Origin of the sequence: Streptomyces pacificus (genome assembly GCF_011766325.1) — a bacterium.
In the GTDB taxonomy this organism is placed as follows: Bacteria; Actinomycetota; Actinomycetes; order Streptomycetales; family Streptomycetaceae; genus Streptomyces; species Streptomyces pacificus.
Window position 1 is genome coordinate 55,075 of sequence record NZ_BLLG01000021.1, and the last position, 49,443, is coordinate 104,517.

At 70.7% G+C, this 49,443-nt stretch carries 47 protein-coding genes, 1 tRNA gene and 2 pseudogenes (1 of these 50 only partly in view); 32 read left to right on the plus strand and 18 right to left on the minus strand.

Annotation, left to right across the window (positions count from 1 at the left end; genetic code table 11):
- The 14 genes from SCWH03_RS24815 to SCWH03_RS24875 all read left to right on the plus strand — a co-directional run.
- A protein-coding gene (locus SCWH03_RS24815) for a phage tail assembly protein T (RefSeq protein WP_443098667.1) crosses the window boundary here: on the plus strand, positions 1-64 show its 3' end. The gene continues 242 nt to the left of window position 1, outside the view; 64 of the gene's 306 nt are visible here — the last part of the coding sequence; its start codon lies beyond the left edge, outside the window; the stop codon is at positions 62-64.
- The gene (locus SCWH03_RS24820; RefSeq protein WP_173266594.1) at positions 15-1,988 is read left to right on the plus strand and encodes a phage tail tape measure protein; all 1,974 of its coding nucleotides are present in this window, start codon (positions 15-17) and stop codon (positions 1,986-1,988) included. Before SCWH03_RS24815 ends, SCWH03_RS24820 begins: the two co-directional genes overlap by 50 nt.
- 11 nt (positions 1,989-1,999) lie before the next feature.
- Positions 2,000-5,368 carry a hypothetical protein gene (locus SCWH03_RS24825; protein WP_173266595.1) on the plus strand — a complete coding sequence of 1,123 codons (3,369 nt, stop codon included), beginning with the start codon at positions 2,000-2,002 and terminating at the stop codon, positions 5,366-5,368.
- A gap of 13 nt (positions 5,369-5,381) precedes the next feature.
- Complete coding sequence (locus SCWH03_RS24830) at positions 5,382-5,819, plus strand: hypothetical protein (protein WP_173266597.1); 438 nt, start codon at positions 5,382-5,384, stop codon at positions 5,817-5,819.
- Positions 5,820-5,940: 121 nt separating this feature from the next.
- Positions 5,941-6,939, plus strand: coding sequence for a LysM peptidoglycan-binding domain-containing protein (locus SCWH03_RS24835; RefSeq protein ID WP_173266598.1), 999 nt, complete (start codon positions 5,941-5,943; stop codon positions 6,937-6,939).
- A gap of 18 nt (positions 6,940-6,957) precedes the next feature.
- Positions 6,958-7,188 carry a holin gene (locus SCWH03_RS24840; protein ID WP_173266600.1) on the plus strand — a complete coding sequence of 77 codons (231 nt, stop codon included), beginning with the start codon at positions 6,958-6,960 and terminating at the stop codon, positions 7,186-7,188.
- Positions 7,189-7,208: 20 nt separating this feature from the next.
- The gene (locus SCWH03_RS24845) at positions 7,209-7,439 is read left to right on the plus strand and encodes a hypothetical protein (protein WP_254076998.1); all 231 of its coding nucleotides are present in this window, start codon (positions 7,209-7,211) and stop codon (positions 7,437-7,439) included.
- 280 nt (positions 7,440-7,719) lie between these two features.
- A complete protein-coding gene (locus SCWH03_RS24850) occupies positions 7,720-7,920 on the plus strand; it encodes a hypothetical protein (protein ID WP_173264480.1) in 201 nt (66 codons plus the stop codon).
- 2 nt (positions 7,921-7,922) lie between these two features.
- Complete coding sequence (locus SCWH03_RS24855; RefSeq protein ID WP_173266602.1) at positions 7,923-8,456, plus strand: DUF6879 family protein; 534 nt, start codon at positions 7,923-7,925, stop codon at positions 8,454-8,456.
- Entirely contained in the window at positions 8,453-9,295 is an 843-nt protein-coding gene (locus SCWH03_RS24860; protein ID WP_173266604.1) for a helix-turn-helix domain-containing protein, read from the plus strand. The genes SCWH03_RS24855 and SCWH03_RS24860 overlap by 4 nt, the downstream gene beginning before the upstream one ends.
- A gap of 87 nt (positions 9,296-9,382) precedes the next feature.
- Positions 9,383-9,580 (plus strand): hypothetical protein, encoded by a 198-nt coding sequence (locus tag SCWH03_RS24865; protein ID WP_173266486.1) that lies wholly within the window; start codon positions 9,383-9,385, stop codon positions 9,578-9,580.
- Positions 9,577-9,840 carry a hypothetical protein gene (locus SCWH03_RS24870; RefSeq protein ID WP_173266606.1) on the plus strand — a complete coding sequence of 88 codons (264 nt, stop codon included), beginning with the start codon at positions 9,577-9,579 and terminating at the stop codon, positions 9,838-9,840. The genes SCWH03_RS24865 and SCWH03_RS24870 overlap by 4 nt, the downstream gene beginning before the upstream one ends.
- 227 nt (positions 9,841-10,067) lie before the next feature.
- Positions 10,068-10,199 (plus strand): hypothetical protein, encoded by a 132-nt coding sequence (locus SCWH03_RS29695; protein ID WP_272491124.1) that lies wholly within the window; start codon positions 10,068-10,070, stop codon positions 10,197-10,199.
- Positions 10,200-10,276: 77 nt separating this feature from the next.
- Positions 10,277-10,726, plus strand: coding sequence for a hypothetical protein (locus SCWH03_RS24875; RefSeq protein WP_254076999.1), 450 nt, complete (start codon positions 10,277-10,279; stop codon positions 10,724-10,726).
- 363 nt (positions 10,727-11,089) lie between these two features.
- Here SCWH03_RS24875 and SCWH03_RS24880 read toward each other — a convergent pair.
- Together SCWH03_RS24880 and ssd are read right to left on the minus strand one after the other, a co-directional pair.
- A pseudogene (locus SCWH03_RS24880) lies at positions 11,090-11,668 on the minus strand (ATPase, T2SS/T4P/T4SS family); the annotation flags it as partial.
- Positions 11,665-12,801, minus strand: coding sequence for a septum site-determining protein Ssd (ssd, locus tag SCWH03_RS24885; RefSeq protein WP_371872771.1), 1,137 nt, complete (start codon positions 12,799-12,801; stop codon positions 11,665-11,667). The pseudogene SCWH03_RS24880 and the gene ssd, both read right to left, overlap by 4 nt.
- 556 nt (positions 12,802-13,357) lie before the next feature.
- On the opposite strand from ssd, the gene SCWH03_RS24890 reads away from it, so the two are divergent.
- Positions 13,358-14,215 (plus strand): HAD family hydrolase, encoded by an 858-nt coding sequence (locus SCWH03_RS24890; RefSeq protein ID WP_173266610.1) that lies wholly within the window; start codon positions 13,358-13,360, stop codon positions 14,213-14,215.
- Positions 14,216-14,645: 430 nt separating this feature from the next.
- Here SCWH03_RS24890 and SCWH03_RS24895 read toward each other — a convergent pair whose 3' ends face one another.
- On the minus strand, positions 14,646-15,470 hold the full coding sequence (locus SCWH03_RS24895) for a Fic family protein (RefSeq protein ID WP_173266612.1): 825 nt from the start codon (positions 15,468-15,470) through the stop codon (positions 14,646-14,648).
- Between the two features lie 102 nt (positions 15,471-15,572).
- Between SCWH03_RS24895 and SCWH03_RS24900 the strand changes: the two genes are divergently transcribed.
- Positions 15,573-16,568, plus strand: coding sequence for an ATP-binding protein (locus SCWH03_RS24900; RefSeq protein WP_173266613.1), 996 nt, complete (start codon positions 15,573-15,575; stop codon positions 16,566-16,568).
- On the opposite strand, the gene SCWH03_RS24905 is transcribed toward SCWH03_RS24900, so the two are convergent.
- Positions 16,546-17,979 (minus strand): polysaccharide deacetylase family protein, encoded by a 1,434-nt coding sequence (locus tag SCWH03_RS24905; RefSeq protein WP_254077000.1) that lies wholly within the window; start codon positions 17,977-17,979, stop codon positions 16,546-16,548. The genes SCWH03_RS24900 and SCWH03_RS24905 overlap by 23 nt on opposite strands.
- 880 nt (positions 17,980-18,859) lie before the next feature.
- Here SCWH03_RS24905 and acs point away from each other — a divergent pair.
- From acs to SCWH03_RS29405, 5 genes are all read left to right on the plus strand, one after another.
- Positions 18,860-20,815, plus strand: a complete 1,956-nt coding sequence (gene acs / locus SCWH03_RS24910; protein WP_173266615.1) for an acetate--CoA ligase — start codon at positions 18,860-18,862, stop codon at positions 20,813-20,815.
- Positions 20,816-21,033: 218 nt separating this feature from the next.
- Positions 21,034-22,431 carry a Na+/H+ antiporter NhaA gene (gene nhaA, locus SCWH03_RS24915; protein ID WP_173266617.1) on the plus strand — a complete coding sequence of 466 codons (1,398 nt, stop codon included), beginning with the start codon at positions 21,034-21,036 and terminating at the stop codon, positions 22,429-22,431.
- A 39-nt stretch (positions 22,432-22,470) separates the two neighbouring features.
- Entirely contained in the window at positions 22,471-22,974 is a 504-nt protein-coding gene (locus tag SCWH03_RS24920) for a phage holin family protein (protein ID WP_254077001.1), read from the plus strand.
- The gene (locus SCWH03_RS24925; RefSeq protein WP_173266619.1) at positions 22,971-23,933 is read left to right on the plus strand and encodes an alpha/beta fold hydrolase; all 963 of its coding nucleotides are present in this window, start codon (positions 22,971-22,973) and stop codon (positions 23,931-23,933) included. The genes SCWH03_RS24920 and SCWH03_RS24925 overlap by 4 nt, the downstream gene beginning before the upstream one ends.
- Positions 23,934-24,247: 314 nt before the next feature.
- Positions 24,248-24,427, plus strand: coding sequence for a hypothetical protein (locus SCWH03_RS29405; RefSeq protein ID WP_254077002.1), 180 nt, complete (start codon positions 24,248-24,250; stop codon positions 24,425-24,427).
- A 327-nt stretch (positions 24,428-24,754) separates the two neighbouring features.
- On the opposite strand, the gene SCWH03_RS24930 is transcribed toward SCWH03_RS29405, so the two are convergent.
- The 4 genes from SCWH03_RS24930 to SCWH03_RS24945 form a co-directional block, all read right to left on the minus strand.
- Entirely contained in the window at positions 24,755-25,954 is a 1,200-nt protein-coding gene (locus SCWH03_RS24930) for a MarP family serine protease (protein WP_173266620.1), read from the minus strand.
- A 114-nt stretch (positions 25,955-26,068) separates the two neighbouring features.
- Positions 26,069-26,782 carry an NUDIX hydrolase gene (locus tag SCWH03_RS24935; RefSeq protein ID WP_173266622.1) on the minus strand — a complete coding sequence of 238 codons (714 nt, stop codon included), beginning with the start codon at positions 26,780-26,782 and terminating at the stop codon, positions 26,069-26,071.
- A gap of 241 nt (positions 26,783-27,023) precedes the next feature.
- The gene (locus tag SCWH03_RS24940; RefSeq protein ID WP_254077003.1) at positions 27,024-27,854 is read right to left on the minus strand and encodes an endonuclease III domain-containing protein; all 831 of its coding nucleotides are present in this window, start codon (positions 27,852-27,854) and stop codon (positions 27,024-27,026) included.
- Between the two features lie 60 nt (positions 27,855-27,914).
- Positions 27,915-28,205, minus strand: coding sequence for a hypothetical protein (locus SCWH03_RS24945; RefSeq protein ID WP_173266488.1), 291 nt, complete (start codon positions 28,203-28,205; stop codon positions 27,915-27,917).
- A 324-nt stretch (positions 28,206-28,529) separates the two neighbouring features.
- On the opposite strand from SCWH03_RS24945, the gene SCWH03_RS24950 reads away from it, so the two are divergent.
- The gene (locus SCWH03_RS24950) at positions 28,530-29,204 is read left to right on the plus strand and encodes a Crp/Fnr family transcriptional regulator (RefSeq protein ID WP_017947815.1); all 675 of its coding nucleotides are present in this window, start codon (positions 28,530-28,532) and stop codon (positions 29,202-29,204) included.
- A 211-nt stretch (positions 29,205-29,415) separates the two neighbouring features.
- Here SCWH03_RS24950 and SCWH03_RS29700 read toward each other — a convergent pair whose 3' ends face one another.
- The 4 genes from SCWH03_RS29700 to sp36 form a co-directional block, all read right to left on the minus strand.
- Complete coding sequence (locus SCWH03_RS29700) at positions 29,416-30,246, minus strand: MBL fold metallo-hydrolase (protein ID WP_173266626.1); 831 nt, start codon at positions 30,244-30,246, stop codon at positions 29,416-29,418.
- Positions 30,243-31,136: an NUDIX hydrolase gene (locus SCWH03_RS24960; RefSeq protein ID WP_173266628.1), complete on the minus strand. Its 894-nt coding sequence runs from the start codon at positions 31,134-31,136 to the stop codon at positions 30,243-30,245. Before SCWH03_RS24960 ends, SCWH03_RS29700 begins: the two co-directional genes overlap by 4 nt.
- 382 nt (positions 31,137-31,518) lie before the next feature.
- A complete protein-coding gene (locus SCWH03_RS24965) occupies positions 31,519-31,989 on the minus strand; it encodes a RidA family protein (protein WP_173266630.1) in 471 nt (156 codons plus the stop codon).
- Positions 31,986-32,144, minus strand: coding sequence for a Sp36 family protein (sp36, locus tag SCWH03_RS24970; protein ID WP_123954897.1), 159 nt, complete (start codon positions 32,142-32,144; stop codon positions 31,986-31,988). The genes SCWH03_RS24965 and sp36 overlap by 4 nt, the downstream gene beginning before the upstream one ends.
- A 151-nt stretch (positions 32,145-32,295) precedes the next feature.
- Between sp36 and bagA the strand changes: the two genes are divergently transcribed.
- Both bagA and bagB read left to right on the plus strand, forming a co-directional pair.
- Positions 32,296-33,288, plus strand: a complete 993-nt coding sequence (gene bagA / locus SCWH03_RS24975; protein WP_173266632.1) for an ATPase BagA — start codon at positions 32,296-32,298, stop codon at positions 33,286-33,288.
- 112 nt (positions 33,289-33,400) lie between these two features.
- Positions 33,401-34,735, plus strand: a complete 1,335-nt coding sequence (bagB, locus tag SCWH03_RS24980; RefSeq protein ID WP_173266634.1) for an ATPase BagB — start codon at positions 33,401-33,403, stop codon at positions 34,733-34,735.
- 633 nt (positions 34,736-35,368) lie between these two features.
- Here bagB and SCWH03_RS24985 read toward each other — a convergent pair.
- Complete coding sequence (locus SCWH03_RS24985) at positions 35,369-35,713, minus strand: WhiB family transcriptional regulator (protein WP_173266669.1); 345 nt, start codon at positions 35,711-35,713, stop codon at positions 35,369-35,371.
- A gap of 434 nt (positions 35,714-36,147) precedes the next feature.
- Between SCWH03_RS24985 and SCWH03_RS24990 the strand changes: the two genes are divergently transcribed.
- On the plus strand, positions 36,148-38,391 hold the full coding sequence (locus tag SCWH03_RS24990) for a transglycosylase domain-containing protein (protein WP_173266636.1): 2,244 nt from the start codon (positions 36,148-36,150) through the stop codon (positions 38,389-38,391).
- 278 nt (positions 38,392-38,669) lie between these two features.
- Here SCWH03_RS24990 and SCWH03_RS24995 read toward each other — a convergent pair whose 3' ends face one another.
- Complete coding sequence (locus tag SCWH03_RS24995; RefSeq protein WP_173266638.1) at positions 38,670-39,134, minus strand: GatB/YqeY domain-containing protein; 465 nt, start codon at positions 39,132-39,134, stop codon at positions 38,670-38,672.
- 731 nt (positions 39,135-39,865) lie between these two features.
- Here SCWH03_RS24995 and SCWH03_RS25000 point away from each other — a divergent pair.
- From SCWH03_RS25000 to SCWH03_RS25020, 5 genes and pseudogenes are all read left to right on the plus strand, one after another.
- Positions 39,866-41,236, plus strand: a complete 1,371-nt coding sequence (locus SCWH03_RS25000) for a glycosyltransferase 87 family protein (protein WP_173266641.1) — start codon at positions 39,866-39,868, stop codon at positions 41,234-41,236.
- Positions 41,119-42,060 (plus strand): metallophosphoesterase, encoded by a 942-nt coding sequence (locus SCWH03_RS25005; protein WP_173266643.1) that lies wholly within the window; start codon positions 41,119-41,121, stop codon positions 42,058-42,060. Before SCWH03_RS25000 ends, SCWH03_RS25005 begins: the two co-directional genes overlap by 118 nt.
- Positions 42,061-42,293: 233 nt before the next feature.
- Positions 42,294-42,367 (plus strand) — tRNA-Pro (locus tag SCWH03_RS25010).
- A 350-nt stretch (positions 42,368-42,717) separates the two neighbouring features.
- Complete coding sequence (locus SCWH03_RS25015) at positions 42,718-43,164, plus strand: protein kinase domain-containing protein (RefSeq protein ID WP_173266645.1); 447 nt, start codon at positions 42,718-42,720, stop codon at positions 43,162-43,164.
- Between the two features lie 87 nt (positions 43,165-43,251).
- Positions 43,252-44,052 (plus strand): annotated as a pseudogene (locus tag SCWH03_RS25020) (IS5 family transposase); the annotation flags it as partial.
- A gap of 29 nt (positions 44,053-44,081) precedes the next feature.
- Here the strand turns inward: SCWH03_RS25020 and SCWH03_RS25025 are convergent.
- From SCWH03_RS25025 to SCWH03_RS25040, 4 genes are all read right to left on the minus strand, one after another.
- The gene (locus tag SCWH03_RS25025) at positions 44,082-45,251 is read right to left on the minus strand and encodes a methyltransferase domain-containing protein (RefSeq protein ID WP_254077005.1); all 1,170 of its coding nucleotides are present in this window, start codon (positions 45,249-45,251) and stop codon (positions 44,082-44,084) included.
- 2 nt (positions 45,252-45,253) lie between these two features.
- A complete protein-coding gene (gene tgmB, locus SCWH03_RS25030; RefSeq protein WP_254077006.1) occupies positions 45,254-46,225 on the minus strand; it encodes an ATP-grasp ribosomal peptide maturase in 972 nt (323 codons plus the stop codon).
- A complete protein-coding gene (locus tag SCWH03_RS25035; RefSeq protein WP_216854796.1) occupies positions 46,222-46,392 on the minus strand; it encodes a hypothetical protein in 171 nt (56 codons plus the stop codon). The genes tgmB and SCWH03_RS25035 overlap by 4 nt, the downstream gene beginning before the upstream one ends.
- A 420-nt stretch (positions 46,393-46,812) precedes the next feature.
- Complete coding sequence (locus tag SCWH03_RS25040; RefSeq protein WP_254077007.1) at positions 46,813-47,226, minus strand: ATP-binding protein; 414 nt, start codon at positions 47,224-47,226, stop codon at positions 46,813-46,815.
- A gap of 297 nt (positions 47,227-47,523) precedes the next feature.
- Between SCWH03_RS25040 and SCWH03_RS25045 the strand changes: the two genes are divergently transcribed.
- Both SCWH03_RS25045 and SCWH03_RS25050 read left to right on the plus strand, forming a co-directional pair.
- Positions 47,524-48,639, plus strand: a complete 1,116-nt coding sequence (locus SCWH03_RS25045; protein ID WP_173266647.1) for a helix-turn-helix domain-containing protein — start codon at positions 47,524-47,526, stop codon at positions 48,637-48,639.
- Positions 48,640-48,652: 13 nt separating this feature from the next.
- A complete protein-coding gene (locus tag SCWH03_RS25050; RefSeq protein ID WP_043404341.1) occupies positions 48,653-49,234 on the plus strand; it encodes an HD domain-containing protein in 582 nt (193 codons plus the stop codon).
- Positions 49,235-49,443: the final 209 nt, after the last annotated feature.

Consider the following 49,443-nt stretch of genomic DNA (forward strand, 5'->3'; position numbering starts at 1 on the left):
AGGAGGCGGCGACCGTGACCACCCTCGACGAGCTGCTCGTCACCATCGGGATCAACACCGATGAGCTGACCCACGGCGCGGACCAGGCCGCGAACCAGGTGGAGAGCAGCCTCGGCGGGATTCAGGCCGCGGCTGCCGGCGCCGCCGTCGGCGGGCTGTTCATGGTCGGCCTGACCAACGCCATGGACGCCAAGCACGCCAACGCCCGGCTGACCAACCAGCTCGGCCTCACGCAGGAGGAGGCCGCCCGCGCCGGCGACGTCGCCGGGCAGGTCTTCTCCCAGGGCTTCGGCGCCTCCATCGACGAGGTCAACGAGTCCCTCGGGGGCGTCGCCCAGGCCATGGGCGGCGTGGGCGAGATGACCAACGACGAGCTCGCCGAGATGACGAAGAACGCCCTGATGCTGGCCGACACCTTCCAGCTCGACGTCGGCGACTCGGCGACCGCAGCCGGGCAGATGATCGCCAACGGTCTGGTGAAGAACGGCACCGAGGCTTTCGACGTCATGACCAAGGCCGCGCAGACCTTCCCGAAGTCGATGGTCGCGGACATCCCCAACGTCATCAACGAGTACGGCAAGCACTTCTCCCGCCTCGGCCTGGACGCTCAGGCCGCGTTCGGGATGATGTCCCAGTACGTCAAGGCCGGCGGCCGCGACATCGACCAGGCCGCCGACGTCATCCACGAGTTCGCCCGCATCACCAGCGAGGAGACCGACCGGGCAGCCGAGGGATTCAAGGCCCTGGGCCTGCCCGCCAAGCAGATGCTCGAGGACATCGGCAAGGGCGGGAAGCCCGCCGAGGAGGCCCTGCAGAAGACCCTCGCGGCACTCCGCGGAATCAAGGACCCGGCCAAGCAGGCCGAGCTCGGTGTGCAGCTGTTCGGCGACATGGCCGGTGAAGGCGCCGACGCCCTGTGGGCGATGGACCCGGCATCGGCCGCCGCCGCCTCCGGGATGGACAAGGCCGCCGGGGCGGCGAAGAACGCGACCGACGGCATGGCCGCCTCGCAGTCCCTCGACGCGATCTGGCGCACGCTGGCCACCACCCTCGGCGAACTACTCGCCCCGGCGCTCGCGACGATCTCCAAGTTCATGGCCGACCATCCGGGGCTGGTCAACGCCCTGGTGCCGATCCTGCTCGGCCTGGCGCTCGCGATCGGTATCGCGGTGATCGCGCAGTGGGCGTGGAACGCCGCGTTGTTCGCGTGGCCGGGCACGTGGATCATCCTCGGCATCATGGCCTTGATCGCGGTGATCGTGCTGATCGTCGTGTACTGGGATGAGATCGCCGCGGCCACCAAGCGCGTGTGGGACCAGATCGTCGCGAAGCTGTCCGCCGCCTGGGAGTGGATCAAGTCCGCTGTCGGGCAGGCCTGGGACTGGGTCAAGTCCAAGACCGGCACGGCCTGGGCGTGGATCACTGACAAGGTCGCCGCCGGCGTCGACGCGGTCATGGGCTGGATCGACACCCTCAAGCGGGTCCCCGGCAAAGTCTCAGCCTGGTTCGACCAAGTCGTCTCCTACGTCTCCGGCCTCCCGAGCCGGATCAGCCGCGCCGCGTCGGGCATGTGGGACGGCATCAAGACCGCTTTCCGCAGCGCCGTGAACTGGCTGATCGGCAAGTGGAACGGCTTCTCGATCTCCCTCGGCGGCGGCTCGATCATGGGCGTGGACATCCCGTCCATCACCCTCAGCACCCCGAACATTCCCTACCTCGCCGAGGGCGGTATCACCACCGGCCCGACGCTGGCGATGATCGGTGAGGGCTCCGAGGACGAAGCCGTCCTGCCGCTGTCCAAGCTGGACGGCATGCTCCGCGGCGTCGCCGGAGCCGTCCGCCGCACCGGCGACGGCTCCCGCGAGAGCGTCGTCAGGTTCGTCCTGGACGGCAGCGAGGGCCCGTTCAAGACGTGGATCAGCGAAGTCGTCCGCACCGAGGGCGGCGGCGACGTCCAGTACACCTTCGGCCAGGTCGGCCATGCCTGAGAGGAGGCGGCGTGTCCTTCCCGCTCGACATCCGCACTGAACTGATGATCGGCGGCGTGTGGACGGACGTGTCCGCCGACGTCCGCGACAGCGCTCCCGTCATCATCGAGCGCGGCCGGAAGGCCGAGGGCGTCCGCACCGACCCGACCAAGGCCACGCTCACCCTCAACAACCGGCACGGCAAGTACTCCCCGCGCAACCCGCGCTCGCCGTACTACGGGCTCCTCGGCCTGAACACCCCGCTCCGCGTCAGCGTGCCCGGGCCTGAGTCGTACCTCGCCCTGACCGGGGAGCAGGCGGACATCGCCACCACCCCGGACACCGCGGCGCTCGACATCACCGGCGACCTCGACGTCCGGATCGAGGCGACCGGCGACTGGTACGGGCGCCGCAGCCAGGCCCTGATCGGCAAGTGGAGCAGCACGGACGGGCAGCGGTCGTGGATCCTGCGCACTTTCGACGGGATCCTGATCTTCAACTGGACCACCGGCGGCACGGACGCCACGTCGAGTTTCATCCAGAAGGAACTCCCGGGCGGGCTCACCCGGGCGGCTTTCCGCGCCACCCTGGACGTCGACGACGGCGCGGGCGGCCACGTGCCGTCCCTGTACTGGGCCGAGTCGCTGGACGGCCCGTGGACCCTGCTGTCGACCGCGGTCCTGCCCGGCACCACGTCCATCTTCAACTCCACCACGGCCCTGGAGCTGTGCCCGAGCGTCCCCACCACGACCATCCCGCGGCTGCCGATCCGCGGCCGCGTGCACCGCGCGGAGGTCCGCTCCGGAATCGGCGGCACCGCCGTCGCCACCCCCGACTTCCGCAGCCTCGCCGAGGACACCACCTCCTTCGCCGACAGCGCCGGCCGCACCTGGACCACGACCGGAGACGCCCGGATCACCGACCGGGAGTACCGGGCCCACGCCGAGGTGTCGAAGTGGCCGCAGGACTGGGACCCCTCGGGCAACGACGCGTGGGTGGCGATCCACGCGGCCGGGATCCAGCGCCGCCTCGGGCAAGGCCGCAAGGCCCTGCAGTCCACACTGCGCCGCCGCATCCCCACCGCCACCGCGCTGAAGGCGTACTGGCCGCTGGAAGAGGGGCGGGACGCCACCCGCGCGTACAGCCCGGTCCCTGATGTCGCCCCGCTCACGATCACCGGATTCGACTTCGACTCAGACGACACCCTCACCGGGTCGTCGGCGCTGCCGAAGCTCCGCAACCCCGCCTCGCTCCGCGGCGCCATTCCGCGGGCGGCCGCGGCCGGGTGGCAGGTCGAGTTCGTGTACTACCTGCCGGCCATGCCTGCCTCACAGACGGAGATCCTGCGCGTGACCGCGGCCGGGTCCACCATGCGCACGGCCGTCGTCTACGCCTCCACCGCCGGCATCCGCATCGAAGCCCAGGACTCCACCGGCGACGTGCTCGCCTTCTTCCTCTACACCAACGCGACCGCCATCGCAGCCTTCACCGGGTCGTGGAACCGGCTGCAGATCTACGTCAGCGACGCCGGTGGAGGCACCACCCGCCTGTCCGCCGCGTGGCGGGACGTCGCCGGCGCCGGGGGCTACTCGCGCGCCTCCACCATCTACACCGGCGCCCTGGGCACGGCCGTCGGCGTGGCCGGGGACTGGGCCGCGGGAACGGCCGGCATGACCATCGGGCACCTGTCCGCGGTCGCCGTGGCGGGCAGCGGCACCACCCCGGGCTCCGCGATCTACGAGGGCGCGGACGACGGCTTCGCCGGCGAGTCGGCCCTGCGCCGCCTCGAGCGGCTGACGCTCGAGGAATCCAGCGTCGTGGACCTCGTCCTCCTCGACGGCGACACCACCCGCAACAGCGAGCGGATGGGCCCGCAACGGCCGAACCCGCTGATCACCCTGCTGGAGGAGGCCGCGACCACCGACGCCGGGATCCTCTACGAGCACCGCGAACGGCTCGGCCTGGTCTACCGGGACCACAGCTCGCTGGAGAACCAGACCGTGAAGCTCACCCTCGACTACGCCGCACCAGGCGAGGTGAAGGCCGCCTCGCTCAAGCCGGTCGACGACGACCAGGCCGTCCGCAACGACGTCACCGTCAGGCGCATCGGCGGTGCGGAGGCCCGGGTCGTGCGGGAGACCGGGCCGAAGTCGATCCTGCCTCCGGAACAGGGCGGCATCGGGACCGTGGAGGAGTCGGTGACGATGTCCCTCTCGCTCGACACCCAGGCGCCCCAGATCGCCGGGTGGCGGATGCACCTGGGCACGTGGGACGAGTCCCGCTATCCCGTCGTGCACGTCCAGCTGCACGCCGCCCCGCACCTCATCCCGGCCGTGCTGGCCATGGACATCGGGGACCGGCTGAACATCACCAACCCGCCGGCCAACCTGCCGCCGGACACCATCGACCAACTCGCCCAGGGCTACACGGAGAAACTCAAGCGCTACGAGTGGGAGATCACCTACAACTGCACCCCGGCCAGGCCGTGGACGGTCGGCGTGCTGGAGGACCCCGTGCTCGGCCGACTCGACACCGACGGCGCGATCCTCAGCACCGCAGCGTCCACATCGGACACGGCGCTGGAGGTCCACACAGACACCGCGGTCGGACCCCGCTGGATCGACACCGCCGGGTACGGCGCGATGTTTCCGTTCGACGTGAAGGCCGGCGGGGAGCGCATGACGGTGTCGGCCATCACGAACCGAGCCGACTCCTTCACCCGCACTCTGGCGAGCACGTGGGGCACTGCGACCAGCGGGCAGGCGTGGACGGAGGTGGGCGGCGCGGCCTCGGACCGGTCCGTGAACGGCAGCCGCGGAGTGATCACCCTCACGCCGACGGTGTCGACGATCCGCTTTCAGCGGCTGGTCGCCACACACGTCGCCGACGCGGAAGTCCGGGTACGGCTGTCCGCGTCGGCGGTCGCCACCGGCGCGTCCGCAGTCCCGGGCGTGCTGCTGCGGTACGTCGACACCTCGAACTTCTACCGGGCGCGCGTGCACTTCAGCACCGGCGGCAGCATGTTCCTCTCCGTCACCCGGGACACCACACAGATCGGCTCATCCCCCTCCGCGCCGTACACCTACACCGCCGGACAGGAGTTCGAGTTCCGTGTCCGGCTCGCCGGCCACACCATGCAGCTGAAGGTGTGGCCGGTCGGCCAGGCGGAGCCCGCCGGGTGGCAGCACACCGAGACCGTGGTGACCGGCCAGATCGACGCCGGCGGTATCGGCGCCACCGGATCCGCTTTCTCGGGCCTCACCAATGTCGGGCTGGAGCTCCGCTACGACGCCTACGAGGTCGTCACGCCGCAGCTTTTCACCGTCACCCGCTCCATCAGCAAGGCCCACGCGGCGGGGACACCCGTGTCCCTGCAAGACCCGATGCGCCTCGCGCTCTGAAAGGGAGGACCCTGTGCCTCTTCTCGCCGGGCAGATCATGACCGCCGGCCAGGCCGATCGGCTCAGGCCCCGCACCTATGAAGCGGTCGGCACCAGCAACCTGGCCCTCACCACGACGGAGGCCGACGTCCCCGGGGCAAGCATCACCCTGGACGCCGAGACCGCCGGCGCCGTGTACGTCGCCCACGCCGTCTTCAGCTTCGACGCCACCGGCACGACCACGGCCTTCGCGGCGGGAGCGCTGGACCTGGACGGAGCCGGAGTGACGGGCAATGCCCGCTGGACCGGTGACCTCGCCAGCGACTTCGGCTCGCCGGCCATGCTGTGGCGCGGCACCCTGACCGCCGGGACGCACACCTTCAAGCTGCGGGGATCGATCTCCAGCGGCACGGGAATTCAGGTGCTGGGGGCATTCACCAAGCTCATCGTCACTGTCCACGAGGTGGTGTAGCCGTGACCATCCTGAGTACGGGCGGCTGACGGTACGCCGCTGGACCGGCCCGCCCGCCTGCTGACCATCCACTGCGCCCCGCGCCGCCGGCCGGGGCCTTTCTCATGCCCGGGAGGGCCCCATGAAACTCATCTCGCGCGCCGAGTGGGGCGCGCGCCCGTACCGCACCCCGAGCGGCGCCACCCCGTACTCGCGCGCCCGCCGCGGCGTGAAGGTCCACTACCTGGGCACCGTCTACGAGGACCGGCCGCACACCGCGTGCGCCGCCTACGTGCTGAAGATCCAGACCTCGCACATGGACGGCAACGGCTGGTCCGACATCGGCTACAGCTTCGTCGTCTGCACCCATGGCTCCGTGTTCGAGGGCCGCGGCCTGAAGCGCCGCAACTCCGCGAACGGCAACACCAGCCTGAACGAGCAGGACTATGCGGTGCTGCTGCTCGTCGGATCGTCCGGGCTGACACAGCCGACCGACGCCCAGCTGCACGGCGGCCGGAACGCCATCGACTACTGCCGCGAGCACGGCCCCGCCGGGGACTGGCTCGGCGGGCACCGCGACGGCTACGCCACCGCCTGCCCTGGTGATGCGCTGTACGCGTGGGTGCGGAAGGGCGCGCCCCGCCCGGACTGCCCGCAGGCGCCGACACCGACGCCGGGCGGCCCGTACACCGTGGAGGCCGGCGACACCCTCTCCGCGATCGGCCGGAAGCTCGGCGTCCCGTGGAAGGACATCGCCAAGGCCAACCGGCTCAAGGCCCCGTACCGGATCGTGCCGGGCCAGGAGCTGACGACCCCCAGCAAGACCGGGGCCGTGAAGCCGGCCGCCCCGCCGCGGCCGGTGGTGGACCTGTCCAAGCTGACCGCCGCGGCGCTGGCGGACCCGCCGAAGCGCGGCACACCCGTCTCCTACCGCGGTGTGAAGACCGTAGAGACCGCCCTCGTGCGTGAGGGGCTCCTCGCCCCGAGCCTCGCGGACGGCCACTTCGGCACCGCCACCCGCACCGCCTACGCCGCCTGGCAGCGCCGCTGCGGCTACCGAGGCACGGCGGCCGACGGCATCCCCGGAGCCGCATCCCTGAAGAAGCTGGGCAGTCGCTGCGGCTTCACCGTCACCAACTGATCGATCGGAGACCAGCCCATGTTCACTCGCGCATTCTGGAAGGCCACCGCCGAGCGGATGATCCGCACCTTCGCCCAGGGCACCCTCGGCGTGGCGAGCGCCGACGGCCTCGGCATCCTCGACGTCGACTGGGCCCAAGCCGCGTCCGTCGGCGGACTCGCCGCAGCCCTCGCCCTGCTCACCGCCATCGCCGCATCCGGCGCGGGTCAGCCCGGTCCGGGCATCACCGAGTCCGCGGGCCGGACGTGACCCCGCCGGAGCAGCACCAGGTGGCGCTGGAGCTCGAGCGGCTGCGCGGCGAGGTGGTGGCGGGATTCGCCGCACTGGGCGGCCGGCTGGACACCGCGCTGCAGCGGACGTCTCAGACGGAGGCGGATATCGACAAGCTCGAGCAGCGGATCGAGCTGCTAGAGCGGGCCCGGTGGCCTTTGCCGTCGGTGGCCGCGCTGGTCGCGGTGGTGGGGCTGGGCCTGTCGCTGTATCAGCTGGCGGCCCGCTGAGATGAGTGACGACGCGATCCGCGCCGCCATCGCCACCGGACACTCCGTCATCAGCATCGCCTCCGCCGCAGACCTCAGCCGCGCCCGTCCGCCGCTGACACCCCTCACACACGCGCCCCCTGTCTGGTCCTCCGGGACCGGGCAGGGGGCGCTTTCGTCATGCCCGCTTGCGCGCAAGACCCCGCCTAGCGCTCGGACGAGCAATCCGACGCAATCACCCACCGGTCAGCGCCCGACCGTCGCATGCTGGAGCCACCAACCAGCCACGACGGAGGACGACATGACACTCCGCTTCATCGGCACCACGTCCGAGCACGGCAACTGCCCCACCCTCTACGAGATCGAGGAGACCGGGGACCTCGTCGTCCAGGGCGACGAGATCGACGCCGGGCACCGCGCCCAGCTCCGGGACCTCGGCGTATCGGAAACCGCCGTAGTCATCCCGCGGGACCTGCTCACCCGCTACGCCCCCAAGGAGTAACCGTGCCCCTGGTGCCCTTCGAGGAGATCGCCCACCTGTTCAGCGAGTTCGAGCACACTGCGTTCCGGCTGGAGACCCGCCGCGGCTACGCCTCCGACCGGCAGGGCGCCCGGTTCCAGGCGTTCATGCGCGGCACCGACCCGCAGCCCGAACCGGACCACCCGTGGAACGTCAACGTGCGGGAGAAGACGGCGGCCGGCGCCCGGTTCTCACGGGTGCGGATCATCGACGAGCCGCCCACGGACGCACAGCAGTTCCTCATGGCCACTGCGGCCGGCAACATCGCCGCAGGCGAGGACATCCGCGTCCTACCCCGTGGGGAAGCCGTGCGCCTCGCCCTTCCCGGCTACGACTTCTGGCTGTTCGACTCCCAGGCCATGGTCCGCATGCACATCGACGACACCGACACCACGGTCGGCGTGGAGCTCGTCGAGGACCAGGCGCAGGTTCTCGCCGCCTGCCGAGCCCGAGACGCTGCCTGGCCCCTGGCCGTCCCTACTGCCGAGGCCTGGGCACAGGTACGTTCGTCTGTGTGACCACGGACTACCAGACCGCACGGGTCGCCCTCGGTGCGCGGCTGCGCGAGCTGCGTACCGAGACCGGCCTGACCGGGAAGGACTTCGCCGACCAGCTCGGCTGGCAGCCCTCGAAAGTGTCCCGTCTGGAGCACGGGAAGCAGACCGCGACGGAGGCCGACCTCGAGGCCTGGGCCGCCGCCGCAGGCGCGCCCGAGCACGCCGCCGACCTGAAGAGCCGCCTCCGGGGGCTCGAGTCCCAGCAGCGCTCGTGGCGCCGCCAGCTCGCCACCGGACACCGGCCGGTCCAGGACCGCTACGTCGTGGAGTACCGGCAGACGGCAACCGCCCGCGGCTACGAGGCCACCGTCATCCCGGGCCTGTTCCAGACGCCCGGCTACGCCCGGCACCTGCTGCTGCAGAACGCCGACCTGATGGGCTCCCCCCGCGATACCGACGAGGCCGTGGCCGCCCGTATGCGCCGCCAGGAGGTGCTGTACGAGGCGGGCAAGCTGTTCCGCGTCCTCGTATGGGAGGGCGCCCTCCACGCGCTGATCTGCCCGCACGACGTCATGGCCGGCCAACTGGACCGGCTCGTCGGGCTGATCGGCATGAGCACCGTGGAGCTGGGGATCGTCCCGCTAGGCGCCCCGCTGGGGTTGACCCCGAAGCACGGTTTTTGGATCTTCGATGAGAAGCGCGTCATCGTCGAGACCATCAACACGGAGCTCCAGTACGACTCGGCCGACGACCTCGCCCTGTACGGCCGGGTGTGGGACCGCCTCAGCGAAGGCGCAGCGCACGGTGCACGGGCGCACCGCCTGATTGCCCGGGCCCGCGCACACCTCTCGCCCGCGTGAGCAACCGCTGACAAGCCGCTGAGCGACCCGCGCAATCCTGAGCAATCGCCGCGCCAGGGCGGGCCGTCGGTTCCTACGGTCCTGGTCATGGAGACGGGAATCCAGCCGGCCGCGGGCGGACACGCGGACACGCACAGCTACTGCCACTGGCACAAAGGGCCTTCCGGGAGCGCCCGCCTGGTCGATCTCGTCGAGCGGCAGTCCGGGCCCCCGGTCGCGCTGTACGCCTGCGCCCCGTGCCGCGAGCAGCGCCGGCTCCCTGTGCGGCTGGAGGCGACGGCATGAAGCTCTGGGACCACGCCACCTCCCTGGCCGACGGGCGCACCGGGCTGATCACGATGGACCTCGGCGACGACATGTTCCGGCTGCGTTTCCACCACGGCCGCGCGCCGCGGCCCGGGCTCCTGAGCGAAGCGACGATCCGCGGCAAGCGGCTGCGGTCGGCGACCGACGAGGAGAAGGCCCAGGCGGTCGCGGCAGGGCTGGTGCGGGAGAACGAACGCAGCGGCCTGCGCCCTGCCCCGAAGAGCCGCCGCCCGGAGTAGCACCCGGGCGGTACGGCGGGCGTCCGACGGCGATCTCTACAGGCCGCCCGCTGCCACGGCCCCGGCCGGTCACAGGATTCCCGTCCGGCCGGCCGGGGCCAGTGGACCGCACGAATTCCACCCCGGTCGCTTCTCCCTGGCAGGTACCGCGACCGAGGCGGGACGGGCCCAACCCCCATGGGCGGGCCCTCAGCAAGTGCGCACGACCAGAGGAGACGGACTCCTCGGTGACAGCACACCCGGAGGTCACCATGCGGTATCGCCTGGACCTGGTCAAGAACGGCGGCGGCGAGGACGACGGCAAGGGCGGCAACCCGCCCACCGGCGACTCGGACGACGGCCGCCAGTACAACCGCTGACAACCGTCGCGTGACACACCCGGCCCGGCATCCATTGGGGTGCCGGGCCACCCCCTTTGTGACGAGAGGATGAGCCCGTGGCAAGAACCGTGACGGGGACGAGCAGGGTGACGGTGCTGCCCCTGCTCCACATGTGGCCTGACAATTACTGCGTCCTCGCATACACCGCGGCCGGCGAGCTGGGCGAGACCGCGATCGTGGGATACGTCCCCGTCCCGGGCATCCCCGACGTGTCCCTGATGGACGTAGCGGCCCGGCACGAGCCGCAGCGCCTGTACGGCTCGAACAGCGCCGGGTTCGCCGACGCCTGCTGGCTCATCTGCACCGGCTGGTCCGGGCGCGGTGTGCCGAAGCCCGACACCCTGGACCTGAAGAGCGCCGCCTGGAAGCTGGACGTCGACCGCACCGTCCCTCTGGCCAAGACCATGTACGGCTACGACCAGCTGCACGTCGGCCGGCTCACCCTCGACGACGACCAGCTCATGCGTCAGGCGCAGAACGTCCTCGCTGCCGGCGCCCGCGCGTAACCTCAGACGGCCCTCGCGGGCAGACCTTCCCCCGGGCGGACCGCGAGGCGCCTGCGACGCCCCTGCTTCGGCGGGGGCGTTGCCGTATCCGGCCTCGTGCTGTCAGTGGGGCGGCGTAGCGTGGCGGTAGTCCCTTATCCACGCTTCTGGCTGCTGCGCGAGAGACCGGGCCTGACGGCCGTACCTCCGGGTGCGGCCGTGTCCGTTTTGCCCAGTCACCTTCGATTCGAAGGGCGCGAGGGGCGACGCGTCCCACTCGCCGGAGAGCGGGGCAAAGTCGCAGGTCAGACGGCTGGGGCGTCGCTCTACTGGCGCGCGTAAAGTAGCCACCCGCTAGTGGTGTCCTAGCCCATGGTTGGGGTTCCCGGAGCCGGTGCCGCCGCTGACGAGGTAGGAGACCCTGGCCTCGATCAGTGCCCTGAAGAGCCGGTCGCCGCCCGGTGGTACCGTCCCGGCCGCCATCAGCTCGCCCAGCGAGAACGCCCGGGGCCTGACCACCCGCAGTGAGAGGCAGGTCGAGCCGACGGCCACCGGGGGCAGCACCGCGTGCATCCGGGTACCGTCCGGGAGCCGCGCGTCCACCCAGGGGCTGGCGTCGTCCAGCCGTCGCCCCGCCACTGCAGCGAGCCGCTGCGCCAACCGGCGAACCGCCGCCGCGTCGGTGAAGCTCACCTCCGTGAGCCCGAGTCCGCAGCCCCGGTCCACCCATACCCGGTCCGGTGCCGAGACCAGCACATCGGTCACGGCGGGGTCCGCGAGAAGCGGCTCCAGCGGCCCGGTGCCGACCAGTTCGCAGCGCAGTTCCTCGGCGGCGCCGAGCACTTCCGCGTCCCCGAGCAGCCGTCCGTGCGCCCGCAGCGCCGCCGCGACCCCCGCGGGGGTCGGTTCGACCCCGCTCTCCGCCAGCCGCTGCCGCACCGCTTCGAGAAGCACCGCTGTCACGCCGCACCTCCATCGCTGTGCACCCGCGCCCAGAAGGCAGTGCAGAACCCGGCCAGCGGGTCGCGGCTCCCGGCGCCGGGCGGAACTCCCGCGTCGAGATCGGCGGCCAGCCCTGGTTCCAGGGGGAGTTCACCGACCAGCGGCAGTTGCAGTGCCTCGGCAACCCACTGCTCGTCGAGCCCCGACCCCCAGGGCCCGCGGACGACGACCCGCAGATCGCCCAGCACCATGCGGATGGTCGAGGCGACCCGCCGCGCGGCTGCCACGGCACGCAGATCGCCCGGCACCACGAGGAGCCCCACGTCGAGCTGGGCCAGTGCCTCTGCGGTTCCCTCGTCGACCCGGCGGGGCAGATCCACGACGACGACGCCACCGCGCCTGCGGGACGCGGCGAGCACCGATCGCATGGCCTCCGGCGGGATGGCCACCGAGTCGCCCCGGTCCCAGCTGAGCACCCGCAGCCCGTGTACCGATGGCAGCGCTTCCTCCAGCGCACCGCCGGCGACGCGGCCTCTGGACGCCGCGAAGTCCGGCCATCGGCGCCCCTCCTTCTGCTCACCGCCGAGGAGCACGTCCAGGCCGCCGCCGAGCGGATCGCCGTCGACGAGCATCGTGCGCCGGCCTTCGCGGGCCGCTGTCACAGCGAGCGCGCAGGCCAGCGTGGACGCGCCCGATCCGCCCCGTCCTCCGACCACACCGACGGTCAGCGCCGGGCGGCCCACGCCCTCCGCCACATCGGCGATCCTGTCGACGAGCCACCCCTCGGCGTCGGGGAGCCTCAGCACGCAGTCGGCACCGATCTCCACCGCCCGGCGCCACACCCGCGGATCGTCCTGATCACGCCCGACGAGGAGGACCCCTCCACGGCGGGTGGCCCCGACGCACCGGGCGGCTGCGTCGTCACCGACCAGGATCAGAGGCGCGGCCTCCCAGCCGCCGCGGCCCTCCGGCACCGTGTGGTGCACCTGCGGCTCGGCGCCTGCCGCGGCGCAGAGCCGCAGCAAGTCGTCGAGGAGGACAGGGTCCTCGGTGATGATCAAGGGGCCGGCCCTGCGCTCGGCCCGGAGCCGGTCGCCGCCCATCGCGCCCATCGCGCCGTCGGCGCGGGCCGCGCCCGGCGCTCCGGCCGTCATGTGTCCCACCACGACATATCCCCTCTCGCCGCGATGCCGCGGCGACTCTCGCGGGGTGCCGTGCAGCGGTCCCCACGTGCCGGACCGGTCCCACGGCGAGTGGGATCGATCCGGGATCCGGTGATTCCTCCGGTCCGTGAACTTCACGGGCGGAATCACCGTGCAAGACGGCCGGAAATCGTGTGGATCTTGCTCGAAAACTGTGGACAGCCCACCGCTTGTGAATAACCCGGTAGCCCATACCGGTGACTTACGGCGTCACTTCCCCAGCGCGGCACTATGCTCACGCAGAGTGACCAGAGGTCGGAGGTAGCGGAGCCCCGCGTTCCGGCTGGCGAGAGGGGGAGAATCAGCGGTGATGCCGGGCGAAACGCCTCCGGACATGCGACGACCCCCGCCGGGGGGGAGAGCGGGGGTCGTCCCCACGGCCGACTCGGGGGGGGAGGAGTCGGACCGGGTTAGCACGGTCGCGAACGATCCGTGACTTCCATGGTGTACCCGAGAGCCTTCTCAGGCAAACCCACGCGCCCCACCTTACGCCGAATGGAGGGCGCATATGCTCTGCGTCGTGGAAAACCACTCCTTGCCGCGAACAGCAGCCTTCTTTGACCTGGACAAGACGGTCATCGCGAAGTCATCGGCACTGACCTTCAGCAAGTCCTTCTACCACGGAGGGCTGATCAACCGACGCGCCGTGCTGAGGACGGCGTACACCCAGTTCGTCTTTCTCGCGGGCGGCGCCGACCACGACCAGATGGAGCGAATGCGGAAGTACCTGTCCTCGCTCTGCAAGGGCTGGAACGTGGAGCAGGTGAAGGAGATCGTCGCCGGGACCCTGCACGATCTGATCGACCCGATCATCTACGACGAGGCCGCCTCACTGATCGAGCACCACCACACCGCCGGCCGCGACGTCGTCATCGTCTCCAGTTCCGGTGCCGAGGTCGTCGAGCCCATCGGCGAGCTCCTGGGCGCCGATCGCGTGGTGGCGACGCGGCTGGTGGTCGGAGAGGACGGATGCTTCACCGGCGAGGTGGAGTACTACGCGTACGGGCCCACCAAGGCCGAAGCGGTGAAGGATCTCGCCGCGTCCGAGGGGTACGACCTCGGGCGCTGCTACGCCTACAGCGACTCCGTCACCGACGTCCCGATGCTGGAAGCCGTGGGTCATCCGCACGCGGTCAACCCCGACCGGACGCTGCGGCGTGAGGCGGCCTCACGCGGCTGGCCGGTGCTCGTCTTCAACCGGCCGGTGCGCCTGAAGCAGCGGATCCCGGGGTTCGCCATGCCCCCGCGCCCCACGCTCCTCGCGGCCGCTGCGGCGGGGGCAGCCGCCGTCGCCGCCGGGCTCGTCTGGTACGCCGGCCGGCGCCGCGGCGCTGCCGCCGGCACCCGCCTTCGAGGGGGAGGGTAAAAAGTGCGGCCGGGGGTTCCGCTTGCGGTGCGGCCGGAGTACAAAGGAGGTAACGGCCCGCGAGACCTGGGACATCCGAGAGGATCACCTTCTACGCAACAAAGGCCCACGGACCGCGCATGGACGCCGAGTACCCACGCGACGTCGACCCGTCGAATACGGGCCAGCCGCACCAGGTGACGGGCAAGGTTCCCGACCTGATGGGCAACATCACGAGGACGCTTGGTAACTCGGCCGACATGCCAGCGGCGGTACCGTCCGGTGCCGCCGCAGCCCTTGTCGGGCCCCGCTTCCGCCTGTCTCCGTCGCCCCGGCGTCTGCTTGGCGTCATCCGCCGACTTCTGCGGCCTACTTGCCGTCTCTGCCGGCTCTGCCGTGTTCGGCCTTCAACACCTGCCGCGCCCTGCACCCTCGGCCCGGCCCGACGGCGTCAGGCCGCTCCGCGCTGAAGCGCCTCGCACACGGCCGTCGACTCCCGGACGCCGAGTTCCACAGCGCGGCCGCAGTGGGCGATCCAGGCGCTCACCCCCTCCGGGGTTCCCGACAGATAGCCCTCGAACGCCTTGAGGTACGCCGCGCGGCCCAGTTCCGCGTGGCCGACCTCCGCGGGGCAGATCGACTTGGGGTCCAGTCCGCTGCCGACGAGGACGATACGCTCCGCCGCCCTGGCGACCAGGCCGTTGGCCGAGGAGAACGGGCGCAGGGCCAGCAGCTCGCCGTGCACTGCGGCGGCCATCACCAGCGCAGGCGCCGAACTCCCCGCGACAACCAGGCGCGAGAGCCCCTCGAGCCGCCCGGCGACCTCCTCCGCACCCGGGAGTGGAGCGTCGATCAGTGGCTCGTGGACCTCCTCCCCCGCGAGCCTCGGCCTCCCGACCGCCTCCGCAGGGGCGGCTCCGCCCTCCGCGACCAGATGCAACCGGGCCAGTACCCGCAGCGGGGAATGCCGCCAGACGGACAGCAGCTGGCCCGCCTCGGCGGTCAGCCGCAGCGCGGCCCCGACGGTGCGGGCCTCTTCCCCGCTCCCGAAGTCCGTACGCCGGCGCAGCTCCTCCAAAGCCCAGTCCGCGCCCGAGAGCGCGGCGGACCCCCGGGCTCCGCGAAGCGCAGCCTCCGAGGTGACCTCGTTGCTGCGGCGCCGCATGACCCGGTGTCCGTAGACGCGGTCCACGGCCTCGCGCACGGAGTCCACGGCATCCGCGACCCCGGGAAGACCGCCCAGAGCCGCCAGGGGATCGGGGGAGTTCGTACTCATAACCAGGCAGGCTACGCGCCCCGGCCCCGCACCCCACGTTGGAGTGGTCTTCTTCACCCACTTCGGAGACCCCGAGCCCCCGACCCGCTACCTTAGGTGAACATGAAGATCGCTTTCGTGGGCAAGGGCGGTAGCGGCAAGACGACGCTGTCCTCGCTCTTCATCCGCCATCTCGCCGCCCAGCAGGCCCATGTCGTCGCGGTGGACGCCGACATCAACCAGCATCTGGGCGCCGCGCTCGGACTCGACGACCGGGAAGCCGGGGGACTGCCCGCGATGGGCGCACACCTGGCACTCATCAAGGAGTACCTGCGCGGGACCAATCCGCGGATCACGTCCGCGGAAGAGATGATCAAGACGACGCCGCCCGGAGAGGGGTCCCGGCTCCTGCGCGTCCGGGAGGACAACCCGGTCTACGACGCCTGTGCCCGGACGGTGCGGCTCGACGGCGGGCAGATCCGGCTGATGGCGACCGGTCCCTTCACCGAGTCGGACCTCGGCGTCGCCTGCTACCACTCCAAGGTCGGGGCGGTGGAGCTCTGCCTCAACCACCTCCTCGACGGCCCCGGCGAATACGTCGTGGTCGACATGACGGCGGGCTCCGACTCCTTCGCCTCCGGCATGTTCACCCGCTTCGACATGACGTTCCTCGTGGCCGAACCCACCCTCAAGGGTGTCTCCGTGTACCGCCAGTACCGGGACTACGCACGGGACTTCGGCGTCGCACTCAAGGTCGTCGGCAACAAGATCCAGGGGCCGGACGACCTCCGGTTCCTGCGCGACGAGGTAGGCGACGACCTTCTCGTGGCCGTCGGGCACTCGGACTGGGTGCGGTCGATGGAGAAGGGCCGTCCGCCGCGGTTCGCGGAGTTGGAGGAACCCAATCGTGCGGCGCTGCGCACGCTGCGGCAGGCGGCCGACGCCACCTGCGCCCGGCGCGACTGGGCGCGGTACACCCGGCAGATGGTGCACTTCCACCTGAAGAACGCGGAGAGCTGGGGCAACGCGAAGACGGGGACCGACCTGGCCGCCCAGGTCGACCCCGGCTTCGTACTCGGGGAGCAGACGGGGCAGTTCAGCGCGCCGCAGCCGGCCTGACCGCAGCGGGCCCGCCGTGCGCCGGGCTACCCGTGAGGGACCCGCGCCCGGCCGGCCGGACCGCAGCGGGGCCGCCGAAGGCGGCACTCGCCCCGCCGGCACCGGCCACCGATGCGCCCCCCGTCTGGCCGGCTCCATCCGTGCCGGGCGCGGCCGTCCCCGCCCCGGGGGCGGGGGCCGGACCGGCAACCGGGCTGCCGCCCGGCTTGTCGGAACCGGGGGAGGCCGCGGTCAGAAAGTCGTCCCAGCCGCTGCTCGGCGCCCGGCCGACCGGTAGCGTGCGCAGTCGCCTCAGCACCTCGGGGTCCTGCGCGTCCAACCAGTCGACGAGCTGGCGGAACGACACACACCGCACGTCACGCTGTACGCAGATGTATCCCATGGCCTGCTCGACCGCGCGCATATAGGTGCCGCCGTTCCACGACTCGAAGTGGTTGCCGATGATGAACGGCGCGCGGTTGCCCTGGTAGGCACGGTGGAAACCCTGGATCAGTCCGTCGCGCATCTGGTTTCCCCAGAAGGTGTGCATACTGGGGGCGCCCTTGGCGGTACCGGACTGGTTGATCATGAAGTTGTAGTCGGTCGACAGTGTCTCGAAGGTACGGCCGGGCACGGGGACCATCTGCAGGGAGAGGTCCCACACGCCGTGCTTCCTGTCCGGCCAGATCTGCTCGCTGATGCCGCTGCTGTCGTAGCGGAAGCCCTGCTGCGCCGCGATCGCGAGGAAGTTGTCGCGGCCTTCGAGACAGGGCGTGCGGGCACCGACGAGTTCCCGGTCGTAGTCGAACGGCAGCGAGCGCTCGCGCGGCAGGCCTGCGTTGGTGCGCCAGTTCTTCACGAACGACCTGGCCTGGTCGAGTTCGCTCCTCCATTCGTCGGGCGACCATGTGGCACCGCCGCCCACCGGCCCGCAGAAGTGGCCGTTGAAGTGGGTGCCGATCTCGTTCCCGTCCATCCAGGCGGCGCGCAGTTCGCGGACGGTGGCCTTGATGCCCTCGGTGTCGTTGAATCCGATGTCCGAGCGGCCCCGTTTGTGCCGGGGCGGGTCGTACAGTTCGGCCTTCTCCTCGGGGAGCAGGTACACACCGCTGAGGAAGTAGGTCATCGTGATGCCCTGCTTCCTGCCCACCTCCCGGAAGCGGGCGAAGAGCCGGGCGCGGTCCTCGCCCGCCCCGTCCCAGGAGAAGACCACGAACTGCGGCGGTTTCCGGCCCGGCTGCAGCCGCTCCGGGCGCGCCAGGCCCGGCTGGGTTCCGGTGTACGAGGTCGAGCCGTCCCCGATCTGGCCCAGCCGGTTCCCCAGGGCACCGGAGAGCCCCGGCCCCCCGTCTCCTCCGGTGCATGCGGCGAGGCCCGCGGTGAGCGCGGTGGCCACGGCACCGAGGACGGCCTTCCGTGCGACGGGCAGCATCCGTCCACCCTCTTCCGTCGTGTGCGGTCATGCGCGAATCGATACGCCGATACGACTGCGGACCCGAAAAAGCTCCCACCCGAGCGCATGGAGTGGGGGAGGCAGGCCGAGCCGGGATGACTAATCACCGGATCGAAGGAACGAGGATCCTATTTGCCACAAAACTTATGTTTCGTTTTTATCTGGTGTGATGATGCATTTACCGAAACCAGAGACTGTGAGCGAGTGCGGTTCGGGACTTCGGGCGTTCCGCCGCGAGCACCCGCCATCGCACGCCGCACCTCGCGGCACCGCACGCGTCCCGCGACCCACGCGGCCCGGGAGGGGACAGGAAGGAGACGGGAAGGCGACGGGAAGGCGACGGGAAGGAGACGGGAGTCATGCCCACCCGCGATCGCCCCAGTACCGACCGGGCGCCCCAGGCACTCCAGGCACCCCTGGGACCCCGGGCGCCCGGTCGAACCGCCACCTTCCGCCCGGCCGGGCGCGACGGCCATCACCCCGGCCGGAAGGCCCGGAGGGCCGCCGTCCGTGCCGGATCGGCCGCCCCGCCAGTCCCGCCGGAACCGCGCCCCACCGCCCCCTCCCGAGCCGGACGCCGGAGGGTCGGGAGGGGGCGGTGGGGCGGCCGACTCGACCGGGGTGAACCAGCCCCCCGTGGCGTACGTGAGTACGGGTGGCCCCTTCCCCCACCGCCCGGGAGAAGGGGCCGCCCCATCGGAACAGGCGACCTCACGCCAAACGGGCACCACCGCCTCGCCCCGGATCCCGAATAGGTCTAAACCATTCTTCTGACGACCCTTGCCACCCGGCCATCCGCCTGATGGGCTATGGCCCGGGACACAAACGCACATAGGACGCCCTGGGAAAGGGAGATGTCGTGAGCAACAAGAGCCTGGCCAACCTCTTGAGGGAAGAGCGGCGGTTCGCCCCGCCGGCCGAGCTGGCCGCGCACGCCAACGTGACCGCGGAGGCGTACGAACAGGCCGCGGCGGACAGGCTCGGCTTCTGGGCCGAGCAGGCACGGCGGCTCACCTGGGCCGAGGAGCCGACCGAGACTTTGGACTGGTCGAACCCTCCCTTCGCCAAGTGGTTCGCCGACGGCAAGCTCAACGTCGCGTACAACTGCGTGGACCGCCATGTCGAGGCCGGGCACGGGGACCGCGTCGCCATCCACTTCGAGGGCGAACCGGGCGACAGCCGGTCCCTCACCTACGCCGAACTCAAGGACGAGGTCTCCCGGGCCGCCAACGCACTGACGGAGCTGGGCGTCCGCGCCGGCGACCGGGTCGCGATCTACCTGCCCATGATCCCCGAGGCTGCGGTGGCGATGCTGGCCTGCGCCCGGATCGGTGCCGCTCACTCGGTGGTCTTCGGAGGGTTCTCGGCCGACGCCGTGGCCTCCCGCATCCAGGACGCCGACGCCAAGCTGGTGATCACCGCCGACGGCGGCCACCGCCGCGGGGGGCCCAGCGCGCTCAAGCCCGCCATCGACGGAGCCGTCGCCCAGTGCCCGCAGGTCGAACGCGTGCTGGTGGTCCGCCGCACCGGCCGGGACACCGCGATGACCGAGGGGCGTGACGTGTGGTGGCACGACGTCGTCGATCGTCAGCCGGTCGAGCACACTCCCGAGGCGTTCGACTCCGAACACCCGCTCTTCATCCTGTACACCTCCGGAACGACGGGTAAGCCCAAGGGGATCCTGCACACCTCGGGCGGCTACCTCACCCAGGCGGCCTACACCCACCACGCCGTCTTCGACCTCAAACCGGAGACCGACGTGTACTGGTGCACGGCGGACATCGGCTGGGTGACGGGCCACTCCTACATCGTGTACGGGCCCCTGGCCAACGGCGCGACGCAGGTGATGTACGAGGGCACGCCCGACACCCCGCACCGGGGCCGCTTCTGGGAGATCGTCCAGAAGTACCGGGTGACGATCCTCTACACGGCGCCGACGGCGATCCGCACGTTTATGAAGTGGGGGGACGACATCCCCGCGAAGTCCGACCTGTCGAGCCTTCGCCTCCTCGGTTCGGTCGGCGAGCCGATCAACCCCGAGGCCTGGATCTGGTACCGCAAGCACATCGGCGGCGACAGCGCCCCCGTCGTGGACACCTGGTGGCAGACCGAGACCGGGGCCATGATGATCTCGCCGCTCCCGGGTGTCACCGAAACCAAGCCCGGCTCGGCCCAGCGCCCCCTGCCCGGCATCGCCGCGACGGTAGTCGACGACGACGGCCGCGAGGTGCCCGACGGCGGCGGTGGCTATCTCGTCCTCACCGAGCCGTGGCCCTCCATGCTGCGCACCATCTGGGGCGACGACCAGCGCTTCATCGACACCTACTGGTCGCGCTTCGAGGGCCGGTACTTCGCGGGCGACGGCGCGAAGAGGGACGACGACGGCGACATCTGGCTGCTGGGCCGGGTCGACGATGTGATGCTGGTCTCCGGCCACAACATCTCGACGACCGAAGTCGAGTCCGCCCTGGTCTCCCACCCCAAGGTCGCCGAGGCAGCTGTCGTCGGCGCGGCCGACGAGACGACCGGCCAGGCCATCGTGGCGTTTGTGATCCTGCGCGGCACGGCGCACGAGGACGAGAACCTCGTCACCGAACTCCGCGACCATGTCGGGGCGGCTCTCGGGCCGATCGCGAAGCCCAAGCGGGTGCTGCCGGTCGCCGAGCTGCCCAAGACGCGCTCCGGCAAGATCATGCGCCGACTGCTGCGGGACGTGGCGGAGAACCGTCGGCTCGGCGACGTCACGACCCTCACCGACTCCTCGGTGATGGACCTCATCCAGTCCAGGCTGCCGACGGCTGCCCCGGAGGACTGAGTGGGCGAGGCCGCCCCGAAGGGCACCCGGGGCGAACGCGCCGGGTGCCCGTTCTGCGCCTATGGTGAAAGATCAACCGGACGTACCCCCGTTCACCCGGACGAAGTCATTAGGTAAGGTAAGGAGTTGCGTCGCAGACGCAACAGGAAACCGAGGTGCGCCGGGAAGTCTGGTCGGCACGTGCTTTGCCCTGCCCAACCGACCGGAGGTTCCCACCCGTGGCAGCGCCGACCCCCACCCCCCGTAAGTTCCTCGGGCTCCTCTCGCTCCCCGAGCGGAACTTCGTGGCGGATGCCCTGCGCACCGAGACCGTCGGCGGAATCCTCCTCCTCGCCGCCGCCATCGCCGCGCTGCTCTGGGCGAACACCCCCCTGGCCCCCAGCTACCAGGCGGTGTCCGACTTCCACCTGGGCCCGGCCGCACTCGGGCTCGACCTGTCCATCCAGCACTGGGCCGCCGACGGACTCCTCGCGATCTTCTTCTTCGTGGCCGGTATCGAGCTCAAGCGGGAGCTCGTGGCGGGCGATCTGCGCGACCCCAAGGCCGCCGCGCTCCCCGTCATCGCCGCCGTCTGCGGAATGGCCGCCCCCGCGCTCACCTATGTGCTGGTCAGCTCCCTCGGCGGCGGCTCTCTGGCCGGCTGGGCCGTCCCCACGGCAACCGACATCGCCTTCGCCCTGGGCGTGCTGGCGGTGATCGGCACATCGCTGCCGTCGGCGATCCGCGCCTTCCTCCTCACCCTCGCCGTCGTCGACGACCTCTTCGCGATCCTGATCATCGCCTTCTTCTTCACCAGCTCCCTGAACTTCGCCGCGCTCGGCGGAGCCCTCGCCGGCCTCCTGGTCTTCTGGCTGCTCCTCCGCAAGGGGGTACGCGGCTGGTACGTGTACGTCCCGCTGGCCCTGGTCATCTGGGGGCTGATGTACAACAGCGGCGTCCATGCCACCATCGCGGGCGTCGCCATGGGCCTGATGCTGCGCTGTACCAGGCGCGAGGGCGAGGAGCACTCGCCGGGCGAGCGCATCGAGCATCTCGTGCGGCCGGTGTCGGCCGGTTTCGCCGTACCGATGTTCGCTCTGTTCTCGGCCGGGGTGAGCGTCTCCGGCGATGCCCTGCACGCGGTCTTCACCCGCCCCGAGACCCTCGGCGTGATCCTCGGACTGGTCGTGGGCAAGACGTTCGGCATCTTCGGCGGCACCTGGCTGGCCGCCCGCTTCACCAAGGCCGAGCTGAACGAGGACCTGGCCTGGCCCGACGTCCTGGCGGTCTCGTCGCTGGCCGGCATCGGCTTCACCGTCTCCCTGCTCATCGGTGAGCTGGCGTTCGCCGGCGACCCCGAAATGACGGACGAGATCAAGGCGGCCGTTCTGCTCGGTTCGCTGACGGCTGCGCTGCTGGCCTGTGTGCTGCTGAAACTGCGGGTACGCAAGTACCAGGCCCTGTGTGCCGCGGAGGATCTCGACGAGGACCAGGACGGCATCCCGGACGTGTACGAGAAGGGCAACCCGGAGTACCACCTGCGGATGGCCGAGATCCACGAGAAGAAGGCGGCGGAGCACCGGCGCATGGCGGAAGCCGCGAGTGCGTCGCGCGCCGACGGCGACAGTCCGGCATGATCTGACAGCAGATCCTAAGCAGAGACAAGGGAGTCACCGATGAGCGACCCCGGCAGCACGACCACCGCCCTCGAAGCCGCGGGCGACGTGGTCGGACCGGTTCGGCTGGCCGGCGCGGACAAGTCCCTGGGGCAACTGGTGGCCACGGCGACCGCTGAGGTGTCCGCCCTGGTGCACGACGAGATCGCGCTGGTGAAGGCAGAGCTCAGGCAGGACGTCAGGCGAGGGGTGACAGGCGGCGTGGCCGGCGTGGTCGCCGGGGTCCTCACCCTGTTCTCGCTGCCGGTGCTGAGCTTCGCCGCCGCCTACGGCATCCACAACCTCGGTCTGGGGCTCGCCTGGTCGTTCCTGATCGTCGGAGCGGCCTTCCTGCTGCTGGCGGGCCTGGCGGTGCTGCTGGCCGTGACCAAGTTCAGGAAGGTCACGCCGCCGGAGCGCTCCATCGCGTCGGCCAAGCAGACGGCCGCCGTACTGCAGAACGCCAAGCCGCACCCCCGCGCGGCCGAGGACCCCTCCACATCTGTGGCACGCTCGTCAGCATGACGGCACCCGATACGCCCTCCGTCGGCAACGGAAGCAGCACCGGCAACGGAAGCGGCGGCCCCATCCGGATCGACGGGCCCTGGACCCATCGGGACGTGGCGGCCAACGGTGCGCGCTTCCACATCGCGGAGCTGGGCGACGGACCGCTGGTGCTGCTGCTGCACGGGTTCCCGCAGTTCTGGTGGACATGGCGGCACCAGCTGCCCGCGTTGGCCGACGCCGGCTTCCGCGCGGTCGCGATGGACCTTCGCGGCGTCGGGGGCAGCGACCGCACGCCCCGGGGTTACGACCCCGCGAACCTGGCACTCGACATCACCGGCGTGGTGCGGTCCCTCGGCGAGCCCGACGCGGCGCTCGTCGGCCATGACCTCGGCGGCTACCTCGCCTGGACGGCCGCAGTGATGCGGCCCAAGCTCGTACGGCGGCTTGCGGTCTCCTCGATGCCGCACCCGCGCCGCTGGCGTTCGGCGATGCTCGGCGACTTCGCGCAGAGCCGGGCCGGCTCGTATGTGTGGGGCTTCCAGCGGCCGTGGCTGCCGGAGCGTCAGCTCGTCGCGGACGACGCCGCCCTGGTGCGGCGGCTGATCAGGGAATGGTCCGGTCCCTGCCCGCCCGAGGAGGAGGCCCTCGACGTCTACCGCCGGGCGATGTCCATCCCGTCGACGGCGCATTGCTCGATCGAGCCGTACCGGTGGATGGTGCGGTCGATGGCCCGTCCGGACGGTATCCAGTTCAACCGGAGGATGAAGCGTCCGGTCCGGGTGCCGACGCTCCATCTCCACGGCTCACTGGACACGGCGATGCGCACCCGCAGCGCGGCGGGCTCCGGTCAGTACGTCGAAGCCCCCTACCGGTGGAGGCTGTTCGACGGGCTCGGCCACTTCCCCCACGAGGAGGACCCGGTCGCGTTCTCCAGCGAGCTCATCAACTGGCTGAAGGACCCCGAGCCCGACCGATGACCCGGGACCCCAAGTGACTTGCCGTCAGGCCCGCAGATGACATCCGGCCTCCGTCGGCGGCCCTCGGACCGGCGCGCCCCGGTCGCCCGATCGGGGGGCAGGGGAGCCGGGGTGCCCGCGGTGCGGCGCCGCACAAAGGGGTGACCCCGTGCGAAGCGGCCCCTGCCGCCGCACACCGAGGCGGCCCCTGCCGCTGCCCGGGATGCGGCCGTGGGGCGAACGGGTGTGCGGCGAAAGGGGATTGCCCGGCGCATAGGCCAATTGGCGGGCCCCGATGAGGTTACCGACCTTGGGGCAGGGGCACACGTCGGGGTATGGGCTGGACGCACGACTACAGTGACACAGCACGCAACTCCCGCTCGGCCTCCGCGCCGATCACCGACGAAAGGGGCGGCCCCCAGGGGCGGGGCCATGATCCTCGTCTCGGGATCCCGCGCATCCTCCGCCGCCGCGCCCGCTGGGTCTCGGCGCGACTGCGCCATCCTCGCGGCTGACGCCGTCACAGCGCCGCCCGCTCCCTGCTCCCGCACCTCTCCACGGGACGGACAACACCTGTGGACCGCGGCAGCCGGTGTGGAGCGAGGACGCCTTCCGCCTCCCCGCTGCTTCCGGCTACCTGCTGCTTCCGGCTACCCGGCAGGGCCGCTCCCCGCGGGCGTATGCGCGGCCCTCGGCGCGTGCCCGGCACGGGCACGCGCCGACACACACGAACACCCCGGCGGGCGTTCCGCGGGGGGCGTGCCGCCCCGGTACACGCGAAGCCCGGAGGACGTTCCCCACGGGTGTGCCGCCGGCCGTCGCGCATGCCTGCGCCGCGAGCGTCAGAGTGCGCAGCCCTCGCTGTCGACCTCCTGGTCGGCCGTGCGACCGAGCCTGATGTCCTCGCGGATCTCGTCGGCCGTCAGTGCGTAACCGGTGTCGGCGTCGTCCAGCGACCGGGCGAAGATCACTCCGTACACCTCGCCGTCGGCCGTGAGCAGCGGGCCGCCGGAGTTGCCCTGGCGGACCGTCGCGAACAGCGAGTAGACATCACGGCGCACGTCGCCGCGGCGGTAGATGTCGCGGCCCTCGGCCTCTATGCGACCCCGGACCCGCGCGGAGCGGACATCGTAGGACCCGTTCTCCGGGAAACCCGCGACGATCGCGCTGTCACCGGTGCGGGCGTCCTCGTCGCTGAAGCGCAGCGGCGGCGCCTTCAGGTCGGGGACGTCCAGCACGGCGATGTCGCGCTGCCAGTCGTAGAGGACGACCTTCGCGTCATACCGCCTGCCCTCCCCGCCTATCTGCACCGTCGGCTCGTCGACTCCGCCCACGACGTGCGCGTTCGTCATGACCCGCCGTTCGGAGAAGACGAAGCCCGTGCCCTCGAGGACCTTGTTGCAGCTCTGCGCCGTACCGACGACCTTGACGATGGACCGCTGCGCCCGGGCCGCCACCGGGCTGTCGACCAGCGCCGGGTCCGGCGGCCTCACCTCGGTGATGGGCTCGTCGGCGAAGGGGCTGAAGACCTGGGGGAAGCCGTTCCGCGCAAGGATGGACCGGTAGTCCTGGAACCATGTCGGCGCCTGCGCCGGCAGTACCCGGGTGACACCGTGCAGGATCTTGGAGTTCCTGGCCTCCGTGCCGAACAGAGGCAGCGCCGTGCCTTCCACGAGGAGGCCGATGATCCAGGCCACCAGCAGCAGTGCGGCGACGTTCACGAGGGCACCGCCGGTGGCGTCGAGCGCACGTGCCGGGGTCCATGTGATGTAGCGGCGCAGCTTGTTGCCGAGATGGGTGGTGAGGGCCTGGCCGACGGAAGCGAAGACGATCACGACGACGACGGCGACGATGGCGGCTGCCGTGGACACCTCCGTCCCGTTCGTCATCCGGTCCCACAGGAACGGGAGCGCATACACGGCGACGAGCCCACCGCCGAGGAACCCGATCACCGACAGGATGCCGACGACGAAGCCCTGGCGGTATCCGACGACCGCGAACCACACGGCGGCGAGCAGCAGCAGGATGTCCAGCAGGTTCACCGTCGTCAGCCTCGCAGTTCGTCGTCCGGCACTCCGTCCGGCAGGGGAAGCCCGGATCAGCTCCCGGTGGCGCCGGACCGACCACCGGGAGAACACGGCACGGGGGCAACGGTCTCATGAACGCCAGTCGAGCGGGACCTGCCTGGCACGGTCCCACGGTCGTTCCCAGCCCGCGAAGTGCAGGATGCGGTCGATCAATCCGCCGGTGAAACCCCAGACCAGAGCCGATTCGACCAGGAAGGCCGGACCGAGGTGACCGCTGGGGTGGACGGCCGTGGCCCGGTTCACCGGGTCCGTGAGATCCGCCACGGGCACGGTGAAGACCCGGGCGGTCTCGGCAGGGTCGACGGCGGTGACCGGGGAGCGGTCACGCCACCAACCGAGCACCGGGGTCACGACGAAGCCGCTCACCGGGATGTACAGACGGGGCAGCACCCCGAAGATCTGGACGCCGGACGGATCGAGGCCGGTCTCCTCCTCGGCCTCCCGGAGAGCGGCGCGGAGCGGCCCCGTGGTCACCGGATCGCCGTCACCGGGATCGAGGGCACCCCCGGGAAACGACGGCTGGCCGGCATGGGAGCGCAGGCTGGTCGCCCGCTCCATGAGCAGCAGTTCGGGGCCACGGGCGCCGTCTCCGAACAGGATCAGCACGGCGGACTGGCGCCCTCCGCCGCTCGCGGGCGGGAGAAAACGGCTGAGCTGCTCGGCAGCTATGGTTCCGGCTGACCGCGCGACGGGTTCCAGCCAGCCGGGCAGGCCTTCGCCACTCACCAGCGCGCCGCCCTCGTGCGTCCCGTGCGTCCCGTGCGTCCCGTGCGTACGTGTCATGGGCACCCCCCTGGTGTGCAACGCCCGCGGTGGTCGGGAACGTTCCGGCGGGCCCCGGCAGGCCCCGGTATCGGCGCGCAGGGGGAAGCCCGGAAGGACGGCGAGAGCCACGAGCCCGCCCGGTACGACAAGGGCCACGAGCCCGAACAGGGCGGCAAGCCCCGGTGAGACGGCCGCGCCGGAGCCGGGCGGCGGCGATGCGGTGCCCCGCGCCCCGTCCGGAAGCTGACGCCGGGAGGGGTCACCGGGACCCCAGCGGGGCTGCGGGCTTGCCCGGGTAACCGGGCGGAGGGCTCAGACGCTGCCCGGGGAAGCCGCCCTTCTCGTACTTGAGGAGCTTCCTCGCCTTCTCCGGATCGGTCTCGCCTTCCCCGTACGAGGGGCAGAGGTGGGCGATGGGGCATGCGCCGCACGCCGGTTTGCGGGCGTGGCAGATCCGGCGTCCGTGGAAGATGACCCGGTGGGAGAGCATCGTCCACTCGCTCTTGGGGAAGATGCCGGCGATCTCTGCCTCGATCTTGACCGGGTCCTGCTGCTCGGTCCACTTCCACCGGCGGGCGAGCCGCATGAAGTGGGTGTCCACGGTGATGCCCGGTACCCCGAAGGGGACCGACACATTGGCACCATGGTCGCCAGAGCCCGCCCGGCAAGCGTCACAGGCGCACGCGTTGCCCATGACCACGAATGCGGTCTTCCGGCCGACACCGGGGAGTTTCACCATGTCAGCCAGGGTGCGCGGGACCATGCCGTCATGCTCGGCCACGATGGCGGCGGCTAGGCCGGTGATGCTCCGGGTCTTGGCCCGGAAGAACCCCGTAGGCCGGATCAGTTCCTCAACGTCGGCAGGCTCCGCACCGGCGAGATCAGCGGGCCGGGGGTACTCGGCGAACAGTGCGGGTGTCGTCTGGTTCACCCGCAGGTCTGTCGTCTGCGCGCTGAGCACCGTTGCGACCAACAGTTGCCACGCGTTCACGTAGTCCAGTTCGCAGTGTGCGTAGGGGTACACCTCGGCTAGAGCACGGTTGATCTTCCGCGCCCGCCGAACCATCGCCAGCCGGGTCTCTTCCGCCATGCCGGCCAGCCTACGGGCCCCGCTCATGCGCCACGGGGGGAAGCACACGAACGGGGCCGCTCACGGGCCGCTGAGGGGGTTCGACGGCCCGCCGGCGATGGGCACGGGGTTGTCTGGGCGGTCGAGCCGAACCCGCTCCGCCTCGCTGTCCACGGTGAGCCCGAACCGCCCTGCGGTGGGCCCCGCGGTGGCACGGGGCTTCCCGGCCACGGACTTCCCCTTCTTCCTGGCGGTGCCCTTCGACGAGTCCGCTGCCTGCGCGGACGTCCCGGCCTCGGACCACTCCGCGGCAGCCGTCTTCGCCGCAGCCTTCTTCCGCGCGGCTGTCCGCGGTGTCTTCGGGGAAGCCATGAAACCAGTCCTATTTTTCGTTTTTGCTACATCTGTCGGAATGTGCGAATCACGTTCGCCCACAGCGGAATTTTCATCCCCTGCCACTCTGACGGCCCCCTCAGCCTGTGCTCTCACCGGCGAATTGGACACCCGGCCAGCCTAAGGGCCACCACGGACATCTGCCCCGGCCATGGCCCATCACCACGCGAATCGGCCCCTGAGGCACTGTGGGAGAGGCAGGTGCGTCAGACTTGTGCCGGGTCCTTGTGATCGATCGCACTGTTTTGCGGTGCGGCATCATGGGATCACCGTCCCCTGAGCAGGTCGACAAGGAGAGAACTCGTGGACGACGTTCTGCGGCGCGCCCCGCTCTTCGCGGCGCTCGATGACGAGCAGGCCGCGGAGCTCCGCGCCTCGATGAGTGAAGTGACGCTCGCCCGTGGCGACGCGCTCTTCCACGAGGGTGACCCGGGCGACCGCCTCTACGTGGTCACCGAGGGCAAGGTCAAGCTCCACCGCACCTCGCCCGACGGCCGGGAGAACATGCTGGCCGTACTCGGCCCCGGCGAGCTGATCGGCGAGCTGTCCCTCTTCGACCCCGGTCCGCGCACCGCCACCGCCACCGCTCTCACCGAGGTCAAACTCCTCGGCCTGGGCCACGGCGACCTGCAGCCCTGGCTGAACGCGCGCCCCGAGGTGGCCACCGCCCTGCTGCGCGCGGTCGCCCGCAGACTCCGCAAGACCAACGACCAGATGTCCGACCTGGTCTTCTCCGACGTTCCCGGCCGTGTCGCCCGGGCGCTCCTCGACCTCTCGCGCCGCTTCGGCGTGCAGTCGGAGGAGGGCATCCACGTCGTCCACGACCTGACCCAGGAGGAGCTGGCGCAGCTCGTCGGCGCCTCCCGCGAGACCGTGAACAAGGCGCTCGCCGACTTCGCCCAGCGTGGCTGGCTCCGCCTGGAGGCACGAGCCGTCATCCTGCTCGATGTGGAGCGCCTCGCCAAGCGTTCCCGTTAGTCACCGGCCCCACCGCGCAAACCGTACGGTCGCGCCCGCGCCCCTGCTGGCCGGGGCGCGGTCGGGCCGCAGGCGCTCCGCCGCGTGGCCGCACGGCCGCAGTCAGGACGGCCGCAGTCAGGCTGGTCGGAGGCAGGACGGCCACAGGAAGGACGGGCCCCGCCCGTCAGGTGCCCGGGCCGTCAGGCGCCGGGACCTTCCTGAGGCGGCACTAGAGGAGACCGTGCTCTTGCAGGTACTCGAGCTGTGCCCGCACCGAGAGCTCCGCCGCGGGCCACAGCGAACGGTCGACGTCGGCGTACACGTGTGCGACCACGTCGGCCGCCGAGCGGTGGCCGCTCTCCACGGCCGTCTCGATCTGGGCGAGCCGGCTCGCGCGATGGGCCAGGTAGTACTCCACCGCGCCCTGGGCGTCCTCCAGGACCGGGCCGTGCCCGGGAAGCACCGTGCGCACGCCGTCGTCCACGGTCAGCGAGCGCAGCCGGCGCAGCGAGTCAAGATAGTCACCGAGGCGGCCGTCCGGATGCGCGACGACCGTGGTACCCCGGCCGAGAACGGTGTCGCCGGTCAGCACGGCCCCGTCGGCCGGCAGATGGAAGCACAGCGAGTCCGCCGTGTGCCCGGGCGCCGGTACGACCCTCAGCTCCAGACCGCCGGTACGGATCACGTCCCCCGCGGCCAGCCCCTCGTCGCCGAGCCGAAGTGCGGGGTCGAGGGCCCGCACCTTCGTGCCGGTCAGCTCGGCGAACCGAACGGCTCCCCCTGCGTGGTCCGGATGCCCGTGGGTGAGCAGGGTCAGAGCGATCCGCTTGCCCGCGCGCTCGGCCGTCGCCACGACGTTTTGCAGATGGACCTGGTCGAGCGGCCCCGGGTCGATGACGACGGCCAGGTCCGAGTCCGGCTCGGCCACGATCCAGGTGTTGGTGCCGTCCAGTGTCATCGCGGACGGATTGGGCGCCAGGACGTTGATCGCGCGGGCGGTGGCGGGACCGGACACGACCGCGTCGCGCGGCTGCCCCGGCAGCAGGGACGCATGGGTCATCGCGCGCCTCCCATCGCCCCGGCCGGATCGGTTCCGCCCACGGGAATGTGCTTGGTGAACTCCTCGTGGCCCGGCCAGCTGAGTACCACTCCCCCCTCCTCCCAGCGCGCCTGAGCCAGGATCGGTGCGAGGTCCTGCCCGGCCGCCGCCGCGAGCGCGTCCGCGGTGCCGGCGAACCGCCCCAGTACCCGCAGCGTGGCGACCGTCGGCGGCATCATCAGCAACTCGCCCCTGTCGTACCCGGCCGCGGCGTCCGCCGGGCGGATCCACACCGTGCGGTCGGCCTCGGTCGAGGCGTTCCTGGTCCGCTGGCCTTTCGGCAGCGAGGCGACGAAGAACCAGGTGTCGAAACGGCGCGGCTCGAACTCCGGAGTGATCCACCGGGCCCACGCCCCCAGCAGGTCGGACCGCAGCACCAGGCCCCTGCGGTCCAGGAACTCGGCGAAGGGCAGCTTCCGGTCGACGAGCGCCGCGCGGTCGGCCTCCCACGCGGCGCCGGTGGTGTCCTCGACGACGGAGTCACCGGTCTCGCCGGCCAGCAGCACGCCGGCCTCCTCGTATGTCTCCCGAACCGCAGCGCAGACGACGGCCTGCGCGGACGCCTCGTCCTCGACACCGAGGCGCAGCACCCATTCGGAGAGGGAGGGTCCCGCCCAGCGCACAGGCCGTGCGTCGCGCTCGTCCACCCCGCCGCCCGGATAGACGTACGCGCCCCCGGCAAAGGCCATGGAGGCACGACGGCGCAGCATATGGACGCGTACGCCCTCGGAGGTGTCCTTGAGCAGCATCACGGTCGCCGCCCGGCGCGGGGTGACGGCGGTGAGCTCGCCCGCGGCGAGCGCCCGGATCCGGTCGGGCCATTCCGGTGGGTACCACTGACCATTGGACATGGCCGGATGGTATGCGCTCACGCGCCGATGTTCGAGGGGTGCCCGGTCCGGCAGGCGCGTGGGCGGGCGCGTAGGAGCCGGGGTGCGCAAAGCGGGTACCGGGGAACCGGCGGCCGTGTCCAGGCCGATGACCTCGCGAGAGCTGCGAGTCCGGCGACCGGTCGGAGAAGACCCCGTCCGGCGGCCATACCGGCGGCCATACCGGCTGCCGGCCCCGGGGACCATCCCGGCCCACCCTGGCAGCCGGCCCCGGGACCATCGCGAGAGCCGCCGCCTTCGCCGCCCCCGAACCGGGACTCTGGAACCCAGGGATTCTCGGGCCCAAGGGCTCCCGCGGGGAGGCCGGCGCCCCTTTGACGGGGCCCTCCGGCCTCGCGACGGCTCAGCCCCCGACGAGCTCCACCTGGATCTCGACCTCGACGGGCGCGTCCAGCGGCAGCACGGCGACACCGACAGCGCTGCGTGCGTGCACGCCCTTATCGCCGAGGACCGCGCCGAGCAGCTCACTCGCCCCGTTGACGACGCCGGGCTGACCCGTGAAGTCGGAGGCGGAGGCGACAAAGCCGACCACCTTCACGACCCGGGCGATCCGGTCCAGGTCACCCGCGATGGACTTCACGGCGGCCAGCGCGTTCAGCGCGCACGTGGCGGCCAGTTCCCTGGCCTCCTCGGGGGTCACCTCCGCACCGACCTTGCCGGTCACCGGAAGTTTCCCCTCCACCATCGGGAGCTGTCCCGAGGTGTAGACGTACGGGCCCGACTGGACGGCCGGCTGATAGGCCGCCAGCGGGGGCACGACGGCCGGCAGCGTCAGCCCGAGTTCGGTGAGCTTGGCCTCGACGGTGCCGCTCATGACTTCGCCCGCTTGAGGTAGGCCACGAGCTGCTCGGGGTTGTTCGGCCCGGGGACGACCTGGACGAGCTCCCAGCCGTCCTCGCCCCAGGTGTCCAGGATCTGCTTGGTCGCGTGCACGAGAAGGGGCACAGTCGCGTATTCCCACTTGGTCATGGAGCCGACTGTAGCCGCACCGGCGGGCGGCCCGGTGACACAGGTTCGGTCGGCACGCGCGACGCCGGACGCGCCCACCCCGGCCGGGGCGTCCCGGCCAAGGCGACCCGGGGTCGCTTAGCCCGCGGGCCGACTGGTTAGGCTCCAGGACGTGAGCAGGCTCCAGGTCGTCAGCGGCAAGGGCGGGACCGGCAAGACGACGGTCGCCGCAGCCCTCTCGCTCGCCCTCGCGACCGAGGGGAAGCGCACCCTCCTCGTCGAGGTCGAGGGCAGGCAAGGAATCGCGCAGCTATTCGAGACGGAGGCGCTGCCCTATGCGGAACGCAAGATCGCCGTGGCTCCCGGCGGCGGCGAGGTGTACGCGCTGGCCATCGACGCCGAGCGGGCCCTGCTCGACTACCTCCAGATGTTCTACAAACTGGGGTCGGCGGGCCGGGCCCTGAAGAAGCTCGGCGCGATCGACTTCGCCACGACCATCGCGCCGGGCGTACGGGACGTCCTGCTGACCGGCAAGGCCTGCGAGGCCGTGCGCCGCCGGGACAAGCAGGGCCGGTACGTCTACGACCATGTCGTCATGGACGCCCCTCCGACCGGCCGTATCACCCGCTTCCTGAACGTCAACGACGAGGTCGCGGGTCTCGCCAAGATCGGCCCCATACACCATCAGGCCCAGGCGGTGATGCGTGTTCTCAAGTCCGCGGAGACCGCCGTCCATCTGGTGACGCTGCTGGAGGAGATGCCCGTCCAGGAGACCGCGGACGGCATTGCCGAGCTACGCGCCGCGGACCTCCCCACCGGCGCCGTGATCGTGAACATGGTGCGCCCGCACGTCCTCGACGAGGAGGCGGTGCGGAGCGCCGGGACCGCCGCCCGTCGGCAGGAGATCGCCAGGTCGCTGGGCGGGGCGGGAGTGAGTGGCGCTGCCGAACTGGTCGGGCCGCTGCTGGAGCAGGCCGCCGAGCACGCCCAGCGCGTCGAGCTGGAGCGAGAGCAGCGTGCCGCTCTGGAGGCGCTGGGGCTGACGGCGTACGAGCTCCCCCTGCTGAGCGAAGGGGTCGACCTGGCCGGGCTCTACCAGTTGGCGACCGAACTGCGCAAGCTCGGAGTGATCGGCGGAGCCGATGACTGGGGAACTGCACGGTGACCGAAGCCACCCGAGCGACCGAAGTTCCCCGACCGGGCCGACCGGGCCGACCGGCCGGAGCAGCCGGAGCAGCCGGAGCAGCCGGAGTAGCCGGAGTAGCTGGGGTGATCGGATGACATCGTCGCTGACGTACGGCGGCACACTGCAGGACACGCCGCTGCTCGAGATCGACGCCCTGCTCGACGACCCGGGGGTCCGTATCGTCGTGTGCTGCGGCGCCGGCGGGGTGGGCAAGACGACGACCGCAGCCGCCCTCGGGGTACGGGCTGCGGAGCGCGGCCGGCGAGCGGTCGTGCTCACCATCGACCCCGCCCGTCGGCTGGCCCAGTCGATGGGGATCGACCTGCTGGACAACACCCCGCGCCGGGTGGACGGCATCGAGGGCACCGGCGAGCTGCACGCCATGATGCTCGATATGAAGCGCACCTTCGACGAGATCGTCGAGGCGCACGCGGACCCGTCGCGGGCCCGCGCGATCCTGGACAACCCCTTCTACCAGTCCCTGTCGGCCGGTTTCGCGGGCACACAGGAGTACATGGCCATGGAGAAGCTGGGGCAGTTGCGGGCGCGTGACGAGTGGGACCTCATCGTCGTGGACACCCCCCCGTCGCGGTCCGCGCTGGACTTCCTGGACGCCCCGAAGCGGCTGGGCTCCTTTCTCGACGGCAAGTTCATCAGGCTGCTGATGGCCCCCGCCAAGGTGGGCGGACGCGCCGGGATGAAGTTCCTCAACGTCGGTATGTCGATGATGACCGGCACACTGGGGAAGCTCCTGGGCGGTCAGTTTCTGCGTGACGTGCAGACCTTTGTGGCCGCGATGGACACGATGTTCGGCGGGTTCCGCACTCGCGCCGATGCCACCTACCGACTGCTGCAGGCGCCCGGAACGGCGTTCCTGGTGGTCGCCGCCCCGGAGCGGGACGCGCTGCGCGAAGCAGCGTACTTCGTGGAGCGCCTGGCGGCGGAGGAGATGCCGCTGGCCGGACTGGTACTCAACCGCGTCCACGGCAGCGGTGCCGCGCGGCTCTCCGCCGAGCGGGCGCTCGCCGCCGCAGAAAATCTTCACGAGGACCGCATTGTGGATCAGGAGACCGGGAAGGCTGCTGATCGCGGCTCCGCGGGGACCTCTCCCACTCCTTCCGCCGTGGAGCCGGATTCCGATGACGCACACGAACCACAGCACGAGCCCGCATCCGAGCCCGGGTCCGGTCGGCCTTCGGCACCCCCGACCTCACAACTGACCGCCGGTCTGCTGCGCCTGCACGCAGAACGAATGCGGGTGCTGTCCCGAGAGCAACGCACCCGTGACCGTTTCACGGCGCTCCACCCCGAGGTAGCGGTGGCCGAAGTGGCTGCTCTGCCCGGCGATGTGCACGACCTCGCCGGCCTGCGCGCCATAGGCGAGAGGCTGGCGAACGGCGGCCCCCAGGCCGGGACCGGCTCATAGGCGCGGGGGAAGGTGGCTCCGTCGCGACCGCAGGGCCGGGGCCCGCAGAGCCCGGTGCGTGCGACCGCATGGCGGAGGCCATGCTCATGCCGCACGCACTCGGGCTGGGACTCGGGCTCACGCTCGGACGCGGATGACTCCGGCCACGCGGCACCGGCAGGGCCCGATCGGCGGCAAGCCGACTCCGGCAGACTCCGGAGGCCGAGATCCTCCGTGAGACACCCACCGGACTCCGGACACGCGACGCGTGGACCGTCCGGAGTCGGCGGGCACCGATGGCAGCCCGGCCACGGCGGACAGCGCTGTCCCACCCGGTGCCTTCGGGTCTGGTGCCGCCCCGGCCGCCGAGGACTGCTGCCGTGCAGCGCACCGGCCCATCAGATCGGCGTGACACTCTCCGGGGCCAGGGAACACGGCCCCGCACAGCTCACCAGCCCGAGAGAACTCCCCACGTCCGACGGAAGGCATCGACTCGACGGAAGCGACCGCCGGACGGAACTCACCATCGGGCGGAACTCACCGCCCGATGAGATCGCGTGGCCCTTGGAGCAGCCGAAGGCACTGGCGGCCTGACCGACCCCCGGCCGCATCGGGCACCCGCAGTGGTGCACTCCGGCCGCATCGGCCGCCGGCTCAGCCCGCGGCCGCGAAGGTCTCGTAGGTCTCGTCGTCCTCGAGGCCCCCCGGCAGAATGCCCACGCTCCGCTCGTATTCCGTGCGCGCGGTTTCCAGCAGGCGACGCCAGGATGTGACGGTGGGCCGCCTGCGCAGCAGTGCGCGCCTCTCCCGTTCGGTCATACCACCCCACACACCGAACTCGACACGATTGTCCAGCGCGTCGGCCAGGCACTCGGTCCGCACCGGACATCCGGTGCACACCGCCTTGGCCCTGTTCTGCGCCGCTCCTTGTACGAACAGTTCATCCGGATCGGTAGTGCGGCAAGCTGCCTGCGCACTCCAGTCGGTTACCCAGCCCATGCCGGCGCCGTCCTCTCCCGAATCGAGGCTCCCCCACGGCGGCAGCGGCATATTCACCGCTGCCAGTTGAGGACGTTACGGAAGGTGGGCACAGCGCAACACCCCCGTCGGGCCCAATCTTGAATGGCCCGAACGGACTATGCGTAAGCGGCAGATCACCCGGGGGAGTGAGCTGAGGGCATAGGTAAGGAATCCGGTACATAGGATGAGTAAGCGGAAGCCGAAGCGGCCGCCGGGCGAAGCAGCGGAGTGGGCCCGCTGAGTGGACCCGCTGAAGGGAGGAGGGTGAGGGGCGAGGGCGAGGGGAGATCGGCGCGGAGAGGATCGGGGAACACGCGCTGCCTTGATACGCAACCGCACTGCTGTGACGGCTGTGAACAGCCTAAGCCAAGGCCTATACGCGTGTCCGGAGAATGAGAACGTAGGCTGCCCCCATGTCGAAGAAGCGAGCGGGCGGTGGCCTGACCGGGACCCAGCAGGCCGCCAAGTTCCTCGGAGTCAGTGTGCTCGCAGGAACCGTGCTGGCGGGCCTCGCCCTGCCGGCCGCCGGCGCGCTGGGGCTGGCCGCCAAGGGCACGGTCGAGGGGTTCGACGAGATCCCCGCTAATCTCAAGACCCCGCCGCTGAGCCAGCGCACGACGATCCTCGACGCCGACGGGGGGCAGATCGCCACCGTCTACTCACGTGACCGTACGGTGGTCAAGCTCAAGGACATCTCGCCGTATATGCAGAAGGCGATCGTGGCCATCGAGGACGCGCGCTTCTACGAGCACGGGGCGATCGATCTCAAGGGCGTACTGCGCGCGCTCAACCGCAACGCGCAGGAAGGCGGCGTCACCCAGGGCGCGTCGACCCTCACCCAGCAGTATGTGAAGAACGTGTTCGTCGAGGAGGCGGGGGACGACCCGGACAAGGTCGCCCAGGCCACCCAGCAGACCATCGGCCGCAAGGTCCGCGAGCTCAAGTTCGCGATCCAGGTCGAGGAGGAACTGGGGAAGAAGAAGATCCTCGAGAACTATCTGAACATCACCTTCTTCGGTCAGCAGGCCTACGGCGTCGAGGCGGCGTCCAAGCGGTACTTCTCGAAGTCGGCGAAGGACCTGAAGCTGGAGGAGGCCGCGCTGCTCGCCGGTATCGTCCAGTCGCCGAGCCGCTACGACCCCGTCAACGACGGCGAGGAGGCGACCAAGCGGCGCAACACCGTGCTGCAGCGGATGGCCGACGTCGGCGACATCTCCCAGTCCGAGGCCGACACGGCCAAGGAGACACCGGTCGAGCTGAAGGTCAGCAGACCCAAGAACGGCTGCATCACCGCCGTCGACGGAGCCGGCTTCTTCTGCGACTACGTGCGCGAGGTCTTCCTCACGGACCCGGTCTTCGGCAAGACCCGGGAGGAGCGGGCCAAGGTCTGGAACCAGGGCGGCCTGACGATCCGGACGACCCTGGACCCGCAGGCGCAGAAGTCCGCACAGAAGTCGCTGGGGAACCACGTCTACCAGGACGACAAGGTCGCGGCGGCGATCACGCTGGTGGAGCCCGGGACGGGCAGGATCGTCGCCATGGGCCAGTCCAAGCCGTACGGCTTCGGCGACAACGAGACCCAGATCAACTACTCGGTCAACGCCGGCATGGGCGGCTCCAACTTCGGCTTCCCGGTCGGTTCGACCTTCAAGCCGTTCGTGGCAGCCGCGGCACTGGAGCAGGGCCGTCCGCCGACGCAGTCGTACCCGGCGCCGTACAAGATGCCGTACCCGGACTCGATCGCGAGCTGCTCCGACCGGCCCTGGCGCAACCGCGGCGGCGACACGGTGGAGAACGAGAACGAGAAGGAAGTCGGCCCCTACGCGCTCCGCGAGGCGATGGAGCTGTCCGTCAACACGTACTTCGTGCAGATGATAGGAGACATCGGACTCTGCCCCGTCGTGGAGATGACCGACCGCCTCGGCGTGGTGCAGGGCAACGGGGAGAAGCTCCCGGCCAGCCCCGCGCCGCTGACGCTCGGCTCGACCGGTATCTCGCCGCTGACGATGGCCAACGCGTACGCGACGTTCGCGAACCGCGGCACGCACTGCACGCCGACGGCGATCGAGTCGATCACGACCGCCGACGGCAAGAGCCTCAGGGTGCCCCAGACCGAGTGCGGCAAGGTGATGTCGGAGCGCACCGCGGACACCATCAACACGCTGCTGCGCGGCGTGGTCGACTCCGGGACGGGCCAGGAGGCCGGACTGACGGACCGCGACAACGCGGGCAAGACGGGGACGACGGACGAGCGCAAGAACGCGTGGTTCGTCGGCTACACCCCGAACCTGTCCGGTGCTGTCTGGGTCGGCAGCGCCTCCCAGAAGGTGAAGATGTTCGACATCCGGATCGGCGGGCGCTACCACGGGAAGGTCTTCGGCGGCCAGGTCCCGGGCCCGATCTGGAAGGACGCGATGGCGGGGGCTCTGCAGGGCAAGGAGAACCCGGCCTTCAGCACGGTCCATGTGCCCGACGCTCCGCAGGGCGAGGACGAGGAGGAGAGGCGCCGGGACGGCGGGGGCGGCACCGACGACAAGCCCGGCAGGAACGGAGGCCGGGACCCGTTCCCCGACATCTCGCTCCCGCCGGACTTCATCGGCGGCAACATCACCCGCGGCCAGGACGCCGGAGGCAGCGGAGGCTGGCAGCGGGACTGACTGCGGCACCCACCGCGAGTACGACGGCGCCGGCCGATCGGCGGGCGGTCGGGCGCGGCGACAGGGGCGGCAGGGGCGGCAGGGGCCGACAAGCGAATCGACGAGGATCCCCCGGCGCGGACGGCGCCGGGGGATCCTCGCTTCGCCGGGCGGGGAGTCCAGGAGTCCGGGGAGCGCGGGGAGCACCCGGGTACCGCGCGGGTGCATGGTTGCGGCGGCCATCCGGGTGCCGCGCGGGTGTGCCCGCGGGTACCGTGCGCGGCTCGGGGCCGGCCGCGTCAGTCGGCGAGCAGCCTCCTGACCACCGCGGCCACCCGGCCACCCTCGGCGCGGCCCGCCACCCTTGGGTTGACGATCTTCATGACCGCTCCCATCGCCCGGGAACCCTCGGCACCCGCCGCCCTGGCCTCCTCGACGGCCTGGGCCACGATGCCGTTCAGCTCGTCGTCCGTCAGCTGGCGGGGAAGATAGGCGTCGAGGAGCGCGCCCTCCGCCCTCTCGCGGTCCGCCTGCCCGGCACGACCGCCCTGGGCGAAGGCCTCTGCCGCCTCACGGCGCTTCTTCGCCTCCTTGGCGATCACCTTCCGGACCTCGTCGTCGGAGAGTTCACGCGCTTCCCTGCCCGCGACCTCCGCCCTGGTGATCGCGGAGAGGGTCAGCCGGAGCGTCGAGGAGCGCAGCTCGTCACGTGCCTTGATCGCCTCGGTGAGATCTTCCTGCAGCTGGGACTTGAGCGTGGTCATACGTCGATTGTGGCAGGCGCTCGTCCCGGTATGCCCCCGCATTTCCCCGGCACGCGCCGAGCGCTCCGCGCCGGGCCGCCCGGCCGGGACGGCACTCGCGGTCCGGCTGTCGTCCCGGCCGGGCCACGGTTCCCTCCTCCGGATCCGCTGCGCCCGGTGAGCGGTCGCCCGGCCGCCGGGCGGCCGGGGTTCCCGTACTCGTCGTGTTCCGAAGGCGCCGCCGACTGCACGGGCAGGTGTCCGCGGAGCGCACTCAGTCCGGCCGCGGCAGCCGCTCCCGGGCCGCGCGCTCGGGCGTGGGTACGTCTCGTGGAACGTGTTCCTGATCGCCGCGGCGGGCCCCAGGGGCTCGGTGCCGCCCACGGCCCGGTTCTTTCCCGGCTCCATGCGTCCGAGCGGTCCGACCACGGCTCGCGGCCGCTCCCCCGAGCGGAGTCCTCACTGCCGCGGTGATGCCGAGCGGACTGGCGCCCGACCATAATCAGCTGTCGATCGCAGTTGGCAGAAGGTCGGCGGAGCACACTGGGGGTACAGAGGCTGTGGTGCGCATACAGGCTGACGGCACGAGCGGAAGACAGGGTTCCCCGGCCGATGGCACCACTGCCGGAGGCACCGATTCCGGAGGTACCCCCTCCGAGGCCTTCCCGTTCGATGATTCCCTCCCCCGGAGGTCCTCCTCCGCGGTGCCGCGGCACCGCAGCGGACCCGCACCGTCCGCTGCGCGGCACAGCGTGCGGGTACCCGCCACGACACGCGGCCGCGTCCTGGCCGGTCTCGGCATGGCGGCGGCGGTGGTCTTCTTCCTCACGACGGTGCCGTTCCACCGGAACTGGTTCGACCTGCACGTCTACTACGGAGCGGTCGAGCACTGGACCGGCGGCGATCCGATCTACGACTACCTCAGGCCCGGAACGCACTACGGCTTCACCTATCCGCCCTTCGCGGCGCTGTGCATGCTGCCCATGACCCTCGTCGACTGGCACAGCGCACTGGCGGTAAGCCAGCTCATGAACGTCGCGGCCGCCGCGGTCATCCTCCACGTCTGCCTCGACTCGGTGATCCGGCGGGAGAGCCGCCACCGGTGGTTCGCATACACCGCGGCCGCCTGCATGCTCGCCCTGCTGGAGCCCGTCCGGGACACCGTGAGCTTCGGCCAGGTCAATCTGCTGCTCCTGGCGCTGGTCCTCGCCGACTGCCGGCTGCTGACCGCCGGCCGCGCACGCTTCCCCTCCCTCGGGCGGCTGGCCGGTCTCGGCATCGGTCTCGCCGCCGCGATCAAACTCACCCCGGCGATCTTCATCTGCTACCTGCTGATCACCCGCAGGTGGCGGGCGGCCGGAGTCGCCATCGGCACCGCGAGCGGTGCGACCCTGCTCGCGGCGTGGGCGGCGCCGACCGCGTCGCGCACATTCTGGACCGAGGCGATGTGGAACACCGACCGGGTCGGTTCGCTCGCCTATGTCTCCAACCAGTCCTGGCAGGGCATGCTGGCCCGGCTCACCGAACCGTTCGCCGAGCCCAGCCGCGCCGTGTGGGCGGTCGGCGTGGTGCTCCTGCTGTGGCTGTGGGCGCGGCGGGCACGCCAGGCCGTCGCCGCCGGCGACGAACTCGCGGGCTTCGCCCTGACGGGTGCCGCCGCCTGCCTGGTGAGCCCGGTCACCTGGGTGCACCACCTCGTGTGGCTCATCCCGGCCCTCGCCGTACTCGCCGACAAGGGACTGCGTGCGGATCCGGGCGGACGGCGCCGCCGCCGGCTGCTGACCTGGGCGCTGGTGAGCTACGCCGTTCTGTGCAGCAGCATGGTCTGGCTGTGGCGCTGGAACGACGGCGGCGCACCCGGGTTCCTGGGCGCCAACGCCTATGTGTGGATGGCGCTGTTCCTCCTCCTGCTCCTCCCGCTCGGGGAGCCGGGGGCGGACCGGGGCGGGCCGTATGCGCAGAGCGGGCCGTATGCGCAGAGCGGGCCGTCTGCGACGATGGGCCTATGCGCGCACGCTACGGCCTCCCCCTCACCATCGGTGCCGGTGTCATGGCTCTCGGAGCAGCCGGCATCGCCTACGCGGCCGGGTTCGAAGCCCGCTCCTTCCGGCTCCGCCGGGTGACGGTTCCGGTACTGCCGGACGGGATGCGCCCGCTGCGGGTACTGCAGGTCTCCGACATCCACATGGTGTGCGGACAGCGCAAGAAGCGGGCCTGGCTGCAGTCCCTGGCGGGGCTGCGTCCCGACCTCGTCGTCAACACCGGCGACAACCTGTCGGACCCCGACGGCGTGCCCGAGGTGCTCGACGCCCTGGGGCCCCTGATGGAGTACCCGGGTGTGTACGTCTTCGGCTCGAACGACTACTACGGCCCGAAGCTGCGCAACCCGGCCCGCTATCTGATCGAGAAGGCCCAGGGCCGCCACGGGCTCAACGGCAACGCCCCCGCGGTGGGCGTCGTACACAACCCATGGGAGGGGCTCCGGGACGCCTTCGACGCGGCCGGCTGGATCGGGCTGAGCAACACGCGCGGCCGCCTGAAGCTCGACGGCGGCCTCGAGATCGCCTTCACCGGACTCGACGATCCGCACATCAAGCGTGACCGCTACGAGCAGGTCGCCGGCGGCCCCGACCGGACGGCGGACTTCTCGATGGCGGTCGTCCACGCCCCCTATCTGCGCTCCCTCGACGCCTTCACCGCCGAGGGCTACCCCCTGATCCTCGCGGGCCACACCCACGGCGGCCAGCTGTGCATCCCCTTCTACGGAGCCCTGGTCACCAACTGCGACATCGACACCGACCGGGTGAAGGGCCTGTCCACCCACAGGTCCGACGGGCTCGTCTCCTACCTGCACGTCTCCGCCGGCTGCGGCACCAACCGGTACACCCCGGTCCGCTTCGCCTGCCCCCCGGAGGCCACACTGCTGACCCTGGTGGCGCGGGACTGAGGACGGACGCCCGAAGCCGCTGGACCCCCGCCCTCTCACCATCCCCTCCAGCCTTCTCCCGTCCGACTCCCGTCCTGTCCCGTCCCTTCCCCGCCCCACTCCCGTCCCTTCTCAGGCCGGCGACCGCAGCCACTCTCGCCGCTCCGCACCAGGTGAGGGACCCGGAAAACCGGATTTCGTCTCCGGCCGCCCGTGGGCTAAAGTAAACGTCGTCGCCGCGAGAGCGGCGGCATCGGGGTGTGGCGCAGCTTGGCAGCGCGCTTCGTTCGGGACGAAGAGGTCGTGGGTTCAAATCCCGCCACCCCGACAGTGAATCACCAGGTCAGGGGCCTGATCCGCTTAGCGGGTCGGGTCCCTGAGTGGTTTCTGGGGTCGTTTTGGGAGCCGTTTGGGAGCCGAGTTCAGAATCCCGCTCCCAGCCGCGAGTCTCCGTGCGTGCTGTTTGACCCCATCGCTGACTGCTGGCCGTATCCTCCTCGCTTCCCACAGCCAGAGAGCCCCTATGCCTGTACAGCCCGAGGGCCGCTCAGCTTCGCGTGCCTGACCACTGACTGCCCGTGACCTGAGCTGGCAGGATGGCCTGGGGGGCGAGCAGCGCCCGTGGCCGCTGTACGAGGGGTGTGCGTGGCAGCCAAAAAAGTGATCAATGGTCGTTTCATGTTTTTGGGAGACGAGCTGCGAACCGGCGGGCTGTCCGAGGTCCGTAGGGCCTTCGACATGTCCAATCCTGACGGGGCTTTTGCGGCGATCAAACTGCTGCGGCAGGAGGAAGACAACGCGGTCCTGGAGACGTTCCTGGGGCGGGAGACGCAGTCGCTGAAGCAGCTGGAGCACCCCAACATCGTGCGGATGCTCGACTCAGGGTGGGACGGCGACCTCGGCCGCTACTTCATCGCGCTGGAGTGGGTCGACCGCAGCTTGAAGGACGATCTCGCAGCACGTCGGCCCATGAGCTGGGCGGCGTTCTTCGACCAGATCGGCAGGCCCTTGATCGGAGCCCTGTCCTACGCCCACGGCCTGGAGATCGAGCACCGAGACCTCACTAGTTGTTTCTCAACCGTCGGGCGTTCGATGACGTCCCGTACGGTGTCCTGGATCAGGTGACGGAGTCCGGGAGTGGGCATGGGGACGGGGCCCTGTTCATAGCGTGTCGGTTGTCTAAGCCAGCCACGCGAGGAACAAAGCCCCGTCATGCAGAACGCTACCGTCGTCCTGTCCGATCGTCCGTTGCCCGACCTGCGGTTCGCCGCGGAGTGTGACTGTCTCGCTCACTTGTACGGCAATGCCGGTGACCGGCCGCTGCGGGCCCGCGTCTACGCGACCGATCTGACGGACGAGGAATGGCAGATCGTCCGGCGGGTGATGCCTGTGCCGGGCTGGCTGTGTGGCCGCGGGGGCAACCCGGAGGGTTTCTGCCACCGCGAAATGATCGATGCGGTGCGGTACTTCGTCGACAACGGCATCAAGTGGAGGGCGATGCCGTCCGACTTCCCGCCCTGGTCGGCCGTCTGCGCATTCCAGCATCGCTGGCACACGGACGAGCTCCTGGACGTGCTGCACGAGAGGCTGCGGGAGCAGGTACGCATCGTGGAAGGGCGGGACGATCCCGAGCCGAGTGCGGCGATCGTCGATTCCCAGTCCCTGCGCGGCGCCTCCACCCTGACCGGGGAGCGGCGCGGGTACGACGGGGCGAAGAAGGTGTCGGGTTCCAAGCGTCACATCGCCGTGGACTGTCTGGGTCTGCTGCTGGTGGTGATGGTCACCGCCGCGGACCTGCAGGACCGCGACGCGGGTGTGGCCCTCCTGGAACGGGTGCGTTCCCTTTTCACGCGGGTGCGTCTGGTGTGGGCCGACAGCGGCTATGCGGGCGCCCTGGTGGATTGGGCCCTGCACGCCCTCGGCATGAAGGTCGGGGTGTCCCGCCGCGGCGACGACAGAGCCGGCTTCGTGGTGATCCCGAGACGTTGGGTTGTCGAGCGCACGTTCGCCTGGCTGGTGAACTGCCGTCGCCTGGTGCGTGATTACGAGCGCACCGCCGCCGCCCATGTACGGCAGTTTGGGCTCTCCGAGGACCTACTCCCACCCCGGGCCACGGCACGGGCAACCGGTACGGGACGGCTGGGGACGTCGAGCCAGGTGCGCTGCTCCTCGGCGGTCACGGTCACTCCGAAGCGCTCCCGGCCAGGCCGGTCATTCTCGACGTACAGCTCGTGTGCCGCCTCTACCGCGTCCCACAGCAGACGCGGCCCGGCCTGCCGTACACCACCGTCCTCGGCGCGCGCCCACGCGCCGTCAGCACCCCACAACTCCACTGCCGTCACCCGGCCGTCGCCATCGCACTCCGAAGCGAAAGCCGTGTCCGGTGTGACCAGCGAGAGCACAAAACGGAACGCATCGTCCCCGGCGACCTCGGCCAGGTCCAGGCCGGTGAGTCGACCGCTCGTCGCGCTCGGCCTGCCTGGGTGAGCCGGGGCGCCGGTGGCACCGGCGTCGCGTACGGCCATGAAGTAGGAACCGACGGGCAGGAACCGGCCCTCGGCGCGGCCATCGTCGGCGACGACCAGGCACACGGTCCCCCAGCCGACAGGGCACACGATGAGGCCGGCGGGCCGCACCTGCTCCAGCCAGGCCACCGGGATCGTGGTGAAGCCACAGGTGGCGATCAGCCGGTCGTACGGGGCCCTGGCCGGGTAGCCGTCACGGCCGTCCCCGGCCTGCACCAGCGGGGTGTATCCGCAGCGCCGCAGCCGCGCTCCCGCCAGCCGCGCCAGCACCGGGTCGACCTCGGCCGTAACCACCTGGTGACTTCCAAGCCGTTCGGACAGGAGCGCCGCGTTGTAGCCGGTGCCGGTCGCGATCTCCAGCACGCGGTGACCATCAGCGACGTCGAGGGCCTGGAGCATGACGAGCATGAGGCCGGGCGCTGTTGACGACGATGTGGCCACACCGTCGGTGAGCTGTGTGGCCAGCGCGTCATCCGAGTACACCAGGTCCAGCCAGTCGGGGTCGGCGGAGGTCAAGTGCCGCTGCTCGCCGCCGACCAGGGTCCAGAACTCCGGCACGAACGGATGGCGGGGAACGGCCTCGAACACCTTCCGCCATGCCGGGTCGGACAGTTGCCCGTTGGCCTCCAGGACATCGGCCAGCGCCATGCGCAACTGCGTGGCACGTTTTTCGGTGTGTGTCGTCATGGTTATCCCCCGGCGAGTAGATCAGCGATGTGCGTGGCGATGGGCAGGCCCGTCTTGTTCTGGATCCAGGACCACTCTCCGGACGGGTTGCACTCGAACATCACCCAGTCCCCGGCAGGGGTGACGCCGAAGTCGAACGCGCCAAAGTTGAGACGGAAGTGCTCCAGCCAGCTCAGCACGCCCGCCCGTACGTCGTCCGGTACTTGGCACACGTCGTAGGTGAGGGCGTCGTAGTCGCTGCGCCAGTCCACCCGAGCAGCGTCGCTGCCCGCGTGGATCTCGGCCGCGAACATCTCCTTGCCCACGACAGTCAGCCGCACCTCGTGGGTCTTGGGAACCCATTCCTGGAACAGGTGCGCTGTCAGGGACACGGAGTCGTCGATCGTGTCGGGGTCGACCACATGGGTCGGTACCCCGGTGCGGTGGCCGTCCGGGTACTCCAGCGGGCCGCCCATGAGCGGCTTGCAGATCACTGGACCGTCCACCTGACAGCAGAACTTCCGGGCCACTTCCTGGTCCGTGGTGATCAGCGAGCGAGGCGTGCGGAGCCCGTGCGCCGCCGCGACGGGGAGCTGACCGGGCTTGTGGGAGGCAATTCCGTCCACGTCGGGCCGGTTGACCCACGTCACCGGCAGCGCGTACAGCGTGCCGAGCAGTCCGGCCAGCGCCTGCTCGTTGGCCCACGTGCGGTGGGGCTCCTCCATCCGCTCGGAGACGGAGGGAAGGCGGGGCCGCCTGTAGTAGACGGCCGTCACCTCCTCCAGCCGCACGGAGCGGTACTCGTCAGCCAGGACCCCCGTCCAGGGTGCTGCAGTGTGCTCGGCGGACAGGGACATGGACAGGGGGAAGTCCCCCATGTCGAACCGCATCACCGGCACACGCCGGGTCGTCAGCTCGTCGACCACCAGGTCCGCCGCGGGGTCCAGTTCCTTGGTGACGACCAGCACAGGGCCGCCGGACAGGTGCTGTGTCACCGCATCAGGTACGGGTCGGACGTGTCGTCGTTCTTGCTGTCCCAGTTGGTGTTCGTGCAGCTCCCAGCCAGCGAGGTGGAGCGGCTCCACAGGGCGCCGGAGCCGTCGGTCAGGACGTTGACCTGCCGGGCCGGGGCGTACGCGAACGATCCCGCCTCCAGGGTCACGGTGTACGGGGTGCGCGAACGGGACGAGCGTTGCCGTGGACATGAGTGTCTCCTTGTGGTTGCTGGTGCTCGGACTGTTCTCTGTCTCGCCCGCGCGCGAGGGCACGGCCGAGGGTCTGGCGAGGCCGCTCTACTCCAGTCGGGAAGCCGGTCATGCAGACGCAGAGCGGGTTTTGCACCGCCCGGCGCCGGGCATCGGGTTCCGGCGCCGGGCGGCGGCTCATGTAACGCCGCCGACAAGGGACGGTGGGCATTCGGGCGCGCAGATCCAGAGCCGGAACAGCAGGCCCCGGTGGCGCACTTCGCCCCACACCTGGCCGGCCATCCCCAACCGGCGGGCGCAGCGCGCACAGTCCATGGCCATCTGCTGCCGCGAAGTGAGCCGTTCGACGTGCGTCAAGATGGCCGTGGGAGGAGCGGTCACCACGTGCCGTCCGCGCGCAGCTCTGCCCAGACGCGTTTCCCGCCGTGCACCGGATCGCTGCCCCAGTCGTGGGCCAGAGCTTCGACGAGGAGTAGTCCGCGGCCGTGCTCATCGTCCGGGGACGGCGCGCCAGGTGTGGGTCTGGTGCGGGACGTGTCGGTCACGACGATCCGCGCGGACTCCGTGCCTGTCCGTGTGATCGAGGCACCGACCGTGGCGGCGTCGGTGTGCTCCACCGCGTTGGCCACCAGCTCCGTGACGACCTGCTCGGCGACGTCCACCAGCTGAGGCAGGCCCCAGGTCTCCAGCACCAGGGTTATGTCCCGACGCGCCTGAGCGGCGGCTTCCAGCCTCGCCGCGTACCGCTCCTGGTAGCGCTGTGGTCCCGCCGTTGCAGCCGTCATGGTCATCGTCGCGTCCCTCGGGGGTGCTCGCGTTCCGTGTGTAGCCCAACCACCGCGTCAGGGCTGTGTGCGAAGGACGCACGCCTGCCGTACGGGCCGACCTCGTGGCCGAGGTAAGCAGCAGCCCTTCGACGTTGTCGCCTACGGCGGTTGGCTCGGGAGCCTCGGTAACGAAGCCCACCGTGACAGCCGCCCTACTAGGCTCGTTCGGTGATGCATACGACGGTAGAGAACCGTGATCACTACTTGAAGTGACTGCGAGTACAAGTGGTTTGCTGCGAACACCGGGAAAAGGGGCTGTTCATGCGATCGAGTTCGCGACTAACCCTGACCGGCAGTCAGGGATCATCTGGACGCCCACGCGTGGGCGTCATCGCCGGCTACCTCTTCCGGATCATCCGAGAGCAGCAGGGACGCACCCAGGAGGAAGCGGCTGAGCAGCTGCGGGTGTCCGCGGACACGATCGCGGGGTGGGAGTCCGGCCGCCGCCCCCTGACCGCCGTGCCGGTCGGGCAGATGCTCGTGCACCGTCACCGGCTGATGCAGATGGGCACTGCCCCCGCGCTCCTGCAAGCCCTGGACCGCGCCCTGGAGGCGGACGTCCTCCTCGCCGAGGCCCTCGACAACGAGACCGAAGTCGAGGAAAGCCCGCTCGGGGCCTGGGTGATGCAGCGCGACCTCGTCGAGGTCCTCGCGTGGCCCCTCAACCACGGACCTCCACAGCCCGTCCGCGACCTGCCCGATCCGCCCCGCAAGCGCCGAGGACCCGCGCCGGCCGGGCCAGAGCTGTCGGCTGCCGACCGGGCACTGTTCTTCACGCGGATGCGGCGAACCGCGGAGCAGGCCCGGGGGGAGGACCAGTTTCTGCTCCGCCGCCAGGCCCTCTACCTCTCCGGGTACGACGACCAAGCCGACACGTCGGAGTGGCTCGCCCACCAGCAGGCCACCGAACGCCCCGGCGACTGGCTCACGCGTTGGCTCAACTCCAGGTCCGTTGCCGCCGTCTCGGCCCGGCAAGGAGACCGGGACCGGATGAGCCACTTCATCGACACCGCCCTCATCGACGACGATGCCGGCGAGGCCGCGAACCTGAACTACTGGGCGTACTGGATCGGCGAGACCGCGCATCTGGAGTTGAGTGACGACTTCATTGCCGCCCGCACCCCGGGGGCGTGGCCGGGTGACAGACTCCTCGCCCACCTCGCTCACGGTCTCGCGCCGCAGCACGGCTATGTCGACCTCAACATCCACTCGGTGTGGTCCCTGCTCCGGGTACGGCCCAACCTGCTGCGATCCGGCGCAGCCGACCGTGTCCTGCGCGACAGGCTGCCAGTGATGTTGGATAGCCGGGAGCTTTCGGCGCGCGGGCGCCGGGAGCTGGAGAGCATCCGGTATGCGATCCGCCTCGCCGAGGCGTGAGAGGAGTCCGACGGTGGCTGAAGACCTGTCCGCGGTAGCGCGATTTCTGTATGAGGCGGGGACGCTGAAGCAGACCAAGCGCACCGGCTGGTGGATGGCCGGCGTACGCGATCCGGAGTCAGTCGCGGAGCACTCCTGGCGCACCGCTCTCCTCGCGACGATCATTGCGAAACTCGAAGGCGCCGATCCCGCGCGGGCCGCCTACCTGGCGGTGTGGCACGACTCGCAGGAGACCCGCACCGGGGACGTGAACCACCTGGGCAAGAAGTACGCCCCTCAGGCGGACCCGCGCGCGGTCACCGACGACCAGGTCGCGGGCATGCCCGAGGTCCTGGCCTCCGCGGTGCGCGAACTCGTCGCCGAGTACGAGGCCAAGGAGTCCCAGGAAGCCATCTGCGCCCGGGACGCCGACAAGCTGGAGTGCATGATCCAGGGCGTCGAGTACAAGGCCCAGGGCTACGAGCACGCCCAGCGTTGGATCGACAACAGCCGCGGCCGACTCACCACGAAATCGGCCAACGAACTCGCGGACGCGGTCCTGGCAACCGGTTCTCTGGACTGGCTGCGCGCAGCCCTCGGGGAGAAGCAACGCTGACCCCCGCCCGCTACCGGCGAGCACCCCCCTGCCCCACGAGACGCTGCCAGACCGCACCAGGCTGGCGTCCCCTCCGCTGCGTCTAGGGCCTGTTCCAGGTTCGGATCATAGGTTTGGGGATTCGCCGGTGCCGGGCGGCCTGGTTCTGGTAGTTGTCGAGGATGGCGCGTGGTGATCTCTCGGATGGCGAGTGGGGGTTGGTCGAGCCG

Coding starts and splice junctions, on each gene's coding strand:
- bagB (WP_173266634.1), top strand. CDS start 33,401: ATGACATCGTCGCTGACGTACGGCGGCACACTGCAGGACACGCCGCTG.
- SCWH03_RS24940 (WP_254077003.1), bottom strand. CDS start 27,854: ATGGCGGAAGAGACCCGGCTGGCGATGGTTCGGCGGGCGCGGAAGATC.
- SCWH03_RS25005 (WP_173266643.1), top strand. CDS start 41,119: ATGCGCGCACGCTACGGCCTCCCCCTCACCATCGGTGCCGGTGTCATG.
- SCWH03_RS24835 (WP_173266598.1), top strand. CDS start 5,941: ATGAAACTCATCTCGCGCGCCGAGTGGGGCGCGCGCCCGTACCGCACC.
- SCWH03_RS24985 (WP_173266669.1), bottom strand. CDS start 35,713: ATGGGCTGGGTAACCGACTGGAGTGCGCAGGCAGCTTGCCGCACTACC.
- SCWH03_RS24965 (WP_173266630.1), bottom strand. CDS start 31,989: ATGAGCGGCACCGTCGAGGCCAAGCTCACCGAACTCGGGCTGACGCTG.
- SCWH03_RS24890 (WP_173266610.1), top strand. CDS start 13,358: ATGCTCTGCGTCGTGGAAAACCACTCCTTGCCGCGAACAGCAGCCTTC.
- SCWH03_RS25015 (WP_173266645.1), top strand. CDS start 42,718: ATGTTTTTGGGAGACGAGCTGCGAACCGGCGGGCTGTCCGAGGTCCGT.
- SCWH03_RS24840 (WP_173266600.1), top strand. CDS start 6,958: ATGTTCACTCGCGCATTCTGGAAGGCCACCGCCGAGCGGATGATCCGC.
- SCWH03_RS24900 (WP_173266613.1), top strand. CDS start 15,573: ATGAAGATCGCTTTCGTGGGCAAGGGCGGTAGCGGCAAGACGACGCTG.
- sp36 (WP_123954897.1), bottom strand. CDS start 32,144: ATGACCAAGTGGGAATACGCGACTGTGCCCCTTCTCGTGCACGCGACC.
- ssd (WP_371872771.1), bottom strand. CDS start 12,801: ATGACGGCCGGAGCGCCGGGCGCGGCCCGCGCCGACGGCGCGATGGGC.
- SCWH03_RS24960 (WP_173266628.1), bottom strand. CDS start 31,136: ATGTCCAATGGTCAGTGGTACCCACCGGAATGGCCCGACCGGATCCGG.
- SCWH03_RS25045 (WP_173266647.1), top strand. CDS start 47,524: ATGCGATCGAGTTCGCGACTAACCCTGACCGGCAGTCAGGGATCATCT.
- SCWH03_RS24990 (WP_173266636.1), top strand. CDS start 36,148: ATGTCGAAGAAGCGAGCGGGCGGTGGCCTGACCGGGACCCAGCAGGCC.
- SCWH03_RS24850 (WP_173264480.1), top strand. CDS start 7,720: ATGACACTCCGCTTCATCGGCACCACGTCCGAGCACGGCAACTGCCCC.
- SCWH03_RS24905 (WP_254077000.1), bottom strand. CDS start 17,979: ATGCTGCCCGTCGCACGGAAGGCCGTCCTCGGTGCCGTGGCCACCGCG.
- SCWH03_RS24945 (WP_173266488.1), bottom strand. CDS start 28,205: ATGGCTTCCCCGAAGACACCGCGGACAGCCGCGCGGAAGAAGGCTGCG.
- SCWH03_RS24920 (WP_254077001.1), top strand. CDS start 22,471: ATGAGCGACCCCGGCAGCACGACCACCGCCCTCGAAGCCGCGGGCGAC.
- SCWH03_RS24870 (WP_173266606.1), top strand. CDS start 9,577: ATGAAGCTCTGGGACCACGCCACCTCCCTGGCCGACGGGCGCACCGGG.
- SCWH03_RS29405 (WP_254077002.1), top strand. CDS start 24,248: ATGGGCTGGACGCACGACTACAGTGACACAGCACGCAACTCCCGCTCG.
- SCWH03_RS24935 (WP_173266622.1), bottom strand. CDS start 26,782: ATGACACGTACGCACGGGACGCACGGGACGCACGGGACGCACGAGGGC.
- SCWH03_RS24895 (WP_173266612.1), bottom strand. CDS start 15,470: ATGAGTACGAACTCCCCCGATCCCCTGGCGGCTCTGGGCGGTCTTCCC.
- SCWH03_RS24865 (WP_173266486.1), top strand. CDS start 9,383: ATGGAGACGGGAATCCAGCCGGCCGCGGGCGGACACGCGGACACGCAC.
- SCWH03_RS25040 (WP_254077007.1), bottom strand. CDS start 47,226: ATGACCATGACGGCTGCAACGGCGGGACCACAGCGCTACCAGGAGCGG.
- SCWH03_RS24925 (WP_173266619.1), top strand. CDS start 22,971: ATGACGGCACCCGATACGCCCTCCGTCGGCAACGGAAGCAGCACCGGC.
- SCWH03_RS24995 (WP_173266638.1), bottom strand. CDS start 39,134: ATGACCACGCTCAAGTCCCAGCTGCAGGAAGATCTCACCGAGGCGATC.
- SCWH03_RS29700 (WP_173266626.1), bottom strand. CDS start 30,246: ATGACCCATGCGTCCCTGCTGCCGGGGCAGCCGCGCGACGCGGTCGTG.
- SCWH03_RS25025 (WP_254077005.1), bottom strand. CDS start 45,251: ATGACGACACACACCGAAAAACGTGCCACGCAGTTGCGCATGGCGCTG.